Source organism: Pseudoalteromonas sp. G5_S1_14_S5 (assembly GCF_054968605.1).
Genome location: NZ_JBQKUM010000024.1, coordinates 1 through 57,671, shown reverse-complemented (window position 1 = coordinate 57,671; position 57,671 = coordinate 1). Strand labels below are relative to the sequence as shown.

General features: G+C 43.7%; 49 protein-coding genes. 24 read left to right on the top strand and 25 right to left on the bottom strand.

Features of this window, described 5'->3' with window-relative positions; genetic code table 11:
• The first annotated feature begins 67 nt into the window (after positions 1–67).
• Positions 68–517, top strand: a complete 450-nt coding sequence (locus tag ACTRWI_RS09410) for a tellurite resistance TerB family protein (RefSeq protein WP_499130788.1) — start codon at positions 68–70, stop codon at positions 515–517.
• A gap of 118 nt (positions 518–635) precedes the next feature.
• Here the strand turns inward: ACTRWI_RS09410 and ACTRWI_RS09405 are convergent, their stop codons facing one another.
• The 5 genes from ACTRWI_RS09405 to ACTRWI_RS09385 all read right to left on the bottom strand — a co-directional run bounded on the left by ACTRWI_RS09405 (position 636) and on the right by ACTRWI_RS09385 (position 5,984).
• The gene (locus ACTRWI_RS09405; RefSeq protein ID WP_499130787.1) at positions 636–1,073 is read right to left on the bottom strand and encodes a hypothetical protein; all 438 of its coding nucleotides are present in this window, start codon (positions 1,071–1,073) and stop codon (positions 636–638) included.
• Positions 1,063–1,980 carry a winged helix-turn-helix domain-containing protein gene (locus ACTRWI_RS09400; RefSeq protein ID WP_499130785.1) on the bottom strand — a complete coding sequence of 306 codons (918 nt, stop codon included), beginning with the start codon at positions 1,978–1,980 and terminating at the stop codon, positions 1,063–1,065. Before ACTRWI_RS09400 ends, ACTRWI_RS09405 begins: the two co-directional genes overlap by 11 nt.
• 65 nt (positions 1,981–2,045) lie before the next feature.
• Positions 2,046–2,726: a hypothetical protein gene (locus tag ACTRWI_RS09395; RefSeq protein WP_499130783.1), complete on the bottom strand. Its 681-nt coding sequence runs from the start codon at positions 2,724–2,726 to the stop codon at positions 2,046–2,048.
• A gap of 1,101 nt (positions 2,727–3,827) precedes the next feature.
• Complete coding sequence (locus ACTRWI_RS09390) at positions 3,828–4,358, bottom strand: 3'-5' exonuclease (RefSeq protein ID WP_499130781.1); 531 nt, start codon at positions 4,356–4,358, stop codon at positions 3,828–3,830.
• An 87-nt stretch (positions 4,359–4,445) separates the two neighbouring features.
• Positions 4,446–5,984 carry a sensor domain-containing diguanylate cyclase gene (locus tag ACTRWI_RS09385; RefSeq protein ID WP_499130778.1) on the bottom strand — a complete coding sequence of 513 codons (1,539 nt, stop codon included), beginning with the start codon at positions 5,982–5,984 and terminating at the stop codon, positions 4,446–4,448.
• A 350-nt stretch (positions 5,985–6,334) separates the two neighbouring features.
• Between ACTRWI_RS09385 and ACTRWI_RS09380 the strand changes: the two genes are divergently transcribed.
• From ACTRWI_RS09380 to ACTRWI_RS09370, 3 genes are all read left to right on the top strand, one after another.
• Positions 6,335–6,967, top strand: a complete 633-nt coding sequence (locus tag ACTRWI_RS09380; RefSeq protein ID WP_499130776.1) for a DUF2760 domain-containing protein — start codon at positions 6,335–6,337, stop codon at positions 6,965–6,967.
• A complete protein-coding gene (locus tag ACTRWI_RS09375; RefSeq protein WP_499130775.1) occupies positions 6,967–8,907 on the top strand; it encodes an Hsp70 family protein in 1,941 nt (646 codons plus the stop codon). Before ACTRWI_RS09380 ends, ACTRWI_RS09375 begins: the two co-directional genes overlap by 1 nt.
• 159 nt (positions 8,908–9,066) lie before the next feature.
• Positions 9,067–11,919, top strand: a complete 2,853-nt coding sequence (locus ACTRWI_RS09370) for an Hsp70 family protein (RefSeq protein WP_499130773.1) — start codon at positions 9,067–9,069, stop codon at positions 11,917–11,919.
• 156 nt (positions 11,920–12,075) lie between these two features.
• Here the strand turns inward: ACTRWI_RS09370 and ACTRWI_RS09365 are convergent, their stop codons facing one another.
• The gene (locus tag ACTRWI_RS09365; RefSeq protein WP_499130772.1) at positions 12,076–12,291 is read right to left on the bottom strand and encodes a hypothetical protein; all 216 of its coding nucleotides are present in this window, start codon (positions 12,289–12,291) and stop codon (positions 12,076–12,078) included.
• Between the two features lie 700 nt (positions 12,292–12,991).
• Between ACTRWI_RS09365 and ACTRWI_RS09360 the strand changes: the two genes are divergently transcribed.
• Complete coding sequence (locus tag ACTRWI_RS09360) at positions 12,992–13,129, top strand: diguanylate cyclase domain-containing protein (RefSeq protein ID WP_499130796.1); 138 nt, start codon at positions 12,992–12,994, stop codon at positions 13,127–13,129.
• A gap of 221 nt (positions 13,130–13,350) precedes the next feature.
• Here ACTRWI_RS09360 and ACTRWI_RS09355 read toward each other — a convergent pair whose 3' ends face one another.
• The 7 genes from ACTRWI_RS09355 to ACTRWI_RS09325 all read right to left on the bottom strand — a co-directional run bounded on the left by ACTRWI_RS09355 (position 13,351) and on the right by ACTRWI_RS09325 (position 20,801).
• On the bottom strand, positions 13,351–13,824 hold the full coding sequence (locus ACTRWI_RS09355) for a DUF2947 domain-containing protein (protein WP_063522480.1): 474 nt from the start codon (positions 13,822–13,824) through the stop codon (positions 13,351–13,353).
• A 142-nt stretch (positions 13,825–13,966) separates the two neighbouring features.
• On the bottom strand, positions 13,967–14,554 hold the full coding sequence (gene rimJ / locus ACTRWI_RS09350) for a ribosomal protein S5-alanine N-acetyltransferase (RefSeq protein ID WP_499130770.1): 588 nt from the start codon (positions 14,552–14,554) through the stop codon (positions 13,967–13,969).
• Between the two features lie 18 nt (positions 14,555–14,572).
• Complete coding sequence (gene tyrR, locus ACTRWI_RS09345; protein ID WP_499130768.1) at positions 14,573–16,117, bottom strand: transcriptional regulator TyrR; 1,545 nt, start codon at positions 16,115–16,117, stop codon at positions 14,573–14,575.
• A gap of 144 nt (positions 16,118–16,261) precedes the next feature.
• Positions 16,262–17,335, bottom strand: coding sequence for a YcjF family protein (locus ACTRWI_RS09340; RefSeq protein WP_499130767.1), 1,074 nt, complete (start codon positions 17,333–17,335; stop codon positions 16,262–16,264).
• Between the two features lie 15 nt (positions 17,336–17,350).
• Positions 17,351–18,724 carry a YcjX family GTP-binding protein gene (locus ACTRWI_RS09335; RefSeq protein WP_499130765.1) on the bottom strand — a complete coding sequence of 458 codons (1,374 nt, stop codon included), beginning with the start codon at positions 18,722–18,724 and terminating at the stop codon, positions 17,351–17,353.
• A gap of 209 nt (positions 18,725–18,933) precedes the next feature.
• Positions 18,934–19,119, bottom strand: coding sequence for a hypothetical protein (locus ACTRWI_RS09330; protein WP_102433922.1), 186 nt, complete (start codon positions 19,117–19,119; stop codon positions 18,934–18,936).
• 164 nt (positions 19,120–19,283) lie between these two features.
• Positions 19,284–20,801, bottom strand: coding sequence for a fumarate hydratase (locus ACTRWI_RS09325; RefSeq protein WP_499130763.1), 1,518 nt, complete (start codon positions 20,799–20,801; stop codon positions 19,284–19,286).
• Positions 20,802–21,054: 253 nt separating this feature from the next.
• Here ACTRWI_RS09325 and pabB point away from each other — a divergent pair, with 253 nt between their 5' ends.
• On the top strand, positions 21,055–22,428 hold the full coding sequence (gene pabB / locus ACTRWI_RS09320; RefSeq protein WP_499130761.1) for an aminodeoxychorismate synthase component I: 1,374 nt from the start codon (positions 21,055–21,057) through the stop codon (positions 22,426–22,428).
• 132 nt (positions 22,429–22,560) lie between these two features.
• Here the strand turns inward: pabB and ACTRWI_RS09315 are convergent, their stop codons facing one another.
• Both ACTRWI_RS09315 and ACTRWI_RS09310 read right to left on the bottom strand, forming a co-directional pair.
• Positions 22,561–24,285: an ATP-binding protein gene (locus tag ACTRWI_RS09315; RefSeq protein WP_499130760.1), complete on the bottom strand. Its 1,725-nt coding sequence runs from the start codon at positions 24,283–24,285 to the stop codon at positions 22,561–22,563.
• 97 nt (positions 24,286–24,382) lie between these two features.
• The gene (locus tag ACTRWI_RS09310) at positions 24,383–24,829 is read right to left on the bottom strand and encodes a heme NO-binding domain-containing protein (RefSeq protein ID WP_499130758.1); all 447 of its coding nucleotides are present in this window, start codon (positions 24,827–24,829) and stop codon (positions 24,383–24,385) included.
• 254 nt (positions 24,830–25,083) lie between these two features.
• Between ACTRWI_RS09310 and ACTRWI_RS09305 the strand changes: the two genes are divergently transcribed.
• From ACTRWI_RS09305 to ACTRWI_RS09295, 3 genes are all read left to right on the top strand, one after another.
• The gene (locus ACTRWI_RS09305) at positions 25,084–25,683 is read left to right on the top strand and encodes a CoA pyrophosphatase (RefSeq protein WP_499130756.1); all 600 of its coding nucleotides are present in this window, start codon (positions 25,084–25,086) and stop codon (positions 25,681–25,683) included.
• A gap of 308 nt (positions 25,684–25,991) precedes the next feature.
• Positions 25,992–27,245: an aromatic amino acid transport family protein gene (locus ACTRWI_RS09300; protein WP_499130754.1), complete on the top strand. Its 1,254-nt coding sequence runs from the start codon at positions 25,992–25,994 to the stop codon at positions 27,243–27,245.
• Between the two features lie 121 nt (positions 27,246–27,366).
• Positions 27,367–28,728: an L-serine ammonia-lyase gene (locus ACTRWI_RS09295; protein WP_499130753.1), complete on the top strand. Its 1,362-nt coding sequence runs from the start codon at positions 27,367–27,369 to the stop codon at positions 28,726–28,728.
• 104 nt (positions 28,729–28,832) lie between these two features.
• Here the strand turns inward: ACTRWI_RS09295 and ACTRWI_RS09290 are convergent, their stop codons facing one another.
• On the bottom strand, positions 28,833–29,987 hold the full coding sequence (locus ACTRWI_RS09290) for an amino acid permease (RefSeq protein WP_499130751.1): 1,155 nt from the start codon (positions 29,985–29,987) through the stop codon (positions 28,833–28,835).
• Between the two features lie 722 nt (positions 29,988–30,709).
• On the opposite strand from ACTRWI_RS09290, the gene ACTRWI_RS09285 reads away from it, so the two are divergent.
• On the top strand, positions 30,710–32,332 hold the full coding sequence (locus ACTRWI_RS09285; RefSeq protein WP_499130750.1) for a methyl-accepting chemotaxis protein: 1,623 nt from the start codon (positions 30,710–30,712) through the stop codon (positions 32,330–32,332).
• Between the two features lie 108 nt (positions 32,333–32,440).
• Here ACTRWI_RS09285 and ACTRWI_RS09280 read toward each other — a convergent pair whose 3' ends face one another.
• Positions 32,441–33,931, bottom strand: coding sequence for a SulP family inorganic anion transporter (locus ACTRWI_RS09280; protein ID WP_499130749.1), 1,491 nt, complete (start codon positions 33,929–33,931; stop codon positions 32,441–32,443).
• A 615-nt stretch (positions 33,932–34,546) separates the two neighbouring features.
• Between ACTRWI_RS09280 and asnS the strand changes: the two genes are divergently transcribed.
• Positions 34,547–35,947: an asparagine--tRNA ligase gene (asnS, locus tag ACTRWI_RS09275; RefSeq protein WP_499130747.1), complete on the top strand. Its 1,401-nt coding sequence runs from the start codon at positions 34,547–34,549 to the stop codon at positions 35,945–35,947.
• A gap of 127 nt (positions 35,948–36,074) precedes the next feature.
• Here asnS and ACTRWI_RS09270 read toward each other — a convergent pair whose 3' ends face one another.
• On the bottom strand, positions 36,075–36,281 hold the full coding sequence (locus ACTRWI_RS09270; protein ID WP_004741584.1) for a hypothetical protein: 207 nt from the start codon (positions 36,279–36,281) through the stop codon (positions 36,075–36,077).
• A 138-nt stretch (positions 36,282–36,419) separates the two neighbouring features.
• Positions 36,420–37,820, bottom strand: coding sequence for an aminotransferase-like domain-containing protein (locus ACTRWI_RS09265; protein ID WP_499130745.1), 1,401 nt, complete (start codon positions 37,818–37,820; stop codon positions 36,420–36,422).
• Positions 37,821–38,039: 219 nt separating this feature from the next.
• Here ACTRWI_RS09265 and ACTRWI_RS09260 point away from each other — a divergent pair, with 219 nt between their 5' ends.
• Positions 38,040–38,339 (top strand): hypothetical protein, encoded by a 300-nt coding sequence (locus ACTRWI_RS09260; RefSeq protein WP_004741582.1) that lies wholly within the window; start codon positions 38,040–38,042, stop codon positions 38,337–38,339.
• A 663-nt stretch (positions 38,340–39,002) separates the two neighbouring features.
• Positions 39,003–40,193 carry an amino acid aminotransferase gene (locus tag ACTRWI_RS09255; protein ID WP_499130743.1) on the top strand — a complete coding sequence of 397 codons (1,191 nt, stop codon included), beginning with the start codon at positions 39,003–39,005 and terminating at the stop codon, positions 40,191–40,193.
• Between the two features lie 93 nt (positions 40,194–40,286).
• On the opposite strand, the gene ACTRWI_RS09250 is transcribed toward ACTRWI_RS09255, so the two are convergent.
• Positions 40,287–40,931, bottom strand: coding sequence for an outer membrane beta-barrel protein (locus ACTRWI_RS09250; protein WP_499130741.1), 645 nt, complete (start codon positions 40,929–40,931; stop codon positions 40,287–40,289).
• A 150-nt stretch (positions 40,932–41,081) separates the two neighbouring features.
• Here ACTRWI_RS09250 and ACTRWI_RS09245 point away from each other — a divergent pair, with 150 nt between their 5' ends.
• Complete coding sequence (locus ACTRWI_RS09245; protein ID WP_499130739.1) at positions 41,082–42,971, top strand: DUF294 nucleotidyltransferase-like domain-containing protein; 1,890 nt, start codon at positions 41,082–41,084, stop codon at positions 42,969–42,971.
• Positions 42,972–42,976: 5 nt separating this feature from the next.
• Positions 42,977–43,693, top strand: coding sequence for a 3'-5' exonuclease (locus tag ACTRWI_RS09240; RefSeq protein WP_008222219.1), 717 nt, complete (start codon positions 42,977–42,979; stop codon positions 43,691–43,693).
• Positions 43,694–43,769: 76 nt separating this feature from the next.
• Here the strand turns inward: ACTRWI_RS09240 and ACTRWI_RS09235 are convergent, their stop codons facing one another.
• From ACTRWI_RS09235 to ACTRWI_RS09225, 3 genes are all read right to left on the bottom strand, one after another.
• Positions 43,770–44,462, bottom strand: a complete 693-nt coding sequence (locus ACTRWI_RS09235) for an MOSC domain-containing protein (RefSeq protein ID WP_499130738.1) — start codon at positions 44,460–44,462, stop codon at positions 43,770–43,772.
• Between the two features lie 280 nt (positions 44,463–44,742).
• A complete protein-coding gene (gene serC / locus ACTRWI_RS09230; protein WP_499130737.1) occupies positions 44,743–45,837 on the bottom strand; it encodes a 3-phosphoserine/phosphohydroxythreonine transaminase in 1,095 nt (364 codons plus the stop codon).
• A 162-nt stretch (positions 45,838–45,999) separates the two neighbouring features.
• Positions 46,000–47,262: a DUF945 family protein gene (locus ACTRWI_RS09225; RefSeq protein WP_499130735.1), complete on the bottom strand. Its 1,263-nt coding sequence runs from the start codon at positions 47,260–47,262 to the stop codon at positions 46,000–46,002.
• A gap of 184 nt (positions 47,263–47,446) precedes the next feature.
• On the opposite strand from ACTRWI_RS09225, the gene ACTRWI_RS09220 reads away from it, so the two are divergent.
• The 3 genes from ACTRWI_RS09220 (at position 47,447) to ACTRWI_RS09210 (ending at position 48,773) form a co-directional block, all read left to right on the top strand.
• Positions 47,447–47,638, top strand: coding sequence for a hypothetical protein (locus ACTRWI_RS09220; protein WP_499130732.1), 192 nt, complete (start codon positions 47,447–47,449; stop codon positions 47,636–47,638).
• Between the two features lie 35 nt (positions 47,639–47,673).
• The gene (locus ACTRWI_RS09215) at positions 47,674–47,829 is read left to right on the top strand and encodes a hypothetical protein (protein WP_499130731.1); all 156 of its coding nucleotides are present in this window, start codon (positions 47,674–47,676) and stop codon (positions 47,827–47,829) included.
• Between the two features lie 401 nt (positions 47,830–48,230).
• On the top strand, positions 48,231–48,773 hold the full coding sequence (locus ACTRWI_RS09210; RefSeq protein WP_499130728.1) for a hypothetical protein: 543 nt from the start codon (positions 48,231–48,233) through the stop codon (positions 48,771–48,773).
• A 140-nt stretch (positions 48,774–48,913) separates the two neighbouring features.
• Here the strand turns inward: ACTRWI_RS09210 and ACTRWI_RS09205 are convergent, their stop codons facing one another.
• Entirely contained in the window at positions 48,914–49,495 is a 582-nt protein-coding gene (locus tag ACTRWI_RS09205) for a TfoX/Sxy family DNA transformation protein (protein ID WP_499130725.1), read from the bottom strand.
• A gap of 356 nt (positions 49,496–49,851) precedes the next feature.
• On the opposite strand from ACTRWI_RS09205, the gene ACTRWI_RS09200 reads away from it, so the two are divergent.
• From ACTRWI_RS09200 to ACTRWI_RS09180, 5 genes are all read left to right on the top strand, one after another.
• Positions 49,852–50,772, top strand: a complete 921-nt coding sequence (locus ACTRWI_RS09200) for an HDOD domain-containing protein (RefSeq protein WP_499130724.1) — start codon at positions 49,852–49,854, stop codon at positions 50,770–50,772.
• A 39-nt stretch (positions 50,773–50,811) separates the two neighbouring features.
• Positions 50,812–51,717, top strand: coding sequence for a LysO family transporter (locus tag ACTRWI_RS09195; protein WP_499130723.1), 906 nt, complete (start codon positions 50,812–50,814; stop codon positions 51,715–51,717).
• 174 nt (positions 51,718–51,891) lie between these two features.
• Positions 51,892–52,419, top strand: a complete 528-nt coding sequence (locus ACTRWI_RS09190; RefSeq protein WP_499130722.1) for a hypothetical protein — start codon at positions 51,892–51,894, stop codon at positions 52,417–52,419.
• Between the two features lie 118 nt (positions 52,420–52,537).
• Positions 52,538–54,181: a pyridoxal-dependent aspartate 1-decarboxylase PanP gene (gene panP / locus ACTRWI_RS09185; RefSeq protein WP_499130720.1), complete on the top strand. Its 1,644-nt coding sequence runs from the start codon at positions 52,538–52,540 to the stop codon at positions 54,179–54,181.
• Between the two features lie 360 nt (positions 54,182–54,541).
• Entirely contained in the window at positions 54,542–55,396 is an 855-nt protein-coding gene (locus ACTRWI_RS09180; protein ID WP_004734686.1) for a MurR/RpiR family transcriptional regulator, read from the top strand.
• Positions 55,397–55,484: 88 nt separating this feature from the next.
• Here the strand turns inward: ACTRWI_RS09180 and ACTRWI_RS09175 are convergent, their stop codons facing one another.
• Positions 55,485–56,777 (bottom strand): iron-containing alcohol dehydrogenase, encoded by a 1,293-nt coding sequence (locus tag ACTRWI_RS09175; RefSeq protein WP_499130711.1) that lies wholly within the window; start codon positions 56,775–56,777, stop codon positions 55,485–55,487.
• A 524-nt stretch (positions 56,778–57,301) separates the two neighbouring features.
• Here ACTRWI_RS09175 and ACTRWI_RS09170 point away from each other — a divergent pair.
• Positions 57,302–57,565, top strand: a complete 264-nt coding sequence (locus ACTRWI_RS09170) for a GrxA family glutaredoxin (RefSeq protein WP_004741562.1) — start codon at positions 57,302–57,304, stop codon at positions 57,563–57,565.
• The last annotated feature ends 106 nt before the right edge of the window (positions 57,566–57,671 follow it).

Here is a 57,671-nt window from a genome sequence, read left to right as displayed (position 1 = left end):
AAAGGGGCTTGCGATCACACCCTATTGGCCCAATAGTTATAATATTCACCATTACTGGAACGCTCATATGTTTAATTCACTCACATCGTTATTTAAACAGTTGGTTGAAGGCTCTGATTTAGGTAAAACGCCAACCGCCTCACCAAACTTAGCTATCGCCAGTTTGTTATGCGAAGTCGCAGGCGCAGACCATGAAATCAACGAATCAGAGCAACAAGCGAAGTTGAAATTACTGCAACGTCTGTTGGGCATTACAGAAGAAGAGTCGAAAGCCTTGTTACAACAAGCTGAGCCACAAGTTGAACAATCTGTTTCTTTGTATGATTTCACTTCACAACTGCGCGAGTTATCACAGCCAGTGAGAATTGACTTGATTAAGGCGATGTGGGAAGTTGCGCATGCCGACGGAGAGATTGATCCACTTGAAGATTCAGTGATCAGAAAAACCGCTGAACTGCTCTACGTTGACCACAAAGACTTCATCAAGAGCAAACTTGAGATACTTGGAGAAGACTAAATACGAAACAATTGAGCAGCTTTTGGTGCGTAAACCTAACGCTGCTTAAGATTATTAGTAACACCTCAATCCAACAAACCAGATTTAACTAATCGCCTCAGTGTGCTGCATCCAACAATCATCGTATGGCCTTACCATAGAGAATGCCGTTGAGCTCTAGGATCGTACCGTCTTTCGTAATGTACGCGCCTCTCTGATCGGATATCAAAACACTTCGCTTGTTGTCATGGTGCTTAATAAACAGATTTTTAACGTTGAAGGTTTGGTTTCCATGCGCTTGGTCCTGTTCAAGCTGATAGAAGTAATAGTGATTCCCCCAACGTAGGAATACACCAAACAACTGCTTGGTTTGCACGACTCGTCCATTTCGGTCGTAGCCGACATAACGCATTTTTGAGCGTCCATTCTTCAGCTCAAGGGTCAAGACCTCCCAGCCATAATTCTCGAACTGACTTTCAAACTGATACGAACCTTTGGTCGCTACCCCAGAGACCAAACCAAACGCTAAGATCACAAATATGGTTACAACAATTGGCAGCCAAAAGTTACGCTTCATCTGCAGTTCCTTCTACCTTTACACCTTCTTTTTGGCCTTGTGAACAGCGCCCAGACTTGAAGTCTGCACTAATGTCGTGCCAACCACTTTCGTTTAACACCACCACCTGCATACCACCACACTCGATACCCATGCGGTGAAGATAGATCGCCTCTACGCCCGGTTTCATAATTGAAGTTAAGTCTTCCACCAGCTCTTGTTCCAACTCGACGCTGTCATGGTATACATCGACCCCCTTGATGGAAGCTCTTTCCATAAACAACCCAAGATAAGACAAGATAATACCTATAAAAAGGCTTACCGCGAGTCCACTAATAAGCGGGATAAAATTAGAAGATGCTTGCTTACCTTGTGCCTGAGTATTCTCTGATAGCCCTAGGGTGTCAGCAACTTCGTTTAACTCAGAATCTGATTTTGACTCCAGCACTGTGAATTCCAAGCGAGTAAAATCCTCTCGCTCACTCAAGCTGGCAGATTGCGGTATGCCTTTGTCTTGTGCTGCTACGTTTTCTGATGCAGCTGGTTTTTCTGATCCTGGAAGGCTTTCAGATACAAAATTTTGGTCAGGTGCAGTACCGCTGCCAGGCGTGACACTACTCTCAGGAGCAACAAAGCAGTAGCCTTCCTTTTGTACCGTAATCACCTTGCAGTCTGACCCTACCTCTTTAAGAGCACTACGAACATTTTTGATTGCGACATTAAGAGAGCTGCTAGTAACAATGCGCCCCGGCCAACAATGCGTTAAAAGGTATTCACGACCTAAAGTTTGAGAACAGTTGTCCATTAAATACTTTAAAATCAGACACTCTGATCTCGACAATGCCACAAATTTATCTAATGACGGGTTAATCAATGTACGGTCATCAAGTTCAATAACCAAATCATACTCTTGTAATTTATTATTCATAAGGTGAGTTAACACTGTTAATAATCTCACCTAAGAATAACACGAGGCTTTACATTAGTTCAAAATCACAGGGATAGTTTAAAACCCAACTCACTGATATTGACGCTAGCGAAGCCTAATTTAACGGCGCTAAGTTCACTCGCAATGTCCAGGGCATGTTGCTCATCCTTTGCCAAAATCGAGATAGAGTATATTGGTTGAATCATCGCTATCTGGTTTAGCTTCCGCTCAGCAGTAGACTGATTTTTTATATAAGCCGAAGTAATCACTCCTTGAGATCTCCAATCACCCACTTTTTGTAAATCTACGCTAATAATTTTATCTACCAGCAACTGATCTTCTGGCTCTTTCCAAGTCAATTCAATCGCATAGTTTTTAAAAGCAACTTGAGTATCTAGCCATTTACTTCCGATGTCTCTTACTTCAGTTATCTCGGCTAGATTTTTAAATTGAAAAGGTAGATTTCCAATAACGCGTCTTACTTCTTCTTCACTATTGGCTTCCATCACAAATTTAATTTTTGGAAACTGATTTTCGCCATTAAAACTATCAGAAACAAACATATCGTGAATTAAACCAGCATCAATTAAGTTAGCAAATGCTTGCTTCTGTTGAGGCAGCACATCTAATACAGCTCGAGCATCTTGTGTTTTCCAAGCAACCGATACACCATAAGCAGCTGAATAACTATTAACCGAAAACAAAAAGCTAAAAATAACTAAAAAAATTTGTGGTACATATTTCATTCAAAACACTCTCTATTATTTTCGGATGACTTAGTAAATATTAGTATCAGTAGTACCCTCTAATGATTAAGAGAGGTTGTTCCTCTCTCATTACAGAGATCGCATCTATAAAATGCTTTTGGCTTTTCCAGTTCGCGACATTTACGTAAGGTTAAGTGCGTCTGTGTTTGATGTTCAATGTAACCTAGCAGAAATAAAAGCGGTTTTTTGGGCTAACACGTCCCTCGCAATTTGCCAATAGGCTAAGGTTTGCTCATGCTTACTCGAATATACTGAAAATGTGTTGATAAACACAACAGGCTGTAAAGCGCCAATGAATTTATACATTATAAACTCAATGCGATGAAATTTTTAATAAACCACTTTATAGGGCCTGCGTTGATTAGATGTTGCACACGCTAACAGAAATAGTATAGTCATCAAGACCCAAGCTAACGATTTAATATTAATTAAATGGCTACCCTATTATTGACATCAAAAATTATATAAACAAAGCCATGATAAATATAGTCTACCCCTTAGATGTGGATAATTAAAGTCAGGATGTTAAAAATACCATCAAATAATAGAGAAAACCATACCCTCAAGAATCGAATCGATTTTCTTCACTCGAGAATGTTAAAGTTAACTCTCGATTTTATATCAATCCGACGCCTGCCTTTCTCTGACAAATATCCAGTAGTTTTAACTCATTACATACTCGGTTCAATTGTCCCTATTCTCATCAATATAGTGATTGCAAGCATGCTAGTTAAGCCAGAACCCGATAAACACAAGTTCAACTCACCTAAAATGGTTCATTTTTTCAAGCAGTTACATTGACCTTTATCGCTATATCTGGTTTAAGCATAGAGATGATTGATGCTACGATTAAAGCTTTTATGTCGCCAGTGACACTACATATATCCGGGCATTGAATCTTCATTTTGTTGATAAAGGCGATAAGCTAAAGATAATATTGGGGAGATAAATATCTTAATACACGAACGATGATGATTTATTTAGTCACTATGGTAATAACAGCCCACAGGAAGATGTAAAAAAGCCACCTTATGTGGCGGCCATTTACATTTCGGAGCAAATATTAATATTCGCCTACTACTAAAGCATCGTCAGAGCAAGCTTCGCCAGGTTGTAAGCATCAACGTAACCAGAATGCTGGCGACCTTCCCATTCGATGTTTTTTGCTTCTTGAGCCGCTCGGTGACCGATGCGTTTGTCTTTCAGGCGGTTTTGTACGCGATACAACGTCGCAATATTGATGAACTCGCTAAATGGTGGTTCGATACCTTTCTCTTGACACTCTTTGTGTAAAATCAGGTCATCACGTCCCCACGCAGCATAAATCTTGTTTGGGCCACCGAAGTTCTTAATCATCGATTTGATGACTGATTCTAGCGGACGCCCCTGCTTTTCAATCTTACGTGGAGTAATGCCGGTTAGATCGGCACAAAACTGAGAGACTTCGTCTTTTTCTGGCTTAACGTAGTATTGCGCTTGTTTCACTATGGTTCCAGATGCCAGATCAATCTCAGCAAGGCCCACTTCAATGATCTCGCCTGTTGTACCTACACCATTTTCGCTCCAACAGCACATTTCCAAATCGAAACACACCACTCGATTATGATTCATACGTCGCCTAATTCTCTCGTCAAAAGTTTTGTGAAATTGTACATGAGCCCAATACAGAACTCGACCCCAGTTGCTTCAAGTGCTCATTTAGCCTGCAATTGTGACTCGATTTCGACCATTTAACTTGCTTTGATAGAGCATGCTATCTGTTTTTTGGAGCAGTTCTTCAGTGTCTTCATTGGTATGAATAGCCGCACCAATACTCAAAGTGCAGATTAACTGTTGCCCTTTATGTTCACAATGAGAGTGGTTTACTGTATTTAGAATGCATCGTAAGTAGCGGTCTAGCGCTTCATGATTTGAGATGCTCGAAATAATACAGAATTCATCCCCCCCAAGACGGAAAAGGTTATCCCCTTCTTTCAGGTTTACTGAAATCAACTTGATGACATGAACAAGCAAAGCATCACCAGCAGGGTGACCAAACTTATCATTGATGCTTTTAAATTTATCAACATCAAACCCGACTAAGCTAAATGGCTTGCCGCTCTTAACCGCTCTATCAAACATCTTATTGAAAGCTCGTCGGTTATAGATTTCAGTTAAGCTATCGTGGTTCGCTAGGAATCGAAGTTCTTCTGTTCTTTTGTCTAACATGCGATACAAGCGCTCTTTCTCTCTGATCTGCATGTTAACGATATACGCTAGCAACAATGAGATGGTTGTCCCGACTAGCGCGATGCCAGTTAATACAAGGTAGCCATAAAATGAGATGCACGAATCTATCTTGTAATCGATCTTCCAATTGCGGTTGGTCAATTCGATAGTCTTAGTTATATGGTGCCCTGTTACTCCCTCATAGCCTTCTGTTTCAAATAGAATCGGCGAGTCTTCAGCTTCGAACCCGGTATCCGTGACACGAATGTACACATCCATATCGCCGACAGCCAATGCCAACAGGTTTTCAAAGTAATAAGTGGTACGCACTACACCAATCACCACACCAAGTAAGTTATCACTTTCCCCTTCAAACACCGGGTGATATACCAACATGCCAGTCTTAGGTGTATCTGGAGTTAAACCATCTTGAATAAGGCGTACTTTGTCCGAAATGTTCGCTTGGCGCGTCTGTTTGATATTTTCGACAATACGCTTAAATCGCTCGCGTTCAGAGTAGAAACCAATCACTCTGTCGTTCGCTTCAGTATTCGGATAAATATCGGTAGCAATAAAAGCAGGCTCGCCATCTAACTGGTAACCATAGGTTTTGGGTTCATGTTTAGGGATGGTGAACAGGCGGTAAAATGGGTACTTTCCTTCCATTTTCGCAGTGTGCTCGGCAATCTGGTCTGCCGTGACTTTCTGCATCCACTGTAAGCCAATTAAACTTTTTGAGCCGTTAATGGTTTGTTGTGCAAAACGGTCAAATTTATCCCAGTCTTCAGGATCATTAGAATAGAAAAAGTTAGCGCCCGAACCTATGTAAGCCACATCATTATCGATAAACGCTTCCAAGTTTAGTGTTTGGTGTTTAGCAAAGCTATCTAAATTCATGTTCAATGCGCGGTTTTGGTTGAGCGCGACTAAAATAAAACACAACACTGTAATCAAAAAGCTGACCGAAAATACGACCAGTGGTAGCGTTCGTCTCTTCAACCCTGTTAGTGGGTCGGTAGTATGAGGCATATAGGTTCCAAATTGGCTTTGATGAGGCCAAAGTATATAACGGAAGGGAATGATGCTCCATTTAAGTTTTCGTTCTAAAAATGACATAAAAGACGCACACTTTACTTTGCCTTCACATCACAGGTTAACAATCGACCGAATCTCGACTAAATTTCAAGCTAACACACTCAAAAACTACTGGTTTGAAAACATAAATTACCACTCTTAAGCCTTGAATATGCTAGTATCCACCCATATTTATAGCTTGAAAGTGACCATTTGGGCGTTGCGCCTATGAGTTTCTTTCTAACCTGTATATTCCCTATAACCGACGAATATACCGTTAAATCAATTTAAAGAGAAAAATCACTATGATCGTTGATTTGAACCTAATCCCACAGACGTTTGATATGCTTCACGCAGGCCTAACTGCATCAAGCGTTTTACTACTGCTAATTGCCGTTTCTCGTAAAACCAAAGTGGTTGAGAAAGTTGTAGAAAAACCAGTAGAAAAGATCGTTGAAGTTGAAAAGCCAGTTGAAAAGATTGTCGAAGTAGAAAAAGTAGTTGAAGTTGAAAAAGTCATCGAGAAAGTAGTAGAAGTTGAATCTAAGCTCGCTACAGCACCAACAGATTCTGCAATGCAATTGCTGTCTATCATGCAGCAAGAAGCGCGTCTAATCGACTTCCTAAAAGAAGACCTAACTTCGTTCTCTGACGAAGAAGTTGGCGCAGCTGCACGTGTTATTCACACTGGTGGTCAACAAGTACTAGCGGACTACGTAACGCTTGCTCACATCCGCGATGAAGATGAAGAGACTCGCATCACGGTAGCTGAAGGCTTCAATCCTCAAGAAATCCGTCTAACAGGTAACGTAACGGGTAACGCACCATTCAACGGCACACTTGTTCACAAAGGCTGGAAAGCAACGGACATGAACCTGCCTAAGCTTGCTGAAAACTACGATGCATCTGTAATTGCACCGGCAGAGGTAGAGCTATAATGGAACACCAAACTCAGGCATCATCGCAAGAGCTACCTACTCAAGATCAAGCACCTAAGTTCAGCGTTGGTATCGATTTAGGTACTACACACTGCGTTTTGTCTTACATCGACACAACGAATGAAGATGCTCGTGTTGAGGTAATGCCAATTCCTCAGCTTACGGCTCCTGGTACAGTAGAAACGCGCAGCCAACTTGGCTCGTTCCTATACCAACCGCACGAGCACGAAATGAACGAAGCGTCACGTGTTTTGCCTTGGTCTTCCGAGCCAAAAGCACTAGTTGGCGCCATCGCTCGTAATCTTGGTGCTAAAACCCCTATCCGTTTAGTAGCAAGTGCGAAATCTTGGCTATGCCACGGTGGTGTAAACCGCCGTGACGCATTCCTTCCTGCAGGTAGCCCAGAAGAAGTGGAAAAAGTATCTCCACTAAAAACAACTGAGCTGTACCTTGAGCACCTTAAAGATGCATGGAACCATGCAAACCCAGAACACAAACTGGCTGACCAAGATGTAACGATCACCGTTCCTGCTTCGTTTGACCCAGCAGCTCGTGACCTAACTGCAGAAGCCGCTCGTAACGTTGGTTTTACTCATCTAACGCTTTTAGAAGAGCCTCAAGCGGCGCTTTACAGCTGGATCGATAACAGCAACGACAAATGGCGTGACGAAGTAGACGTTGGCGACATCGTGTTAGTTGTGGATATCGGTGGTGGTACTACCGACCTTTCTTTAGTTGAAGTAACTCAAGACGACGGTAACCTAAGCCTGAACCGTATCGCTGTAGGTGAACATATCCTACTTGGCGGTGACAACATGGATTTAGCTCTGGCTTACCGCCTTAAGATGAAGCTAGCACAAGAAGGCAAAGAGCTGGCACCTTGGCAAGTTCAAGCGATGACTCACGCATGTCGTGACGCAAAAGAAGCGCTACTGAACGATGCAGAGCTTCAAGCGGTACCAATCGTGGTTCCTAGCCGAGGCTCTAAGCTACTTGGCGCGACGCTAAAAACAGAACTGACTCAGCAAGAAGTACAACAAACACTGGTTGATGGCTTCTTCCCTAAAGTTGCTGTGACTGATCAACCGATACAAAAAACGCGCGGCGCACTGACTCAAATGGGTCTGCCTTACGCACAAGATGCAGGTATCACTCGTCACATTGCCGCATTCCTTTCTAAGCAAGCGAACGCGCTTTCTGGAAATGGTGAAACGGCTCAACAAGATTTCAATCCGTTTGCAAATATGCCGGGCATGCCAGGTGCTGAAGCGCCTGCTGCTGACTTCATCAAACCAACAGCAATCCTGTTCAACGGTGGTGTTCTAAAATCTAACCTACTTGCTGATCGTCTTTCAGACACAATTAACGAGTGGTTGATCAATGCTGATGCAGAATTTGCGAAACAACTTTCAGGCCTAGACCTAGATCTAGCCGTTGCAAGTGGTGCTTCGTACTACGGCGCAGTACGTCGTGGTCAAGGCGTTCGTATCCGTGGTGGTATCGCTTCTGCTTACTACGTAGGTATTGAAAGCGCGATGCCTGCAATCCCAGGAATGGCTCCCCCAATGGAGGCACTGTGTGTTGCACCATTTGGTATGGAAGAAGGCTCAAGCGTTCAAGTTCCTAGCCAAGAATTTGGTCTAGTGATTGGTCAGCCAGTTCACTTCCAGTTCTTCGGTTCAACAACTCGCCGTGAGGATGAAGCTGGTACTCACCTTGATCACTGGGCGCCAGAAGATCTCGATGAGCTTCCTGAAATCCAAGTGACACTGCCTGTTTCTGAAGGCCGTCGAGAAGGTGAAGTGGTTCCGGTTACTTTAGCTTCTCGCGTTACTGAGCTAGGTACTTTATACCTAGAAGCGATTGCCACTGACAATGGTCAGAAATGGCATGTTGAGTTCGACGTTCGTGAAGATTCGAACAGTGACTCAAACGACTAAGCATAATGAATCAACGGCACCTAAGCGGGTGCCGTTATTTTATCGATACCATTCCCAACTCAGTCCTACCTGTTTCTCAGGAACGACGTAGACGAATAACAACAATAAGACCAAAGCTATCAACACACTGGTCATCACTCTGGAAGAATAAGGTTTTGTATGGCAACTCCTCGTTTTTTAGTCGGCATTGACTTAGGCACAACCAACACCGTGGTTGCCTACTGTGAAATTAACGACGACCTACAACACGCTCCCGTTTCCCTTTTCGAAATCGATCAGCTTATCGGCCCTAGTGAAGTGGTTCGTAAGCCTCTCCTCCCATCGTTTCGTTACCACCCAGCACAAGGTCAAATCTCCCCATCAGACCTGACTATGCCGTGGGAACCAAATCCAGTTGAAGGCGATATCAAGAATGTTATCGTCGGTGAGTGGGCGCGTGAATTAGGCGCGAAGATTGAAGGTCGCCAAGTATCGAGTGCGAAGAGTTGGTTATCGCACCAAGCGGTGGAACGTAGCTCGGACATTCTCCCTTGGGCAGGCGCAGCAGATGTCGATAAAGTATCGCCAGTAGTCGCAAGTGCTAGCTACCTAAATCACATTCGCCAAGCATGGAACTACCGTAACCCAAGCAACAAACTTGAAGATCAAGATGTCGTTGTTACGGTTCCAGCATCATTCGATGAAACAGCACGTAAGCTGACACTCGAAGCCGCAGAGCTAGCCGGTTTAGGCAAGATCCTCTTACTCGAAGAGCCACAAGCGGTTTGTTACGACTGGTATGCACGCCATCAGCAAACGGCAGCGGAAGAACTCCAACAGATCCCGTTGATCTTAGTGTGTGATGTCGGCGGTGGTACTACCGACTTAAGCTTAATTGAAGCCCAGTTCAATGCGGATAACGATGCAGACAAGCAAGGCCACAACGAGCTAGCACTCGATCGTATTGGCGTTGGCGAACACTTGATGCTAGGTGGTGATAATCTAGATTTAGCCCTCGCCCACCTTGCAGAGCAGCGTTTTAATCAAAATAAGAAGCTGAATGCCTCTAGCCTCACCAAACTGATTCAACAAACTCGTGCCGCAAAAGAGAGCCTGCTTTCAGCTGATGCGCCAGACGATGTCAAAATCACTATGCTTGGCAGCGGATCTAAGCTTTTAGGCGGCACTAAGAGTATTGGCTTAACCAAGCAAGAAGTTCATCAAATAGCTTTAGAAGGGTTCTTCCCACTTTCTGAATTTACTGAAACACCAGACAAGCGTCGCAGCGCTGTAGTCGAATTCGGCCTGCCTTACGTTGCCGATCCTGCGGTGAGCAAGCACGTTGCTGAATTCCTGACAACGCATCAGCAAGTGTCTAAAGCGGCGCTACAAAATTCAGATGCTGTGCAATTCGATGACACCAAACCAGCTATTCCTGTGGGTGTGCTACTTAACGGTGGTGTGTTCAACAGTGAACTTGTCACAGAGCGTATAACTCAGCTTCTAGGCAACTGGAACGGCGCTCCAATCACAGTACTAGATAACCCTCATCCAGATTGGTCTGTGGCATTAGGCGCGGTTGCATTTGGTAAGGCACGCCGTGGTGCCCAACTGAAAATCGGTGGCGGTGCTGCTCGTTCTTACTTCTTACATCTACAAGAGAAGAACAAAATGGGTAAAGCGCTGTGTCTGCTTGCTAAAGGTACCGAAGAAGGCCAAGAAATTCGTTTGAACAGCCGTCGTTTCTCACTGACGTTAGGCGAGCCAGTTCGTTTTAACCTGCTGACTTCAACTCACGATCAAATTGCTCACGATACAGCCATTCAAAATGGTGTGATGGTCGATGTGGATGCCGACCTGTTCTCCCCTCTTCCACCTTATATCTCTACGCTGGAAGGCTCAGGCACAGCCGAGCTTCAAGCTAACCAAAAAGAGCGCGTTGAAGTGCTGCTCGCTTGTCAGTTAACCGAAGTCGGCACACTGAAAATGGAGTGCGTGAGTACTGAAGATGACTCGAAACGTTGGTTACTTGAATTTGAAGTCAGAAACAAACAAGGCGATGAGTCTGATAATTCTAGAATTCACCCACGCTTAGATGAGTGTAAAGAGCTCATTTCTCGCCTGTACAGTGGCAACAAGAAGAGTGCGGAATCGAAAGAGATCAAGACACTATCGAAAGGTCTTGAAAAACGACTCGGTAAACGCGATGAGTGGGATTTCACCACACTCCGCCATATATTTGATACTTTATCATTAGGTCGTAAACGTCGTCGCCGCTCAGAAGCACATGAGAAAAACTGGTTACGCTTAGCGGGTTACTCACTGCGTCCTGGCTTTGGTGACCCTACTGATTCATGGCGCATCGAACAGATTTGGGGTCTCTACCAACAGAACATTCAGTTTAAGAACCACCAAGGTTGGACAGACTGGTGGGTATTCTGGCGCCGTGTTGCCGGTGGTTTAAACCAAGAGCAGCAAGAGACAATCTTGGCTGACATTGCGAAGTACCTTCACCCGGGTGCTATGAAGAACCCTAAAAGTGCTAAAGATGCCCAAGACAATGGTTATGAAGCCATGGTGAGATTAGCGGCATCCCTCGAGCAACTCGAAGTTGAAGACAAAGTGCTTCTTGCGTCTTGGTTCCTAATCAAAGCGATCAATCACAACCAGTTTGAACAAGCACACTGGTGGGCGCTAGGTCGACTGGCTTCTAGAACCCCGTTATATGGCAGCCAGCACAGTGTGATTCCTAGAGAGCAAGCAGAGCAGTGGTTACCGAAATTACTTGAGCAGAACTGGCAGAAAGAACAGATGATTGCCTTTGCTGCTGTGATGATTTGTCGTAAGACTGGCGACCGTCAGTTTGATATCTCTGACGATTACCGTAATCAAGTGATTGAGAAGCTTATGCAGAGCAAGGTTCCAGATTCTTGGTTAACGCTGGTTAGCGAAGTAACCAAGCTGTCCGAGAGCGAATCTAAGCGAGTGTTTGGTGATGCTTTGCCAAGTGGCTTAAGCCTAATCAATAGCTAGGGCTGAATGCAGATATCACTTCTAATCAGCTAGAAAAGAAAAAGCCACTTTCGATGCGTTGAAAGTGGCTTTTTTGTTGGTGGCTAAAGGCTGGTGTGTGTTGTTGATACTTAGCTTTTGGGTTAAGAGCCTCAGCCGTGTTGCGGTTAATCATTGTTAATGTTTCGTTCCGTTTGGGTTAATAGTGAAGTCTGTATTCTCATAGATATCAGACAGTTTTTTGGGTTTCTTTTCTTTGGTTCCTTTATTGTATTGATTATGAGTTTCGCTCAAAAGCCATTCCTCATGCATTTTTGCTGAATCCAAGAATTCTGGATCCTCCATTGCTTCCTTGCGAAGTTTATTTACACGTTCGAGAATATCCCAAATCATAATACTTCACCTCCACTAAGGCTACACCTTCCAATATAGGACTCCCCCGTATTGATTCAATACTTTCCGGTTAAACCATAGTGAATTTGTGATTTAGATATCAAAAACCGCCTTATAAGCGCACCACCTAAGGACTATGCCTCTGTCTTATTAAAATACAAACGGAAGGAAATACATTATTTCAGATTGCAAGGGCATAAATTTGACATAACAGCCAACAGTATGACACTCCAAAAAGGTGATCATTAATGCCATTTACCAATATCTATCAATCTCGCTCTAAATATGCCATCAATGATCTAGTGAAAGGAATGGAGCGACAATCCCAAACTCAAGCAGATGGGCTATGTTTCTTATCTAGGCTTGCCGATCTTCCAATTGGACGGCAGCATGTTTGCAACACTTTGCGCTAAATACTAAAAAGACCTCTTATAAACCGATAGAGATAAATTTAATGGAGAGTATTCGTGCGCTATTGGAAAGCGAAGTACATACTCCAGAACGAGTACGCAAATTAAAATATACGTCTAATCACAACGAATTGACTAAAGTATTTAATCATAGAGTAATATTAATCGAGTCACCCAAATTTATCGATAGCACTATAGCAAATGGCGTTAGTATTGGACCTGTTTATTTTGATATCGACGAGCTTAAGTATGTTAATGATAACTTCGGATATAATATTGGCGACCAGTAAATAAAGTGCTGCTCTCATTCACTTCAACGTAACACTCGTAAGGATGAGATTTGTGGAAGACTTGGAGGAGATGAGTTTCTCTTATTGTGTAGAGACATCACCGAAGATTCCCTAAACAAGATAATAAGCAGAGTGTAATCTGACTTTAATAAACACTCCCAAAAACTGGGGATAGATTGCCACGCCACTTTTAGCCATGGTTCACTTACTTACTCGTCAAATATTCCACCTATCGATGAGTTAATTCGACTGACGGATGAGCAAATGTACGAAAACAAAATGAGTAAACGTAACGCCCCACTAAAATAAAAAAAGCGAGTACTCTGCTCGCTTTTCTACCGCTTAAAATTCGTTTCAGCTTACGCACGATTACCAATTTTCACCGTACCATTAGTCGCAAACCAAAGCGCTTCAGAGCGACGACGACCTAATAGAATTGGACCATCATCGTAGAACAAAAAGTTCTTCCAATGCTTCTTAAAAACGGCCCATTTGGTTTCAAGAACATTATATTTTTCATAACAAAAATAGATGGTTACGTCATCTTGCCAATCAATAAAGTTAAGGATCTCTTCTGGCATTTCCGGTTCATCGGCTTCCCAATGTGCCATCCAGCTGATCTCTTCTTTCCAGTTCGATGCTTTGCTAGGCCAGTCTTGCGGACTTAGTCGCTCAGCGTCTGGGCTTTGAGGACTCACGTTCTCTTTCCAAAACTGAGACGCTCTTGCCTGTGTCATTGGCTTAATCTTTTCCAAATCCTCAGCCGGAAGTGGCATAGATTGGTGAGTAAAAATCCATTTTCTTTGGTATTCGTCCAAAGTTGTGTATGACATCAAAATTCCTCAAATATCTTCTCAGGCCGATGGTTCAAACCATGGCTCAATGTTCTTTTAGTAAAGGCAGCAACGCTACATCGCTTAATATTCGCTACCTTTTTTAATCGCTGCTCGTTTGTGAGCTTATAGACTGCGTTGTCTAAATGTTACGTCTATCTTCCCAGTTAGGATTGACGAGCGCTGTCAGTATGTGGTCTTCCCATTTACCGTTAATTTGTAGGTAATCTTTGGCAAAACCTTCACGTACAAAACCGAGATGCTCAAGAACACCCGCACTTCGTTCATTGTGAGGCATATAACCCGCCATTAGGCGATGCATGTTCTGCACATCAAACATATAGTCTTTCGCCATGCGGAGGCCTCTGCGCATGTAGCCATGCCCCTGAGCTTGCTCTGCGAGTGAATACCCCACGTTACACGCATAGAACGGGAAGCGAGACAAATTACTGAACGAGATAGTCCCTAACATTTCGTTAGTATCGGCATTGATCAATAAACAGTAATAGCCGAGCCCCATTTTATGAAGCTCGTTTAGCTTAATTAGGCGCTGTGCCCAGCTCGTTCTATCAAAAAATGCATCTTCACGCATCGGTTCCCAAGGTTTGAGATACTCTCGATTCACCTGAAAGTACTCACTGATCATAGTCGCATCGTCTATCTCAGCGGTACGTAGGAGCAGATTTCCATCTCGCTTGTAAATACGTTCTGGTGTGCTTAAGTCTTCCATAATTTAGGTCTTATTCGATCAGTTCTTTCTAATACCGTAATCACGAAGTTTATTCGCAATAGAGGTATGAGACACGTTCAAACGCTTGGCTAACTTACGACTTGATGGAAATGACTGATAAAGCTTCTCCAAAATCTGAGACTCATAGTCTTTCATGATCTCATCCAGAGAGCCATCTAAACTCAAGTTCGCCATGCCTGTTGTCATGGTTTCTAACTGAGGCAAGTGGAACTGCTCAACCGTTAGCGTATCTGAGTCCAGTTCAGTAAGCGCGCGTAATACCATGTTGTCTAGTTGACGAATGTTACCCGGCCATTGGTAATTACCAAGTTGGTCGATTAACTCTTGAGTAAGCTTAGGCTTAAGCATACCAAGCTGTTGTGCATATTTAGCTACGAACAGTTCCAGTAATGGCGCAACGTCGTTAGAACGTTCACGCAATGCAGGAATAGAGAGCGTCAGTACATTCAAGCGGTAGAATAAGTCTTCGCGGAACGAGCCTGAATCAGCAAGTTCAGAAAGACGGTGGCGCGTTGACGCAATAATACGAACATCAGCGTGCATCTCTTCTTCTTCACCCACACGACGGAATGAACCATCTTGTAGGAAGCGAAGCAGTTTGATTTGTAGATGTGGGCTCATTTCGCCAATCTCATCTAAAAATACGGTACCACCATTGGCTTGTTCGAAAATGCCTTTATGGCCTTGTTCATGGTTGAATGAACCCGGCGCGTGACCAAAAAGCTCGGTTTCTGCTACGTCATCAGGCATGGATGCACAGCTCAGAATCAGGAATGGGAAAGACGAGCGGTTTGAGCGGTTATGACACGCTTTCGCCAACATCTCTTTACCCGTACCTGTATCACCTTCAATCAGCAGAGGCTGATCCAGCATCGCCAGCTTTTTTGCTTGGCTGATTAACGCTTTATGGCGATTAGAAACACCAACAAAATGCTCAAAGCCTAAGTTGTTCTGTTCAGGAATTGGATCAGGCGTATTCATCTCTTGGTTGCAAGAACGAATCGTCATAACCGCGCTTGCAAGCACAGGTTCGTTGACGTCACCACCCAGATAGATAGGTAGGATTTCAATAGAGAAGTCTAAACCATCCAACACCACAACTTCACGGTGGCGTGTTACTTCATCTTCGATCCAACGACTAAAGTTAAAGCTAGGTACGAAGGAGGCGAGTGGTTCACCAATCACTTCGTCTTCTTGCTTGCCAAACAGGTTGAGCGCAGCGTGGTTTGCCATATCGACTGACCCTTTAAGGTCAATCGCAATTACAGGATCAGGCAGGTTAGCCAACAAAGCGATCAGCTCAGTGTTGTGCCTTTCGCTTGGCATGAATTGTATTTTTCGTACATCCTTTACACCTGAAATTCGACGAATTTCAGCCATAAGTTCACTAAAAGCATCAAAATCAATATCAGGGCAGTTCAGGTAAATAATGCCTTTAACATCGATTTCGATTCCTCGTAAATCAATGCTTTTTGAGGCCAAGATATCGAGCAACTCACGCGTTAAGCCGAGTCGGTCTTCACACAATACTTCAAGACGCACAAATAGTCCTATTATAGGTGTCAGGATAAGTTGACAGTAGTGTGAATTAAGCTCTGAGTTCAGTCAAGAAGAAGAGTAAACATATGTTTACTCTTCGCTCGCAAACCACTCTATGTCATACATTTTATTTCAAAGACGTACGTTTTATTTGAGGGTGATACGCTTTATTTCAGAAAGGACGGCTTTACGCATGTCGGCCAGTTTTATTTTGCGTTCATTATGCCAAGGCATAGGGCGAAGTAGTGTCATGGCTTTTAGGCCCAATCGAGCAGTCAGGATACCAACACCCAAGCCCTGCCCCGCTCTCGCTGAGACTTTACCAGCCAGATCCATGGAAACTAAGTCCATACTTGCATCTATCGCCAGTTCACTTGCCCCTGCTGCTGCCATGTTGATTAATACCAACTTGAACAGTTTTATGCGAGACCAGTATCCAAGTTCAATGCCGTACACATCAGCTAGCTTATCTATCATGGTGAAGTTACGCCACGCCACCAACAACATGTCTGCCGCTGCTAATGGACTCACCGCAACCAAGGCTGCTGATTCAGTCGAGAACTTAGTGACAATTTGAGTAGCCACTTTGTCTTGCTGAGCAACAACTAAAGCATCGTACATATCCAATACTTCGGCGTCACTATGTGCCGGGTTAATGCTGTTTCTCCACTTATCGAACACCGGAGACTCCGCAATAATGCCGCCCTGCTTAGCGATGTTTTCACAGAACGCTTTGCCTCTGCCGACACTTTGGCTTTGTAGTAGCTCTCCACTCTGCTCTTGTACACTAAAGTGATCTTTTAATGAGCGTAGCTTCCATAGCTCTTTTCCGATTGCACCCAAGCCCAGTGACGCGATTGCCGCGATAAAACCGGCCCAACCGAGTGCGAGCCAATCTGCTGATTGAGCCGCCGTGATGACAGAATCAATCGCTTGCCAGCCCACCAAGCCTGCGAAAGCAACCATTAAGCCAGAACCCAGCCACTTTCTCTTTTTACTTGGACGAATAATCTGTTCCAGTTGTTGCTCGGCTCCACCATCTAGCTCGCTTTCAACCTGTGGTGCAACGGGTACAAATTTCTCTTGTTCGGTAAACAGCTGCTGAGCGCCTAATTCTGGGGTCGCTTCTCTCATGCCTTGTTTTCCAAAAGCATGATCATTGTCATCAAACGAGGTCTTCAGCGGCTCATCAAAGACCTGCTTTGTTTTTAATTCACTCATCTTTTATTGCCTCATTTATTTCAACTTATCGCCAATGAGATACTCTAAAACCTTATCAATTCTTAGGTGCTGGCAAGGTTCATCAGAATGTTGCTCCATTGGCCTAAAGCTCGTGAAATCAAACTGGTTAGTTTCCCAGTACTGCTTGTTCGGCAGCTTGCGTGGCACCTCACCCGGATACATAGTCTGGGGAACGTTATCCAAAGTAACACCTTGAAGCGCTGGCACATTGTCCGAGCCCGATGAGATATAACCTGCGCTGGTCGCTTGAATAGAAGCGATGCTCATGCAACTCATATCGATATGCTCAAACGCCGCCTGTTGCCACGCTGGGTGTACCATCTGTTGCAGTAGTGACACCAAGTTTGGATGCTGATCTGGTGTTACATGGTCTGCCTTAGTCGCTGCAAACAGGATCTTGTCGATCTTCGGAGCAAACAAACGTCTCAGGATATTGCTTCGACCATATTTAAAGCTCTTCAATAACTGTTCAAGTGCACCACGCATATCCATGAAAGAGTCGTAACCTGCATTGAGTGGCTGTAAACAATCCACCAGCACAATTTGTCTGTCGAAGGTTGAGAAATGATTCTTGTAGAACGCTTTAACAACCTTCTGTTGGTACTCTTCATAACGCGCTTTCAGCACCGCATAGTTACTTGTTTTCGAGAATTTCCCTTCTGGTGCTGCGCATGGGAAAAACTGCAACACAGGCGCGCCTTCAAGCTCACCAGGTAATACAAATCGCCCCGGTTGCACCCAATGTAGTCCATTGCTCTTACAAGCATGGAGATACTGAGTGTAGCTATCCGCAATGTTAACCAGTTTCTTCTCATCAGCTTCAGCCAACAGGTCAACGTTGCCAAGCATTGCGCTCCACTCTTGCGAGTAAGTTTCTCGGTCACCTTTTAATGCGGCAAACTGAGATTGGCTCCACGTTTCAAAATCCATATCCAATAATGGCAAATCAAGTAACCATTCACCCGGATAGTCAACAATGTCGAGATAAAGCGTACTGTTTTTACTCAGCAACTTCTTCGCGCCTTTTGCCGGCTTGTATTTGATGGCCAAGCGAATTTCACTGACATCGCGTGTCGGTGATGGCCATTCTGGTGGCTGACCATTTAATGATTCCATCGCTTCGTCATAAGAGAAACGAGGAATCATCATGTTATGTTGTGGGATGCGCTTTGCACCAATAATTCTTCCGTCTCGCGCTGATGCAAGAAGCGGTAAATTCTTATGAGTAGAGGTATGAAGAAATTGGTTAACCAACGAGGTAATGAATGCTGTTTTACCTGCACGAGACAGACCCGTGACCGCTACTCTAATGTGAGAATCCGTTCCTCTGCTTATAAAGTCACTCATTTCTTGAGTTAGGTGTTTCATTTGAACGACTCCGTGATAATTAGGCAAGCTGGTTATGATGATAGAGAGACAAGCCTATGTCCTTTCCTTATTGGGATAGTTTGTATGCTGTTGCTTGTTCCTTTACTAATAGTAGTGAGTATGCAATATCCATTCTTAATGCTAGATGAATAAAAGCCCCTGACTACATTTATAATCAGGGGCTTTAAAATTTTTTAATGAGTAGCAAACTAATCGTCTTCTATGAGTTTGTAGATAACAAACAGTGTTATCTCAGCAATCAACCACAATACACATGTAATGGTTACGTATTTTTCGTTAAAGATGCTGATTCCGTGCAAGATCAAATCGTAACCAATGAAACTACCAATCACCACGGCCAAGATAATTTGTAGGATCTGAATAAAACGAGGCATTCCTCTCTCCTATGTTCTTATATCAAACGGTGTGTTTATCACTATATCATTGAAAATAAGAAAAAAGTGCAGATAATGCTGCACTTTTGTCTTTAACTTTCTGTCAAAACTTGCAATTCAAACGCTGGGGTCAGCATCAATTGCGACTTTTTGACTTCGGTTGATTAAGCTTTTTCAGCTTCGGCGATTTTCACTTTCCATGTGTCAGGGCCGATCTTGTGTGCGTTTGCGCCCGATGAGTCAACCGCTACCGTTACTGGCATGTCTTCAACTTCAAACTCGTAAATCGCTTCCATACCAAGATCTTCAAACGCAACAACACGTGCTTTCTTGATTGCTTTTGCTACTAGGTAAGCAGCGCCACCAACAGCCATCAAGTAAACCGCCTTATGCTCTTTGATTGATTCAACCGTAGCAGGACCACGTTCCGCTTTACCGATCATCCCCATGATGCCCGTTTCGTTTAGCATCATGTCAGTGAACTTATCCATACGTGTTGAAGTTGTCGGGCCCGCAGGACCTACAGCTTCGTCGCCTACTGCATCCACAGGACCTACGTAGTAGATAAACTTACCTTTGAAGTCGACGCCTTCAGGTAAACCTTCACCGCTTTCAAGCATGCCTTGAATACGCTTATGCGCAGCATCACGGCCCGTTAGGATTTTTCCTGATAGAAGAACCGTTTCACCGGTCTTCCACTCTTGAACGTCTTCTTTAGTTACTTCATCAAGGTTAACGCGAAGTGTATTCGCGCCCGCTTCCCAAGTGATGTCTGGCCACTCTTCTAGCTTAGGTGGCGTTAGCTCTGCTGGGCCGCTGCCGTCTAGCGTGAAGTGAACGTGACGCGTCGCTGCACAGTTAGGGATTAAACATACAGGCTTAGACGCTGCGTGTGTTGGCGCAGTTTTGATCTTTACGTCAACAACGGTAGTTAGGCCACCAAGTCCTTGTGCACCAATACCTAGCTTGTTTACGCGGTTGAAGATGTCTAGACGAAGCTCTTCTTCTGCGTTCTCAGGACCTTTCTCGATAAGCTCTTGGATATCGATGTGTTCCATCAAAGACTCTTTCGCCAGTACCGCCGCTTTCTCAGCAGTACCGCCGATGCCTATACCTAGCATACCCGGTGGACACCAACCTGCACCCATCGTTGGTAGCGTCTTCTCTACCCATTCTGCGATGTCATCAGAGGGGTTTAGCATAACCATCTTAGTTTTGTTCTCAGAACCGCCACCTTTTGCCGCGATTTGAATTTCAACTTTGTTGCCCGGAACCATATTAATGTGAACAACCGCAGGTGTGTTGTCTTTAGTATTAATACGCTTACCAGCAGGGTCCATTAGTACAGAGGCACGTAGTGGGTTATCTGGGTTGTTGTAAGCTTGACGAACGCCTTCATCAACCATTTGTTGTACTGTTAGATCCGTTTCCCACTTCACATCCATACCGATGTTCACGAAACAAGTAACGATGCCTGTATCCTGACAGATAGGACGGTGACCTTCCGCAGACATACGTGAGTTAATAAGAATCTGAGCGATCGCATCTTTAGCTGCTTGGCTCTCTTCTTTCTCGTACGCTTTTTCTAGTGCTTGGACAAAGTCTAAAGGGTGATAATAAGAAATATACTGAAGTGCGTCAGCGACACTGCTGATCACATCTTGCTTACGAATAACCGTCATTGCATGCCTCTTTATTGTTCTAGTTCCATGTGGGTTCACTATTTAACGAATAACGCTAAATGAGATCTGTAGGTTTAGCTTTTATAATGTTGGGCTGTATTTAGCTGCTTTAGCAATCGCTTGCATAGCTTTAAACTAAACCACTTGGATTACACCGTTCAAATCAAGAACCCATTTTATTTTCAATTTATGATACTCTTGCTTCCTCTCACAAGCCATGCAGTGATCGAACTCTTTGTCACAAATTAAACAAATGAATAACAACGAATTTCGCGCTATCCAAATCAAGCCGCTTGAATATCAATCAACTTTAGCTAAACAGCTGTTTTCTCATATCGAAAACCTGCCGTGGGCAATGCTATTACGCTCTGCTTCAGAAAGCCACGTTGATAGTCGATACGACATTTTAGTTGCTCAACCCATCGCCACCTTCGAAACAATCGGTGCAAAAACCACCATTAATGTTAAAGAGACGTGTGAGGTTTCAGATTCCGATCCTTTCGAACTTCTGAATCACTATCAACAGCAATTATTACCTGCCACAAATGAACACTCTGATTTACCGTTCATCGGTGGTGTATTAGGCTATTTTAGCTACGATTTGGGCCGAAGAGTGGAAACACTTCCGGCTACTTCAACACGTGATATTGATGCACCCGATATGGCGGTGGGTCTGTATGAATGGGCGATTGTAGTTGACCACAAGTTGAAGACAGCTTGTGTGGTTGGGCAAAACATCGAAGCTCACTGGGATTGGTTATCTCAACAACAGGTTCAACCTCAAGCAGAGCAATTTAGCCTGACAACACCGTGGCAGTCGAACATGAGCGAGCAGAGCTACGCAGAGAAGTTCGATAGCGTTCAAGAATATCTACTGTCCGGTGACTGTTATCAAATTAACCTGGCTCAGCGCTTCAATGCAAAATACCAGGGCAGCGAATGGTTGGCCTACGAAAAGCTTGAGCAATATAACTCCGCTCCGTTTTCTGGTTTCATCCGTCTAGCCAACAGTGCCATTATCAGTGTCTCACCTGAGCGCTTCTTAGAACTTAAAGACAATGTGATTGAGACTAAGCCGATCAAAGGCACTCGCCCTCGTTCTGATGACCAAATGATTGATGATACTAATGCACAAGACTTAGCGAGCGCAGATAAAGATCAGGCTGAAAACCTGATGATTGTAGATTTACTTCGTAACGATATCGGTCGAGTGGCAAAGCCAGGAACGGTTCATGTCCCTAAATTGTTCGATATTGAAAGCTTCCCTGCTGTGCACCACTTGGTAAGCACCATCAGAGCTGACCTTGATTACCAATATTCTGCAACAGACTTATTAAGAGCTTGTTTCCCAGGTGGCTCTATTACCGGCGCCCCTAAAGTTCGTGCGATGCAGATCATCGAGGAGCTAGAGCCACATCGACGTTCAGCATATTGTGGCAGTATCGGTTACATCAGCCGAAATGGCAGAATGGACACCAGTATTACCATCCGAACCTTAGTGGCAGAACACAACACGCTTTATGCTTGGGCAGGCGGTGGTGTGGTATTCGATAGTGATTGTGCGTCTGAATACCAAGAAACGCTGGATAAACTAAGTCGAATCCTTCCTGTACTGGAAGAGTGCTAAGCGACGCCAGCTTACTGACCGCTTAGTACCAGTTCTAAGCCCAAACTAAAAGTATAAAAAAGCCGAAGTCATCGCGATGATCACTTCGGCTTTGTCTTTCCAAACGTTTTTGCTAAAGCTGTTATGCAGTCATCAACTATGACGTCGTGATTGGTCCCCCCCTCCCCACTTCTTAAGCATTTCTTTTAAGTCATAAGCCGTATATGGCTTACTAAGGATGTCGTTCATCCCACATTGAATACAACGCTCACGTTCTTCCAACGTAGTCCCTGCCGTCAGCGCGACAATAGACTTAGAATAACCTTTCTCTCTGAGGGTCTCCGTTGCTTCAAAGCCATCCATAAGTGGCATCCGGCAATCCATAAACACAATGTCATATTCTGTGTCTGACGCAAGCTCTACCCCTTCAACGCCATTGCTGGCTATATCAGGCTCTATCTCATGTTTACGTAGCATCTGCTGAATGATGATCTGGTTCAACTTAATATCATCAACCACCAGTACTTTCAGTAATGAAAGCTCAGCTTCAGATTCAAATCCTTTAGAGACCGTATCACTACCATCAGGAACATCGACAACTTGGAGGGGCACTGAAATGGTAAATGTCGTCCCTGAACCAACAATGCTGGTTACACCTATATCGCCATCCATCAGGTCGACGAGCTTACGGCAAATCGCTAAACCTAGCCCGGTACCTTCATAATTACGGCTACTTGAGTTATCCGCTTGGGTAAAGGGGTCAAACAGCGTTTTATAAGCAGACTCAGCAATACCGACTCCTGTATCTTCTACAGAGAAAATGAAGTGCTGGTCACGCCATTCGATATCAACGTTTACATGCCCTTCCTCGGTAAACTTAATCGCATTACCGATAAGATTTACAAATAACTGAGTGATACGCTCTAAATCGCCTTTGAAGTGTGACGGGACGTCTGAAGCCACGCTAATATTGAAGTCGAGTTGTTTCTCAATCGCTCGATTGGTAAAGATACTCTCAATCGTATTTCTTAAGTCATACAAAGAGAACTTTTTCGGGATCAACTCCAGCATACCTGCATTGATTTTACTGTAGTCCAATAAGTCATTAATAATGGTTCTTAAAAACTCACCTGATTGACTTAGATTATTCACGATTTCTCGTTGGGAACTATTGAGTTTGGTATTACTGATTAATTCGGCACTTCCCAATAAACCATTGAGCGGGGTTCTTAGCTCATGGTTAATCATCGCAACAAAATCGCGTGTAGCTCTTTCAGATTCCTCTGCTCGCTTACGGGACTCAATATTTCGATTGATGGCTAATTGGTGAGTAATGGCACTGCAGATAAGATCTGTGACCAATAAGAGTTGGCTCTCTATAAAGTCGACATCTTGTTCAGATAGGTTGACCTTGACGATCAATGATCCAACGATAACCTTCTCAACTTCAAGTGGTACTGTGAGTAAATCACCTTCCCATTGGGTTTCTACGATTTCTTGGTCAAAATCGCCAACCGATGCATCACCATAATCGTAGGTTTGAAGCTGTGGGAGTAGCTTTAATGGCAATATTAAGCGGCTAGCTTCAATCAGGTAACTGTTGGTCAAGTTTGTGGTCAGTTGAGACAACATCACATCATCTAAGTCGGTTCGAAGAAACGCGCGACCAAAATCTATCAATAGATTATTGATTTGCTCTTGAAACTCAATACGACGAATATTCGCGTTGGAACGTTTTTCCAATTGGCGCAGAGCAAGCTCCAACTGTTGGTTGGCTTCAAACAGCTCAAGGCTTTTTTGCTCCAACAGAGCTTCAGCCGCTTTGCGGGCGGCTATTTGGCGCTTTAGTTTCTTCTCTAAGGCAGAGGCCGGATCCATATTACTTTTCTACTTTGAGATTAAACCTAACCACACATTGGTCATCATTCTGAGGCATCATTTCCACCGTAATCGATTCTCCATGGTGTTCTGCACATCATTCAATTAGCCCTAAACAGACATGCGACATGCATCGTGCGCTTTTATAATCGAAAACTAGTTCAGCTTCCGTCGTAGTGATAAAACTAAACTTAGGTGGCTCAGCATCTGGGTAAAGCTTTTTCACTTCAACGTGAATGTATCGCTCAACGTGCTGGATAAATTGAAAGGTAGTGTTGCTGTTTGTGAGACTGGCTTTGTCAGGTAGCGAAGCTAGTAAGTTCTTAAACACAGATTGCCCGAACAGGCGCTGTAAAGTAGCGGCATCGATGTCCGTTTTTTTGCTCAAGTTAATAATAAGCTTAACCAAGGCCTTGTGATCATAACTGCCAACAGAGGTGTAAATACCCTTGTCTTCAGACATCTCTAGCACTTCTTCCAATAGCCCTAGTCCAAATTTATCTTCAACAATCTCCAAAAATTCGGTGAATATGATTCCTTTCATCTCAAACCTTATCTTTAGTTTATCTTTAGAGTGGTCTACTAAGTCTTTGCTATCAAATTCTTAATCAAAAAGTAGGGATTCTTAGCTTATTTTACGACATTGATAACGGATGCTCACTTCAAATATAGCAAAAACCAACAATATTGAGTGCTCTAGCTCACCGATAACCTATATCGTACTTACCTCTTAGATTGGCATTACACGAAAGGTTGAGTCTATACTTAAAACAATATTAATCAATATATTGGCAATCTATGAACCGAGATAACTTCCTACAACAGTTTCAACTAAACCCACCTGTTGGCTATCACCCGGAGTCCTTTGATCGCGTTTCACATATTAGTGGTGAGGAATTGCGAAAAGCGGCAGTGGTAGTTGGTTTAGTAGAAAGGGAAGGTGGTTTACACGTCATTTTTACTAAAAGAGCAGCCCATTTAAAACATCACCCAGGACAAGTGAGCTTTCCCGGAGGCAAACATGAGCTCTCCGACCCATCTATGCAATTCACTGCACTTAGAGAGCTGCATGAAGAGGTGGGAATTCGATCGGATCAGGTTAAAATTGTTGGGCAATTACCTTCCTTGAGTACTATTAGTAAATTTTCTGTTACGCCGATTGTCGCATTAGTCGATCCCGACTATAAACCTATCATTGATCAGAACGAAGTCGCTTCCATCTTTGAGGTTCCGGCCACCTATGTCTTAGACCAAGCAAAATTGCACAGCCACACTGTCAACTTCAAGAAAATCAAACATCGTGTTTTCGCGATGCCCTTCGAAGAGCACCTTATATGGGGCCTCACAGCACAAATCATCCAATCCCTGCAGCAGCATGTACTGCAACAAACTACATAGCAACTACGTTTTGTTTAACCTTTATTAACAAACAACACGCTTCGTATGGAACAGTTTTATTAATGCAATTTTACGCAATCGTTTACTTGATATAATTCTGTACAAGCGCCCCTTTCGGATAAGAAAAACTAATACCAGACATGAGCATAAATCACATGTAGCACGCCATTTTCGTGATCAAAAATCCGTTTTTCGCATATCATGTAACACGCCGTTTCATTACATGATTTAGATCTATTTTTTGCCGACGAAAATTCTGCAAAATTAGCCTCACTTATTTCCTGTTCCCAAAAAATGAGTAATTTAACATGAACACAACAACTTCTTCGGCAAATGCCATAAAAGACTCGAGCAAGTTTAACTATAAAGATTTTACCTGGTGTTTATCACTATTCGGTACAGCAGTTGGTGCTGGTGTACTATTCCTTCCAATTAAAGCTGGTGCGGGTGGTTTTTGGCCATTAGTTATCCTAGCTCTTATTGCTGCACCAATGACTTGGTTCGCACACAAATCTCTAGCACGTTTCGTACTGTCTGCAAAAAGCCCTGAAGCTGACATTACAGATACAGTAGAAGAACACTTCGGTAAGACTGGCGCAAACCTTATTACTTTCGCTTACTTTTTCGCTATCTACCCAATCGTTCTAATTTACGGTGTTGGTATCACGAACACTGTTGATTCTTTCCTAGTAAACCAAATGGGTATGGAATCTATTCCTCGTCCTCTTCTTTCTGGTGCTCTTATCCTTGCAATGACAGCGGGTGTTGTATTCGGCAAAGATCTAATGTTGAAAGCAACTTCAGCAATGGTTTACCCACTAGTATTCATCCTACTAGCACTGTCTTTCTACCTAGTTCCTGATTGGAACACTTCAATGATGGAAGTAACACCTGAATGGTCAACAATGCCTTCTGTTATCTGGCTTGCAATTCCAATCATCGTGTTCTCTTTCAACCACAGCCCAATCATCTCTCAGTTCTCTAAAGAGCAACGTCGTGTATACGGTGAAAACGCAGTTAAGAAAACTGACGCTATCACTGGCGGCGCAGCAATGATGCTAATGGGTTTTGTAATGTTTTTCGTATTCTCTGTTGTACTTTCTCTATCTCCAGAGCAACTAGCGAATGCACAAGCACAGAACATCTCTGTACTTTCTTACCTAGCTAACGTTCACGAGTCTCCGCTTATCTCTTACATGGGTCCTCTAGTAGCGTTCGCAGCAATCACTTCTAGCTACTTCGGTCACTTCCTAGGTGCTCACGAAGGTCTTGTTGGTCTAATCAAGTCTCGCTCTGGTTCTTCAGTAAGCACTATCGAAAAAGTATCTCTAGCGTTCATCGTTGTGACTACTTGGGTTGTTGCGGTAGTTAACCCAAGCATCCTAGGCATGATTGAAACAATGGGTGCTCCAATGATTGCAGCTATCCTGTTCCTAATGCCTGTTTTCGCGATGAACAAAGTACCAGCAATGGCTAAGTACAAAACTTCAGCACCTGTTCAAATCTTTACAGCTTTATGTGGTCTAGCGGCTATTAGTTCTGTAATCTACGGCGCTCTTTAATCTATAAGCAGTTTTTATAAGATGCCTTTCATCTTATATCGCGAGATTAGACACAAAATATAATGATAATAAATGAGCCTCCCTACTCCCCTTGGGAGGCTCTCTTTTTGAGGTAATCGCTATGATTAGTGTATTTGATATCTATAAAATCGGTGTTGGTCCATCGAGCTCGCACACAGTTGGACCAATGAAAGCGGGTAAAGAATTTATTGATGACCTACGTTCAATGGGAAAATTGCGCGACATCACTAAAATCACCGTGGACGTATATGGATCACTATCACTGACAGGGAAAGGTCACCACACAGATATCGCAATCATCATGGGTCTTGCTGGCAATACTCCTGAGCGTGTTGATATCGATTCTATCCCGGGCTTTATTGCTCGCGTAGAAGAAACTGAACGCCTTCCTGTTGGCATGCACTGTCACACAGTTTCGTTCCCTCGCGATGGTGGTATGAACTTCCATACTAGCAACCTTTCTCTACACGAGAACGGTATGAGCATCCACGCGTGGATTGACGACGAAGTTGCATACTCAAAAACTTACTACTCAATTGGTGGTGGTTTCATCGTTGACGAAGAGAACTTCGGCAAAGAAGAAGAGAACCCAATTAAAGCACCTTACGAATTCACAACAGCTGAAGAGCTAGTTAATCAGTGTAAAGAAAGCGGCCTTTCTATCAGCACACTGGTTATGAAAAACCAAGCAGCTTTCCACTCTGACGAAGAGTCTCGTACTTACTTCGCAAACATTTGGAAAACAATGCGTGAGTGTATGGATCGAGGTATGAATACTGAAGGTATCCTGCCTGGTCCACTACGTGTACCTCGCCGTGCTGCTGCACTTCGCCAACAGCTAATGACTTCAGAAAAAACAACAAACGATCCAATGTCTGTTGTTGACTGGGTAAACATGTTTGCTTTCGCAGTAAACGAAGAGAACGCAGCGGGCGGTCGTGTAGTAACGGCTCCAACAAACGGCGCATGTGGCATCATCCCTGCTGTTTTAGCATATTACGACAAGTTCATCCAAACAGTGACAGAGAAAGACTACACTCGTTACTTCGCAGCTTCAGGTGCAATCGGTGGTCTTTACAAGCGAAACGCTTCTATCTCTGGTGCTGAAGTTGGCTGTCAGGGTGAAGTTGGCGTGGCATGTTCTATGGCTGCTGCTGGTCTTGCTGAGCTTATGGGTGGTAGCCCAGAGCAAGTCTGTATGGCTGCGGAAATTGGCATGGAACACAATTTAGGTCTTACATGTGACCCAGTTGCAGGCCAAGTACAAGTACCATGTATCGAACGTAACGGTATTGCTGCAGTGAAATCAATAAACTCTGCTCGTATGGCACTTCGTCGTTCTTCTGCTCCTACTGTTTCTCTAGATAAAGTTATCGAAACAATGCTAGAAACCGGTAAAGACATGAACGCTAAATACCGTGAGACATCTCAAGGTGGTTTGGCTGTTAAGGTTGTTTGTTAATCGATTCTCGCTAACAAACAAGCAATAAAAAAGGAACGCATATGCGTTCCTTTTTTTATGTCTCAATATCATTTACTTCCTGGCACAGCAACTGAAGCGATTGGTTAAATCACTTGCGAGATAAGTAAGAAGCAACCAAACAGTAATGAGAAAAGTAACATTGGCTTGCCACCTTCCGCACTGTATCTATCTTCAGCTACTTTCATAAAGCGTTGCTTGTGAACCATTACCAGAGGAACGAATACCGCCAAGAACACAAGGATGATGCCAGCGTAGTTCAGCACTTGTAAAAACTTATCCGCAGCTAGTAGTGAACCGGCTAGCGGCAGGATAAAACTAATGCAGTAAGTCACCGTCGTATTTTGGTTGAACATGTCTCGGTTTTGGTTGAATAGCGACATGGCCACACCAAAGAACGAAGTCAGTAGAGCCAATCCAGTGAAGATAGATAGCACGGTACCCACCCATGGTGACTGAGCTTCAAATGCAGCCATCAAATCAGATACATTGTGGAAGCTTCTAAACTGCTCTTCACTCAAATTACCTACCACAGCAAACAACCAACATAGGTAGCACACAAGAGGAATAAGAGAACCTACAATTACCATATTGCGAAGCTGCTTATCGGTCGCTTCATGGTTGTAAGAAACCAAAGTTGGAATCACGACCATAAAGCCAAAACTGGTGAACAAGATTGCACTCGTTTTGATTAGGTCAACATGATTGTGACTCGTTACCTGCATTAAGTTATCTTGCATCATGCTTGGTGCTAAAAATGCCATCGTTGCAAACAAGCTTGCCAGCATCACGAAGAACAGTGCACGGTTGAGCTTATCAATTACGCCTGTGCCACTTGCCACAACAGCGCCTGCAATCAAGGTAAAAGTGATTTGGCTCGTTGTTGCAGTAATCTCGACACCGAAGTTATACAGCAACTTACTCAGCAAATCACCCGCGCCTAGGATGTAAGCCATTAACAAGCAAATCAGCAACGCGTAAAGCAGACCATTGGTGATCAGTTGCCCTTTTTTGCCTAGTGTCTTTCTAGCGATAGAGTTTAATCCTAAGCCACCACCCGCTTTGATGGTTGCTTCTAGAAGTAGTAATGCCGCGTAAGTGGTACCGAAACAGATCAGAACCATTAGCATTGTGCCGTAAAGCAATCCGAATTGAGCTAATACCATTGGGATTGCAAGCATACCAGCACCGAGAGCGGTACCAGCGATAATTAGGGAGCTACCCATCATTTTAATATTCATTGTCTTTAACTTATTTAGTTTTTAATAGGTGTAGTTCTCTGTCATCAACCAAGATGCAAAGAAAATTCGAAAGAAGTTAAGCTTTAAAACGAATATCGATAGGAGCGATAAGCGGAGTTAAATCGCGAAAAGGCAGTAGAAAACGAGTAGTACAAGCGAGAGTATAGAGAGGTGTGATCAGATGAAGCAGCTATGTTCTGATGTGGTGACCCTTCTGTGGGTTCGATGATCGGTGATGTAATCTTGAATTTCATGTATGTGTCCAATATCAATAAGTCACATTCCATATTATTTAAAGCAGCGTATCCGTTGCCGCCCTTCCTCTATCATTAGAGGTCACTTCATATTATCGAATGAACTCTGAAACACAACGCTATAACCACATTTTTTGTTATTAAATTGAACAAAACAAGCATTTGGACATTAATTAACCATCAATACACAATAATCATTATAAACATAAGACCTGTTAACTAGTATAACTTGAGCATCCAAAATAGTACTTTTAGGTGCTATAGCTGCACGTACTTACTATGCGAACTATCAAAACTGGCTCCTCGCTCTTTAGGTTGTCCAATTGGGCGCCCATTAGCATACAAACTCGCTACATCACAGAAACAAAACCACAACCGGAGTGTGGTCACACTATTCGATATACCCCATAGGTGGTAAAGACTCTTGCCAGTACAGTAGTCTCGTCATCAAAATTAATAAAAACACCTATGCGCTCAACAATAACCTTCAAGATCCTGGTTGCTCTTGCCATTGTATTTACTTTTTTACTGGCAATATCCACCTACTTTCAATACACCCAACAAAAACAACTGGTTAATTCCGTCCTAAGTGAACAGCTTCACGATAAAGCGAGCAACTATTTCGATAGCCTGAATATGATGATGCTGACAGGCACCATGGCACAGAAAGAAACGCTTCGTCAGAAAGCATTAGCGCAAGAAGGCATTGAAGACGTTAGAGTATTACGTGCCGAAGCAGTAAGTAAGTTGTATGGTCCAGGAAATGACAATCAAACGCCTGTTGATGAGATTGATAAAAGAGCCTTGTCAGGCGAAACGGTCATCGAGCCATTTTCTGCTGACTGGGGTAAAGGCTTAGTGATAGCTCTACCAATGAAGTCGAGTGAGAATTATCGTGGTACCAATTGTGTCGCGTGTCATATGGCGCCAGAGGGCGAAGTATTGGGCGCAATACGACTGGATTACAATCTGAGTCATGTTAATTCGCTGATTAACACTCAAACTATGGCTGCGATCGGTATCATGGCAGTGATCTCCTTTGCTGGCTTTGTGCTGACGATGGGGCTGATTCGTAATATCATTGTACGCCCACTTCAGCAAACCTCGCGCTTTATGACTCAAGTCAGCAGCGATAAAAACCTTTCGAACCGCTTGCCAGAACAGAGCCAAGATGAAATTGGCACTTTAGCCAAATCAATCAACTCATTCATGGGAACCGTCTCAAACAGCTTGGAACAAGTACAAGATACTTCTCATAAGCTGAACGCGTCCGCCAATCAACTGACAAGCGTCGCACAAATTACTGAACAAGCCGCTAGCGACCAACAAAATGAAACGGCGGAAGTTCAAAGGAACATTGAAGGAATACAAGCTCAGCAGGTCAATGTAGAACAAGCGACATTAACCGCATCTGACCTCATCAATCACACTTCGGATGTGGCATGTAAAAGTGCGGACCAAGCCCATGATGCAAGTAGCGAGATAAAGAACCTTGTTAGTAGTATCGAAGAGGTGAAACACAAGATCACCACACTCAATGAGCAGACTGGCGAAGTGTCTTCGATATTGAGTGTGATTCGAGGCATTGCCGATCAAACCAACCTTTTGGCACTCAATGCGGCGATAGAAGCAGCAAGAGCGGGTGAACAAGGCCGAGGGTTTGCTGTCGTTGCTGACGAGGTCCGCCATCTCGCCTCTCGAACCGCAGAAGCGACGCGAAATATCGAATCGATCATCAACCAATTCCAACAAGGCAGCGAAGAATCTTTAACCTCAGCTGACCGTGTATGTGAACAAGCGCACCGAAGCTCAAGTGACATCGACGCACTCGCTGCTGAGATGAATGGTGTTGTCGAAGAGATGAAACAGGTGCTTTCCCATGCGCAGAATATTCAGCAACAGACACAATCCACCACCCATGCAACCAAAGATGTTCAGCAGAAAGTCGAAGCCATCACTTCACATGCTAATGACACATCATTATCGGCAGGTGAGACGCGTAATATCAGTAATGACTTAGAAGAGCTGTCTGATCACCTAGAATCCCTGATTAATCAGTTCACCTTGTCTTGTACAAAAGAAAAATCCTAAACCAATTACAACACCTAACAGCGACACAACAAAAAAGCGCTCAATCATGAGCGCTTCACTTTCTACTTTGCCACTATTAAGGCTTTGAACTCTGAGTTCAAACAGCCGCTAGTGCGTAATCGACACGGCTGATAAGTCTTTATGCTTATGGTACATCGCATGTTTGTAAATGAGCTTTGCGCTGACCTCATCCATACCAAAGACCTCAACATAAGCGCCTTTCTTACGAAACTTAAACACCACCTTATCGAGCGCTTCGACTGAGGTGTTATCCAAGAAGGAAGCTTCAGAAACATCGATTGTGACCAACGACGTCGCCTTGTCGTAATCGAACAAATCAACAAAGGCATCGGAAGAAGCAAAGAACACATGCCCCTTAACTCTATGCATTGTATGCAGTTGATTGGTCACGACCTCATCAGAGATAAAGACCATAGCCTTACTCGCGTGTGTATAAAATAGGGCCGAAAGTACTACGCCAACCGCAACACCAATCGCAAGGTTATGAGTAAAGACAACCACAACAACCGTCGCTAGCATCGTGACATTTGTCGGTAAAGTATGGTCTTTAAGTTCGACGATAGAACGCCAAGAGAAAGTACCGATTGATACCATAATCATCACAGAAACTAACGCCGCCATTGGAATCAACTTTAACCAATCAGAAGCGAACACCACCATCAGTAAAAGAAGTACGCCTGCGATCATGCTGGATAGCCTAGTTAAACCACCCGATTTAATATTGATGATTGACTGACCTATCATGGCGCAACCTGCCATACCACCAAACAGTGACGCAACAATGTTCGCAACACCCTGTCCTTTGCACTCATTATTCTTATTGCTTTCTGTATCCGTCAGATCATCAACAATGGTCGCGGTCATCAAGGACTCCAAGATGCCAACAACAGACAAAGCGATGGAATATGGAAGTATGATTTCGAAGGTTTCTAATGAGAATGGAATATTAGGAATTAAGAAAGTTGGGAGTGAGTCAGGAAGTTTTCCCATGTCACCAATGGTTCTCACTTCTAAGCCAAACATCAAACTGACAATTGTGAGCACGATAATAGCCACCAAAGGTGACGGTATCGCGGTGCCCAATTTTCGTAAGTAAGGCAACAAATAGATAATCGCTAGCCCCAAAACAACCAACAGATAAACGCTTGTAGGTACGTTAATCAGTTCAGGTAATTGAGCCATAAAGATCAAAATAGCAAGCGCGTTTACAAATCCGGTAATCACGGATTTCGACACGAAGTTCATCAAATTACCTAGCTTCAAATAACCTGCAATAATCTGAATCACACCAGCTAAAAAGGATGCTGCTAGTAGATAATCAAGCCCGTGCTCTTTAACTAATGTGACCATCAACAGCGCCATTGCACCTGTCGCACCAGATATCATCCCCGGTCGGCTGCCCACTAAGGCGGTGACAACACAGATACAAAATGAAGCGTACAAACCAACCTTAGGGTCGACGCCTGCAATAATGGAAAATGCGATAGCTTCAGGGATCAATGCAAGTGCAACCACAATCCCAGATAATGAATCTCCTTTGATATTTGATAACCAGTGTGTTTTTAAATAATTAAGCATGTAATTCTCTTTTACTTATACAGCCAGTCCTGCCTTGTTCAGACATCATGTGATCGGCTGTTTTTCATGAATGAGCGAGCGCTCGAAAAGTGCGGGTGTAGAGAGAATGCAGTGGCTAAGGCGGCGTAATTAACACGTGAATATTAAACTCCTCTGGTAACTCTTTAGATTGCAGCGACATGAGTTCGTGCTAAACAAAGAAGGTGAATGGTCTCCTGATAAGAGAAGCTGCGACAATATAGTGTGAGGTTCGATGCAATCACACAATCATTATTGGAAACAAAGATTGCGACGGTTCAGTCAATATAGGCCACGCGCAAGGTGAGTCGAGCTAAAGAAAAGTTAACAAATAACAACAGCCAAAGTTAAACCCACGGCCAGATCGAACAAAAAACCAACCCTTTGTGAGTTTTATAGCGGACATACAAAATATTTCTTTCGACAAGCAAGAATAAAGGTTGAAGCTCTCTGTATGACAGGTAATATGTTCCATTGATTTAAAAAGTTTATACAACTCAATGTTTCGATTGTTTTTTGTTCAAAACTTAGCGAGCTATAGACAATCACTTGCAAACATTGCGTTGAATTTGTCCCTCAATGGAGAATTAAACCAACATGACTTACGCGCCTGTAAAAGACGTACTTGGCGGCAAGCTAGCGGTAGACAGTGAAGTAACTGTTCGCGGCTGGATCCGTTCACGTCGTGATTCCAAAGCTGGAATCTCTTTCCTTGCCATTTATGACGGCTCTTGTTTCGACCCGATTCAGGCCGTGGTCCCTAATAATCTTAATAATTACGAAAACGAAGTACTAAAGTTAACTACTGGCTGCTCTGTTGAAGTAACAGGTAAGATTGTTGAATCTCCAGCGAAAGGTCAAGATTTTGAGCTTGCTGCAACTGACGTTAAAGTTGTTGGTTGGGTTGAAGACGCAGAAACATACCCAATGGCGAAAACTCGTCACTCTATCGAATACCTTCGTGAAGTAGCTCACCTACGTCCACGTACAAACGTAATCGGTGCAGTAGCGCGTGTTCGTAACTGTCTATCTCAAGCGATTCACCGCTTCTACCATGAGCAAGGTTTCTTCTGGGTATCTGCTCCGCTAATCACGGCTTCTGATGCTGAAGGTGCTGGTGAAATGTTCCGCGTTTCTACGCTAGACATGGAAAACCTACCTCGTACAGACAAAGGCGCTGTTGATTACAACGAAGATTTCTTCGGTAAAGAAACATTCCTAACAGTATCTGGCCAACTAAACGGTGAAGCTTACGCTTGTGCACTAAGCAAAGTTTACACGTTTGGTCCTACTTTCCGTGCTGAAAACTCAAACACAAGCCGCCACCTGGCTGAATTCTGGATGGTTGAACCTGAAGTAGCTTTCGCGGATCTAGAAGATATCGCTAAACTATCTGAAGACATGCTTAAGTTTGTATTCAAAGCCGTACTAGAAGAGTGTCGTGACGACCTTGAGTTCTTCGCTCAACGTATCGACAAAGAAGCAATTACTCGTCTAGAGCAGTTCGTAACTTCTGACTTCGCACAAGTAGACTACACTGACGCAATCCAGATCCTTCTAGATTCAGGTCGTGAGTTCGAATTCCCAGTTGAATGGGGTATCGATATGTCTTCTGAACACGAGCGTTACCTAGCTGAAGAACACTTCAAAGCGCCTGTAATTGTTAAGAACTACCCGAAAGACATCAAAGCATTCTACATGCGTGCTAACGATGACGGTAAGACTGTAGCGGCGATGGACGTACTAGCTCCTGGTATCGGCGAAATCATCGGTGGTTCTCAGCGTGAAGAGCGTCTAGACATTCTAGATGAGCGCATGCGTGAAGTAGGTATCGACCCAGAGCACATGAACTGGTACCGCGACCTACGTAAATACGGCACAGTGCCTCACTCTGGCTTCGGTCTAGGTTTCGAGCGTCTTGTATCTTACGTAACTGGCATGGGCAACGTACGTGACGTTATCCCATTCCCACGTACTCCTCGCTCTGCGAACTTCTAATTCCGCGTTAAACTCGAATTAAAAGAAAGAAAACAAAAACCTCCGCAATTGCGGAGGTTCTTTTATGTTCAAAACAGAACGAGAACGTTATTAGGAGTCATGCCAAACTAGCTCCTTGATAGGTGCGCTAATCAACGTCCTGATTACTTGCATACTTTATCGCGAGACCACAAATCGCCATCATTACAAATGGAATCGCAGCGGTGGTGTATTCCGCCCAAGCCATATCAGCGAATGCTTTTGCCAATAATACATGGCCAAGAATAAGTAGAAGGGCACACACAATCGCGACGACAATCAGCTTCACTTCATTTCCCATAGTCATTTTCAACATAACGGTATCTTCAATATTTGGTCTAACGTTATTGAATCACAACTAATCAGCAAATTAGGCGTACAGTTTCCCCATAATAAAACCGTACAGTTAGCATAATGTTATTTTTTATGAGTCAGTTAGCGTTTATATCCGCGCTTAATGCACCAACTGATGGGCGAGTTTGCCGAGCAATACGAGGGCATGCTCTCTCTCTTGAGTGAGTTCGTAGGAGAAGTTCAGACGAATTGCATTGTCAGCCCTCCCCTGCTCGCTAAACAAATCACCCGATGCGACACTAATCCCCTGTGCAATCGCAAGTTGATGAAGTTGCTGGCTGTCGAAGCCAGAATTGAAACGGATCCAGATAAAGTAACCACCTGCAGGCTCTTCAATTTTGATAGAGTGTGGAAAGTACTGCTTAATAATTTCTATAAAACGCACTTTTCGCTCCAAAAGGCTCTTACGCAACTTACGTAGATGATTATCATAGCTTTCATGAGTTAAGAAGTGTGCGACACCAAGCTGTACTGGCGCGCTACTAGAGAGCGTGGAAAGCAATTGCAGCTTCTGAATCGCATCATTGAAGCAAGCATTCACCACCCATCCTACTCGATAGCCTGGGCAGAGGCTTTTTGAATAGGAACCACACAGTAAAACCGAATCCGTTTTATCAAACGCCTTCAAAGGCTTAGGTTTATTTCCTTCATGGTAAAGGTCACCGTACACGTCATCTTCAATAGTATAGGTATTGTGTTGCTCTGCTATCTCGACTACTCGGCGTTTAGCTTCATCCGTTAAACTTGTGCCTGTCGGATTTTGAAAAGTCGCCATCAGCCAACATGCTTTCACATTATTGTTCTTCAGTACGCTTTCAAACTGTTTAATATCCAATCCCTTGACTGGGCAAACATCCACTTCGATAGGCTTGAGCCCCAGCCTCTCTACGGCTTGCAAAGCGCCATAAAATGCCGGCGATTCAATCACAACATAATCGCCAGATTGAGTTACGGTTTGTAGGCTCAAGTTCAATGCCTCCATCGCACCTGAAGTAATCACAATATCTTGATGGTTAACGCTGATACCTTGTTGTAAGTAGCGCTGTGCGATCTGCCTTCTTAATGACTCACTGCCTGGCGGCAAATTATTAATCACGCTTGCACCCGTCATTTTTCTTCCGGCGCTGGCTAGGTTTCGAGTTAAGCTGGGTAAAGGGAAAAGATCTGGGTCAGGAAAAGCGGAGCCAAAAGGAACTATACCCTCAGCAGAACTGGATTTTAGAAAGTCGAATAGGCGATCGTTAATTGCCTTCTTCTCTCGTGCTACTGGCGACTGATAATCTACACCGTCGACTTTAGGAGCAACAAAGAAGCCTGACTGAGGCTTAGCAATGATCCAACCTTCGCTTTCTAACAACTGATAAGCTTGTAGCACAGTACTATTACTGACGTTGTAATTACGACAGCTCATTCGCACAGAGGGGATCTTCTCTCCTGAACGCCATGTGTTATTAGCGATCTGAGTTCGAATATCCTTTGCAAGCTCTTCATAACGCGCCATCTAATTGTACTACCTAGATAAATTCCTGTGGACGGGTGATCTTATCATTAACGTGATCAACTATTGCTTCTATCCATACGATTGCACCTAATTTCTATAATTGTGTGAATTGCTTCACAGATAACTTTGTAAGCTTTGCTAAGTTTGTATCCAAGGTAAGAGCTAAAGTCGCTTTACGCCTCAATAATTTGATGTAACCCAAAAACATGCGAGATAACAATGAAAAAAATAGAAGCAGATCAGTTAAGTTATAAAGGCGAGTCAAACGGTGTTCATAGTTGGACAACACCGAGTGGCCAGCCATACTACTGGCATCCAGATTGGCTCCATATTGCTGAAGATGCGACAGGCTCACATCCAAAGCAGAAGCTAGATGTAGACCAAGATCAAGCACCTACTGAAAAGCACGCGGTATCTGCAATTCTTAAGCACATCAACCAATGGGCAGCAGACAAACTGGCGTCACACCCAGAAATTGAAACAGGCTCAATTGAAGCTGAAATCAATCTTAAAAAGTAGTCAGCTTTTTATAATCGTTGGGTCGCGTTGCAGCTAGTCTTTTCAATCCTCATCGCAACCTCATCGACTTAATAGCCTCGTGACTCAACCGAGGCTATTCAAACCTCTTCACAATAATGCTGTAATATTCCCCACCTAGCTAACAAAAATTCAACACCAACCACTTTCTTGTATCAATCCGCAAAAGCTATCGATAGAATTTCCTTTGTCGGGTCGCTTAATGGCCTTAGCCGCTGTTTATGACGCATTAATATCTAAACGCGTTTATAAACCGGCATTTACACATTAACAAGCCAAAGCGATCATTTTAGAAGGTGAAGGTTCTCATTTCGATCCGCAAGTTGTTCAAGCCTTTTTAGCCGTAGAAGACCTTTTTGCTAAAATCGCAGCCACTTACAAAGATGGGAAAAACGCAGAAAACGAACTCGAGAGAGAAAGCCTTATTGCTTCCACTGCATAATCTTTTCAAAAACCACTAACTTCTTGCACCCTGTAGGTTAATCCGTAGGGTGTTTTGTTATCAAATACCCTCTTTAGTCAATAAATCTGATTGAAATGGATTTTTTTTTGTCTTTCTATTCACTTCGTATTGTCTTAAAAATTCCATACAGGTATAACTAACCTTAGATACTATTCCCACTCAATTGACATGGATGAAGATTAATGTTCGAAAAAGTGTTAGCTGCGCCCGCCGACCCTATCCTCGGCCTTACTGAAGAGTTTAAAAACGACTCTCGTGCAGAGAAAATCAACCTTGGTGTTGGCATCTACAAAAATGAAGATGGTCAAACGCCAGTACTTAAAACAGTAAAGAAAGCAGAAGCTGCACTTCTTGAAAACGAAAAAACCAAATCTTACCTAACGATAGAAGGTACCGCTGAATACGGTCTTGCCGTTCAGAAACTACTTTTCGGTTCAGACGCTGAAATCGTAACTTCTCAACGCGCTAAAACAGCACAAGCTCCGGGTGGTACTGGTGCTCTGCGTGTTGCAGGTGAATTCATTAAGCGTCAACTTGGCGATGTGAAGATTTGGATCAGCAATCCGACTTGGGCTAACCATAACGGTGTTTTCGCTGCTGCGGGTATCGAAACTGCTCAGTACAGCTACTACAACGCTGAAACAAAAGATAAAGACTTCGCTGGCATGGTTGCTGACCTAGAGAAAGCATCTGAAGGTGATATCGTTCTTCTTCACGGCTGCTGTCACAACCCAACAGGTATCGACCCAACAGCTGAAGAGTGGGACGTACTGGCTAAACTCGTTGCTGAGAAGAAACTTCTTCCACTATTCGACTTTGCTTACCAAGGTTTTGCAAAAGGCGTTGAAGAAGATGCTGCTGGCCTTCGTACTTTCGCTAAGTACAACAAAGAGATTCTAGTTGCGAGCTCCTTCTCTAAGAACTTCGGTCTGTACAACGAGCGTGTTGGTGCATTCACTTTAGTTGCTGAATCTGCAGACGTAGCAACAACAGCATTCTCTCAAGTTAAGAGCATCATCCGCTCTATCTACTCTAACCCACCAGCGCACGGTAGTGCTGTCGTAACTCACATCCTTGGTGATGCTGGTCTACGTGATGAATGGGAAGCGGAAGTCGCTGAGATGCGTGACCGTATTCAAGAGATGCGTGAGCTATTCGTTGCAACACTGAAATCGGAAGGTGTTGATGCAGACTTCACGTTCATCGAGCGCCAAAACGGCATGTTCTCTTTCTCTGGTTTGAGCAAAGAGCAAGTAAACCGCCTAAAAGAAGAATTCGCAATCTACATTGTTGGCTCTGGCCGTATCAGCGTAGCGGGCATGACTAAGTCAAACATGGGCCCTCTATGTAAAGGTATCGCTGCGGTTCTTTAATCGTCACAATACCAAGCAGGCACTTAGATATGCAAAAGCCAGCGATTAAGCTGGCTTTTTTGTAGCTGTTATAGTGTATTAGGTTTAATTCAATTAGTATTCGAGGAAAAACTCGACACCTAACTCATTAGTCCTCTCACTTACGCCTGTGCTCCCTTCACCATCTCTATGCTGGTATGACCCACCAATCGCAAATTTGTTGGTCACTAGATAACGTAAACCTAGGTGGTAAATCTCTTCATCGAACAAATCGCTTCGGTTAAGCTGCACGCTACCATTCGCAATCCAACGTTTAGCAAAACCATAGTTCAGTTCGGCTTTGACACCTTGGACAAATTCCGTGTCTGACTCTAAGGTCTCATTGGTGCCATTCAGCTCAACTTCCCCTTTAGTCACACCAAATAAATAAGAAGCGACAATATCCAAGTCTCTCTTGATGCTATAACGATAACCTGCACCAGCCATAAGTGTATCAATACGAGTCGTACTCTCGTCTGGGTGGATGAAACGCGCGGTATAATCACCAAGCAGTAACCAGTTGTCGGTAATGGTGTAGCTCACACTCAATCCAAACGCCGATGCATTATTATTTCCCCCAGCATCTTCGTTCAAACTGCCTGAATGCGCCGTTGCATAAACGTGGTCGTAATCAAGAATATCCACACTGGGAGTGTCTGCCCACAAACTTGGAGAAAACAGAAAAACTGCAGATACAAAACTAAGCTTCCACTTCGACATCCCCATCATCCTTAAACTGTCACTCCATTATTTGAAAGGTTAGTCTATCCCTAAGACTTTAAAAAGGTTTTACGTCACAAATTGATTTGTGACGGCAAATAAGTATCAAATGTTGTACCATGAAATCATACAAACCAATGGATGATTACTATGGATGCTGAGTTATTAGAGATTCAAAACTTTCTGGCACAATACCCCCCTTTCAATGAGCTCCCTGAGGAGATGTTGACGAAAGTGACCAGTAGCGTGGAAATTTCTTATTACCGCCAAGACACACCTATCATTCACTTTGGTGATCAAATTCATGACCTGTATATGGTTCGAAGCGGCGAAGTCGAAGTCTATCGCCGTAAAGGCGAGCTCTACAACCGCCTTGATGAAGGCCATCTGTTTGGTCAAATGGGCCTGCTTACCAACAACAAGGTGCGCTTCCCAGTAAAAGCGACCGAAGATACCCTGCTCTACTGTATTCCTGAGCCTATTTTCCAAGAACTCTACGATAACTACGACTCTTTTGCTGATTTCGTAGAGGTTGAAGATAACGCGCGCCTTCGTCAGGCTAACTCTAGTAATAACGATGCCAACGACCTCACGACATCTAAAGTAAAAACGCTGCTGACCAGTGAAGCGCCGATGATCGAGAAAACGCGCACCATTCAACAAGCCGCCACCATGATGGCGGAAGAGAATGTCTCTTCTTTGCTTATCATCGACCCTGACATCGTTGAAGATGATGAAGACGATTCGACGCCCGTTATCGGCATCATCACCGACCGAGACTTATGTACTCGCGTACTGGCAGAAGGTCTTGACCCATCCGATGAAGTCTCTAGCGTGATGACACCTGAGGTTATCTCTCTTGACCACAATGCCTACGTATACGAAGCCATGATGACCATGCTTCGATATAACGTGCACCACTTACCTGTCCTCAAAGATAAGAAGCCAATCGGTATTATCGAAGCGACCGACATCGTCCGTTACGAATCTCAAAACTCGTTGCTCTTAGTAAGTAGTATCTTCCAGCAACAAAGTATCGACGATCTCAAAGTGCTCTCTGAGCAAGTGAAAGACAGCTTTGTCCGTCTCGTTAACGAAGATGCCAATGCTCACATGGTCGGCACCGCTATGTCGGTAATTGGCCGTAGCTTTAAGCAGCGTATTATCGAACTCGCGGAAGAACAGTTAGGTAAATCGCCAATTCCATATTGTTTCTTAGCATTAGGCTCTATGGGGCGTGATGAACAACTGCTGGTAACAGACCAAGATAACGCCATCATTCTTGACGACACCTACGACGAAGTAAAACACGGCAAGTACTTTGAAGCGCTCTCAAAGTTCATTTGTGACGGCTTAGACCAATGTGGTTATGTGTATTGCACGGGGGACATCATGGCGACCAACCCAACGTGGCGAATGACCCGCAGAGAATGGGAGGAGTGCTTCGCTGACTGGATTGACGACCCAAACCCGAAAGCACTGTTGAACGCGTCGATCTTTTTCGACCTAGACGGTGTTTATGGTCGTCTGAAATGGGCTGAACAGTTAAACAGCTTTATTGTAAGACGTGCACGTAAGAACAACCGCTTCCTGGCGTGTCTGGCACGTAATGCGCTCAACCGAACTCCGCCACTCGGTTTCTTTAAAGACTTCGTTATGGAGAAAGATGGACGTCATAACAACTCCATCAATCTCAAACGACGTGGTACGGCTCCTCTCGCAGACTTGATTCGTGTCCATGCGCTAGCGGTAGGCTCTCGCTCTAAGAACTCATTTGAACGCTTAGATGACATTATCGACGCGGGTATTCTGCCAAAAGGTAGAGCACAAGATCTTAAAGATGCGATGGAATTTATCTCTCTGGTGCGTATCCGCCACCAAGCGCACGATGTTGATAATAATGTCGAGCCGGATAACAACATTGAGCCAGAGAATCTGTCTGATTTCGAACGCCGTAACCTGAAGGATGCATTCCAAATCTTAAGTAATGCGCAGAACTTCCTTAAGTTCCGTTACCAAGCCAGTAACAAGTTTAAGTAGGGCCTATGAACAAGCTATTCAGATCACCAGCGGTCGATTGGCCATTTAAGTTTGCTCAAAAGCTTGAACGTGCCCAGGATGAACGCTTAAAACAGTTCTACAGCCAACCTCTTCCTGCGCCTGACACACCGCTTTCAGAGGTAATGTTCTTAGCTTTAGATTTCGAAACAACCGGTTTGAATCCTTCCAAAGACGGGATCATCACCATAGGTTTGGTGCCATTTACTCTTAACCGAATCTACCTTCGACAAGCAAGGCACTGGACACTGCGTCCGAGGCAGAAACTAGAGGAAGAGTCAGTGGTAATCCATGGCATTACCCACAATGACATCATCGATGCGCCAGATCTTGATGAAGTGTTGGATGAAGTATTGCAAGCGATGGCTGGCCATATTCCCGTTGTTCACTACCGCCGTATTGAGCGAGATTTCTTAAACAACGCATTGAAAGTGCGATTGAATGAAGGCATCGAGTTTCCGGTATTGGATACGCTGGAGATTGAGTCTCAGATCCAGAACAAACTGGCTGGCGGCTTATGGAATAAATTAAAAGGTAAGAAGCCAGGTTCAGTTCGACTCGGGCAAAGCCGTCGTCGATACCACCTACCCGACTACACGCCACATCATGCACTTACTGATGCAATTGCAACCGCAGAGTTGCTTCAAGCACAGGTTGCTCATCACTTTGCGCCTGATATGCCGCTGAAGAGTTTCTGGTTGTAACTTCACTTACAACGCTCATCACCAGCAAAAAGCCCGCGATATCTAATTAGCGGGCTTTCTCTATCTAACTACTGGTTTATACCGCTGTCGGTCCAACCAAGCGCATTTCCCAATCTTCAACTTTGCCCGTTTCTAGGCGACGCGCAACAAGCGCTCCCCAAGACTCAACCAATGGCAATTCCGTCATTTGGTTTAATAAGTCTTTATCTAAGCTACCGGTAAAAACGGCACCCATGATACGATCAAGCGGCCAGTCAGGATAAGGACGCTCGCACAGTATAATCTCATCACCAGCACCTATCTCGCCCTCTTCTAACACTCGGAAGTACCAACCGGTTCTTAGTGTGTATTGCAGTCTTTGCGCCATATCGTGTTGGTCAAAACGCACATTGAGCTTCCAACAAGGCATGCGCCCTTGCGAGACCTCCAGCAAAGTAGAGCCAATACGGATTTTATCTTTTAAGAAATTCGATTGTTCGGTTACGCCACTTGAGCTGATGTTCTCTCCAAAAGCGCCAGCTGATTGAAAAACACCTCTGTCGCCCAGCTCCTGCTGCCAAACTTGATAGTGTTCACTTGGGTAGATATGAAGGGCTTTCTGAATGCCGCCATGGAAACGCGGATCACCTTGCTCATCATTGGTAAAACCCAGTTCCGTTGCGTGTTGACGCTGCAACAAAACTTGTTTGTTGATGGCACTTTTTGCACCATGTGCGAAAGCGACCGTTTTGCCTGCCAATACATTGTTAACCACGCCTAACTTCTTCATATCTCTCCCTTCTTGTCTAAATCTTATGATTGTTTCTTGCGAGAATATTGCCTTTGAAAAGCAGCATTAACGCTCGCCTAATGATCTAAATATCGGAATCGCCGCCAACACTTAAATTTTTTTGGTCGATGCTTTTGAGGTAGCGAGTTTCACTATCAAGCAGTTTCGTTTGAACAGTAAAAGAAGATAGCCAGTGTTACATAAGAGTGTTTAAAGAACTAAAAAAGAAAAAGAGGAGCCGTTAGCGCCTCTTTTAAATGTTTAATCTCAAGTAGGCAGATTAAGCGTACTTCTCTTCGAAATCTTTCATGAAGTTTACAAGCGCTTGCACACCTTCTAAAGACATCGCATTGTAAAGCGATGCCCTCATTCCACCTACAGCTCGGTGACCTTTCAGCGACTTAAGACCAGCAGCATCTGCCAATTCTAAGAACTTCACATCTAACTCAGGTTTGGCAAGTTGGAAAGGTACGTTCATTCTTGAACGGTTTGCTGCGTGCACTTCGTTCTTATAGAAATCAGAATCGTCAATCGCGTTATATAGTAGTACTGCTTTTTCTTGGTTCACACGCTCCATCGCTTCCACACCGCCTTGAGCCTTCAACCATTTGAAAACAAGACCAGACAAATACCAAGCGTAAGTTGGTGGCGTGTTGAACATAGAGTCTTTTTCAGCGAGTACTTTATAGTTAAAAATGCTTGGCAATACGTCATTTGCAAGATCCAGCAGATCATCACGCACGATAGCGATACAGATACCCGCAGGGCCAATGTTCTTCTGTGCACCCGCGTAGATAACACCATATTGAGAGACATCAATCTTACGAGACAAGATGTTAGATGACATATCCGCAACAATAGGCTTATTGGTTTGTGGAAGTTCACTGATCTCTATGCCATCGATGGTTTCATTCGGGCAGAAGTGAACATACGCCGCTTCAGGATCGATTTTCCAGTCTTTTGCTGGAACCACTGCAGCTTTACCATCAACTGTTGCTTTTGCATTGAATACGTCGATTTCACAGTACTTACTTGCTTCCGTAACTGCGCTTTCAGCCCAGTAGCCCGCATCAATGTAAGTCGCTTTTGTTGCATCGCCAAGAAGGTTTAAAGGCACAGCAGCGAATTGAGCACGAGCGCCCCCCTGACAGAACAGAACTTTGTAGTTGTCTGGGATGTTCAGAAGATCACGTAGGTCTTGCTCAGACTCATCAGCAACTTTAATAAATTCTTTGCTGCGATGGCTGATTTCCATAACGGAAGTGCCTAAACCGTTCCAATCAATGAAATCAGCTTGTGCTTGTTTCATTACTGGCTTAGGCAGAGCCGCTGGACCAGCACTAAAATTGAATACGTTATCTAATGTATGTTCCATGGGGATGATTGCTCCTGCTAAATAATAACTATGCAAGTAATACCATGTTTTACTCAACATAAAAACAACAAAAGAGGTCTTATGACCTCTTTTGTTTCGTACAGTACAAAATCTTTAACTTAATGCGCTAAATTGCTCTATGAGTGTTCTTGCCTACTCAGTTTATTGGACAAAAGCCGGCATAAGTAGTGCAATTAGTGGAATTTCTTGTCCATTTTCAAACACTAGGTTTCCATTTTTTAGGTCAGCACTGATTTCGTAACCCTTGTCTGTTTCTTTGATCATTTCCATCACGATCAACTCATCGATACCTTCGCGAATGAATGGGTACTCTTCTACCAATCCGTTTGAGAAGCTCGAGTGAAGATTCCCCGTTAGTGCAGGCATAATCATTGAAGGGTTATTGCTGATGTTTTCTGTACCTTCAGGAACACTCACCAACCACTTCGATTCAAACTGGCCTTTGCCTAATTCTAGTGACAAGTTGTTCATTGAAAGGTCGAAGCCCTTAGCAAACAGAATGTCGATGAATGGGATCATCTCAGCAACGTCTTCTTGTGTAAGAACAGGGTTAAACTGGTAAATCTCAAAGATTTTTTCAAACGACTCACTGTCAAGTTTCGACATTTCGAAATCAACGTTTAAGTTGCTCACTTGCCCTTCGCTCGTCTCGATATTAGCGATATCCAGTTTAAGGTTGCTACGTAGACGCTTAGTTGCTTCATCTAGGTGAGATTCAAAGACATAGGTTGAGTTCTCGATAGTCATGAATGGCTGCATTACCGAATCTGAAATCAAGAAGCTATCAATCGTGAAGTTCTGCGTGCCTAGCCAGTAACCTTTGGCTTGTTGGCCGGAACCCGTGCCTTTCAGGTTTGACAGTGTCATCTCTTCACCCGTTTGAAAATCGATTTGAACAGAAGGGATAGAAAGCTGGTAATCCACTTGCCCCAACACAGTCGCATGACCTGTCAGGTTCGATTTAGTGATAGATACCGAGGTGCCATTCTCATCAGTACCTTGATGATTGAATTGGCTTAGCTCGAAATCGAAATCCGTATTGCCGTTAATCTCTGTGCTCGTCGTTAAAGTCAGTGGCAGGATGTCTGCATTGTTTAACGTCGAAACAGCGTTAAGGCTAACCAAACCATGGCTAACCGCACTATCAATGACAAACTCACTTGGTAAGCCATCAATCGCAAGTTGTTCTTTTAGATTTTCATCCGTCACAGTGATGCGAGTGGTTACATTAGAAGAAAGGTAACCCCTATCGTACTCAACGATCTCAGCTTGAATGCTCGAATTGTTAAGTTTTGCAACGCCATCAGTAATCGCATTTTGTCCAATTTGCCCGACCGCTAGAGGCCAGCAAAGAGCCAATGAGATTGCGCCGCCAATTGCGCCAATTTTTCTTAACTGTTCCATGAGTTCTCTTTCTACATGTGTTTATTTTTTTTCAGTCTAACCCATCAGTCGCAAACAAGAAACATTGAGTTAAATCAGTCTATTGCTCGATACTTCAAATCACTCAGCAAATTAACGACTAGCTCTCATCCTTAATCTGCAGTTCTTGCTAGGCTAGAAGCATTGCGACAACTATGGGAAAGCTGTGAATCAATACGCTGTTATCTGTTTGGGCAATAATCCAGTTAGCATTGAGCGAATACGTACGGAATTAGCTCCGTTGTCTTGTGTGTCCGATATCGACACTGCCGAGAACATTGAAGATGCGCACCATACATTGGAAGACATCCACGGCAATCATCAAAACGTGGCTTTGGTGATCTTTGAAACCGCTTAAAACACAATCAACTTGAAAAGCACTACGGCACTAACTTGCCACCTTTACCCTACCAATCATTGGCGCTGCAACAAGTCTGGACCAACCTTCTTTCTAACGTACTCGATGCAATTCCAGAGCGAGGCAAGGTTTCTATATATCCAAACCTTGACAAGGCGACCAACTCAGAGACACCATCACTCAGCAGCTGACCGACTATATGATTGCCAATGAAAACAACTACTGAATTAGACTTCGATTTTAGATACAAAGCGTATTCTTACCTCAATGGCAGATAAGCGCACAAGCTTTGGCGAGTAACGCTCACGATTAACGTTTGAAGGGTAATGACATAAACAGCAGCCAATATAAGACAGGGCGGATTCATATAAAATCTGGATAATTCACTTATCCAACTTTCTCATTTGTCCCAAAACATGAGATCTCCGTTGCAGACTGGCCCTTAATTTGTTTATTTTTTAACTAAATGATTAAGGATTTACATTTTAATGGATTACTTTTCCGTGAGTTAGATTAAACTGTCTCGAAGTTTATGGTTTGCCGATTTCTCTCAAACCAAAGGAATTAACACTAATAAAGGTTTACGGTCGTTATGCGCAAAATACTACTTACTACCGCTATGCTGTTGGCTTCGAGCCAAGCGCTAGCTGTCGAAGAACAACCACAAATAATGAGCAACTTCAGCTACGATTACTTCGAAGCACGTATCGGTGCTAGCCCTGTGACATTTGGTGGCGCGTTCAGTAAGTCAATCCACCCGAATGCTCACGCAATTGCGCGCATTGATTCAGAATTTGAAAGTGATTTCGATTCTGCTGTTGGTCTTGGTTTCCACGCTCCAATTAACAACTGGGCAGACCTAACAGGTGAAATGCTAGCGCGCATCGTTCAGCCTGAACACAAAAGCTCTACTGACATCGGTATGGAAGTTAACATTGGTGTTCGCCAATGGCTTGGTCCACAACTAGAAGTTGGTGGTAAAGGTGGTTACGTTTCTATCGATGACAACGATGATTGGATCGGTTCTGTTTACGCACGTTTCCACTCTACAGAGCTATTCTCTATCGGCGCTGAAGCTCGTATCAACGACTTCTACGGTGATCAGTTAATGTTCACAACTCGCTTCAAGTACTAATACTTAGCTGACGAGTTCGAACCTTTGGGTTCCATGAGAATACTCAATATCTTTCGTTGAGACAGAAACAAAAAAACCGAGGATTTATTCCTCGGTTTTTATTTATAAACTGTAACTTCAAGCATATAAGGACGACTTCTTTAGTGGCAGCTCTTTAGTAATTGCTGCTTGCGTGGTTCTTGTAATAGTTTCCAGTGGATACCATCAATCGCACCCGCAAATTTCCAAAGTAGTTTTAGGTCGACATCGTTTCCGTACGCTTTGCGAACCTTATTAAACACTTCTGGTGCGCCTAACTGCATAAACATAGAAACATCATCGACACCCGCCTTTTTTACCATGCGCTCTAACGTAAGCTGCATGTTAGGAAGATCTCTTAATCTACGGCTAGCAGGTGACTTCTTGAAGCTGCGCTGCTGAATTGAATTATCTATAGAAGTACGAATAATGCTATCCAATTCAGGATGTTCGCATGTGAACAGTTTAGTAATGTCGTAGTAGTTTACGGTTGCTGTTGTCTGTTTTTTCACATGGCGATACTTTTCACAATCAAGATCTACCAGTTTTTTATCTAATGACTTGCCACCTCTAATGAATAAATAACCTTCACTCAATAAGGCAAACATCGCGTCACTTTGAAAGAGGCCAATACCTCCGAACATAGAACGTTTTTGATGCTGACCAAATTGATTCACGTAATTAATAAATGCTGTCTCGATCATATCCGTTGATCCTTAATCAAATTACCCCGATTAGGTTGATCACCAGACAAGCAGCTTTTTATGCGAAAAATTTTGAATATAATTTTGTTGTTTAGGTGAATATTATCGTTGCTTTTTTCACCTTTAAATAAATGATACTTCGAAAAGAAAAATAAGTCTGGACTTAGTTCACATCAATCAATTGTGTATTCCGCTTTTTCATGATTAACATCACATAAAGCTATCATCCCGTGATTGAATTTTGACGTTTGATGATACACCGGTTCAATATTTAAAAGCTTGTGGGAACCGTTCAGTATTGCCTCGCAGCATTGTGGCTTGTAAAATGGTAGGACATACATGTTTTTACACTTTTTATGAATCATTTATCGTTTTTCTGGCTACCACAAAACAAGGCACTTCTTCTTAAGGGCCTAGAATCAGAATTTGCCCAACTTGTTGGACATTCCATCTCAGCGGGAAAAATAACCCTTCCTCCTATCCCTAATGTTGTACTTAAAATCCAAAAACTTTGTACCCTTGAATCGACCGGAGTAGCCGAGGTTGCCGAGTGCTTGCTTGAAGATCCAGGCCTTACAGCCATCGTCATTCGAGTTGCAAACTCAGTCGTCTTCAACAGACGCAACATTACCTGTGTCGACATTATGACGGCCGTTTCACGCCTAGGTATATTGCGTGTTCGTGACATCGTGACTGCACAAGCGATCGAGCAACTCAAGCACTCAGTTGATTTAAGTAAAGAGTGTAACCAGCTATTGATTCAAAGCGCTTCTGTATCAAAAGAATTAGGAGCAACCATGGTACTTGTGACCAATGGCTTTAAAGAGATCGCTCCTACTGAATACCGCTACCTTGAACATGAAAAGGCTTTGCTAGTTGGTTTGTTAGCCGATATTGGGCTTTTCTGCCTAGTAAGCGAGTACCACCTATACCTTGAGAACGGTAACTACCTCGACCACGATATCGCGCTGCAGATTTTCCAAGGCCAATGTTCAGCCACTAGCAAGCTAGTACTCAAGCGTTGGGGCTTCGACAGCGACTTCATTGACGTGTGCAGCAACACCATCAACAAACAAGAAGAACGTGAAGTTTCTTACTTAGATATCGCTCGCATTGCTAACCACCTACTGATGTTCAGAAACAAGGATGAGAACATCGATGATCATGAAGTGGAGCTCAATGTGACAGGCGCAGAGGTGCTTTATAATCTAAGCAACTTGAGTAAACATGATTTTAATGCAAAGCTAGACGATGTGATCAACGCCAGTGGCTTCTAAGCCACAGAAAAAGTTGCAGTAATTGCAATAGAGGAAAGCATGTTTACAGGGATGATCTTCATATTTGCTCCACTTGTTGTGGGGTATCTATTTTCAATTTCAAACACCCAAACGCTAGAATTCATCAACCGCTCTACATCGCGTTTGATCTATGTAATTCTTGCGCTGATGGGATTAAGCCTTGCCGCGCTTGATAATCTTGGTAGCAACCTACAGACAATCCTTCTTTACACAGTCACTTTCTTCGTCTGCTTGAGCGTTTGTAACCTGATGGCACTGCCCGCGATAGACAAAGTGTTACCACTCAAAACAGACACTAGTCAAAAGAAGCTGCTGCTTTCTTCGATGGCAATGGAGTCTGCCAAACTCATTTTGGTTGTCGGCTCAGGCCTTATTGCGGGACTCGTTCTACCTATCGGCCTTCATTGGGTCGATACAGCGAGCGAATGGATTCTATTCGTTCTTTTATTCTTCATTGGCATCCAGCTGCGAAATAGCGGACTAACTCTGAGACAAATCTTGCTCAACAAGCATGGCATGGTCATCGCTGTCATGATAATTATCACCTCTATGTTAGGTGGTGTTATCGCTGCTTACTTGCTGGATATTCCCCTGTTTAAAGCGCTAGCCATGTCTTCTGGTTTTGGCTGGTACTCTTTGGCTGGAATCCTAATGGGTGATGCGTTTGGTCCGGTCTACGGCGGCGCATCATTCATGCTTGAGCTACTGAGAGAGCTCGTCGCGTTAGTTCTGATTCCAGTGCTCATTCGGAGCTATCCTTGCACATCGATTGGGTATGCTGGAGCTACTGCCATGGACTTCACTTTGCCTGTCATTCAAACAACAGGCGGCGTTCGCTGTGTGCCTATCGCGATTGTTAGTGGATTTATATTGAGTCTACTCGTGCCCATTTTGATGTTGTTCTTTGTATCTCTTGCTAACTAGATCGCAGGAATAGCGATCGATTTAGATTAGAATGTATCTCGAATACCATTGCCCAAGACACCGATACAGTTACCCAAATAAAAAGACACTAAGTGTCATTGCTCAACAAAGAATGATCGCGGTAACCTGTAACGACAAAGTAATAAAAAGAATAAACTTACAAAAGGACCCGCTATGAAACGCCTTTGCGTCGCATTACTGCTAGCTTCAACTTCTACTTTCTCTTTTGCAGCAGATTCAATGTCTGAAACAAACCAGTGCCAAGCGAAAAAATACGATGCTTACATCGACGCCTCTCTAAATTGGTACGCCGATCTTGCTGAGCTCACCTCAGAGCAATATCCAGAGCTAACAGAAGTAAGTGAATGGTTCCTTGAAGGTCGTCAGCACCACTTCGAGCTAAATCGTGCTGCGGTACACTACTACCTAGTGAATGACTCAAGCAAAGTAGCAACAGAACAACCAGTTGAAGGCTGGCTACAACTTGAGCAACATGACATCAAGGCTCTATCAAAACGTGATGACGAGCTAGGCAAAGTCGCTAAAACGACGTTCGACGACCGTCAATCAAAGCCTCATGAGCAAAATTACGAGCTACGTTCGGCATTCGCAGAACTGCTTAGCCACCCTAAACAAATCGACACTGCACTTCAGCGCTACAACAGTTCGATCGCTGAACTTGAAGCGATTAAATGTAAGTAACCCCTCATTTAATAAGCTTTTGTGAGAAGTTGGATTTCATAATTAAGACGGGACATTGTTCCCGTTTTCGTTTAGATTGTCCCGCTCGCGTCAATATTAAAAAAATAACTCGCTTGCTATGGTTACGGAACAAAAAACAGCAGATGTTAGCTTCGACAGTCTTCTACGTATCTTCACGGTACCTGAAGGCCCAGATTCAACACTCACTCAAATTGAAGACAAACTTTCACGAAACCTGAATCAATTCTTACGTGAACATATCGTGGCTGAAGAAAAGCCGCTGCGTGAAATTGAGAAAGATTTTTCAAATGCTCAGATCCCAGAGCAACCTGAGTTTGTTTCTGAACATACTGAGCATCTCCTCGATTCTCTTGTATCTCACTCGGTTCATACTTCATCGCCAAGCTTCATTGGTCACATGACGTCTGCCCTGCCTTACTTTTTGATGCCGCTTTCAAAAATCATGATCGCGCTCAATCAGAACCTAGTAAAGATCGAGACTTCCAAAGCTTTCACCCCCCTAGAGCGTCAAGTTCTAGGTATGCTACATCGCTTGATCTATCAAGATGATGACGCGTTCTATTCTCGTTGGATGCACAGTGCCAATCACTCATTAGGGGCGTTTTGTTCTGGTGGTACTATCGCGAACATTACTGCGCTTTGGGTCGCACGTAACAATGCATTAAAAGCACAGGGCCCGTTCAAAGGTGTCGAGAAAGAAGGTTTATTCAAAGCCATGAAACACTACGACTACGAAGGCCTAGCCATCTTAGTGTCTGAACGTGGTCACTACTCCCTGAAAAAAGCGGCTGACGTGCTGGGTATTGGTCAGGAAGGTCTTGTATCAGTTAAAACGGATAACGATAACCGCATTTGTACTGATGACCTACGACTGAAGATCGAGCAGCTCAAGCAGAACAAGATTAAGCCTTTCGCCGTTATCGGTGTCGCGGGTACAACTGAAACCGGTAATATCGACCCACTAAGAGATATTGCAGAGGTATGTGCCGAGTCTGACTGCCACTTCCACGTGGATGCAGCTTGGGGCGGCGCGACTTTGATGTCTAACAATTATCGCCACCTACTTGATGGTATTGAACTAGCTGACTCTGTCACTATCGATGCTCACAAGCAGCTTTACATACCAATGGGTGCAGGCATGGTTCTGTTTAAGAAACCAGACGCGATGACTGCGATTGAGCACCACGCTCAATATATCCTACGTAAGGGCTCTAAAGACTTAGGTAGCCATACGTTGGAAGGCTCTCGCTCAGGTATGGCGATGCTGGTTTATGCTGCAATGCACATCATCAGTCGTCCAGGCTATGAACTGCTGATCGATCAAAGCATCAACAAAGCGCGTTACTTTGCTGACCTGATTAAAGAACAAGATGATTTCGAGTTAGTCTCTGAACCAGAACTTTGTCTACTAACATACCGCTACGTTCCTGAGAAGGTAAAAGCAGCCCTACTTAAAGCCGCTCCTGAGCAGCGTGTAGAGTTGAACGAACTTCTGAACGAACTTACCAAGTTTATCCAGAAGAAACAGCGCGAAACCGGAAAGTCATTTGTCTCTCGTACTCGACTAAACCCAGAAGCGTGGACTCACCAACCCATCATCGTTTTCCGCGTAGTATTGGCTAACCCGCTAACGGGCAAAGAAATTCTTTCTTCGGTACTTGAAGAGCAGCGTGAGATTTCAAAACTAGCGCCGAACTTAATGGGTAAAATCACTCAGTTAGTTACGCAAATCAACGCATAGCCATTCAATTTTAGTTGCATCAAATTGAAAATTTCTTTCTTTTTGATGTAACTTAGCTGTCAGTTCGTACTGAATTCGCATTCTTTTTGCTCAAAGCCTCTTCCAATACTGTAGTTTTCTCAAATTTTGTTGAGGCTTGTCATATTCTTAAGCATTCATCCCGTGTTTTTGTATTAGTGAATAGTATGTTAGGTTTATACTGACTCTATGGTGCTAGTTAGCTTGATATCTATTTGATACAGCAGTAATTACAACATCCAATAAAACGTTGGTATTGTGCTTACTGATATTTGTTTCAGCCACACCCCTTGGTAATAAGATATTAACTGGCAAGTTGTTCTCTATACCCTTGTGAACACTATGAATACATTAGAAAAAATACAAAAAAACCTGGAAAATTTCAGCAAGTCTGAGCGTAAGGTAGCCGAAGTAATTATGGCTTCCCCTCAAACTGCAATCCATTCTAGCATTGCTACCTTAGCTAAAATGGCTGACGTAAGTGAGCCTACAGTTAACCGCTTCTGTCGTCGTTTAGACACAAAGGGCTTCCCTGACTTTAAACTTCACCTTGCTCAAAGCTTGGCGAATGGTACACCTTATGTGAACCGCAATGTCGAAGAAGATGATGGCCCTGATGCTTACACGCACAAAATCTTCGAATCAACAATGGCATGCTTAGACGTTGCAAAAAACAGTCTAGATGCGATGCAAGTAAACCGTGCGGTTGACTTGCTCACTCAGGCAAAACGCATTTCATTCTTCGGACTAGGTGCTTCTTCTGCCGTAGCAAAAGACGCTCAAAACAAGTTTATCCGTTTTAATATTCCAATCACGTGTTTTGAAGACATCGTGATGCAACGAATGAGCTGTATTAACTGCAGTGACAACGACGTTATCGTACTGATCTCTCACACAGGTCGTACAAAGAGCCAAGTTGAAATTGCCAACCTAGCTCGTGAAAACGGTGCAACGGTTATCGCTATCACAGCGAAAGACTCTCCACTTGATAAGGCAAGCTCGCTGTCTATCTCGTTGGATGTGCCAGAAGACACTGACGTTTACATGCCAATGGCAAGCCGTGTCGTTCAGATGACGGTTATCGATGTATTAGCAACTGGCTTTACACTGCGTCGTGGCTCAGGTTTCAGAGAGAATCTTAAGCGTGTCAAAGAGTCACTTCGTGATTCACGCTACGAGAAATACTCTCAGTTCTGACCCCAAAGAATTGAATAAAAAACGGAGCCAAGTGCTCCGTTTTTATTTATCTGCGTATTCAATAGTGTATGCCCATTAACCAATACTATTAAATGGTCCAGCTGTTCCCCTTCTCCACCACACTATTCTCTGAAGCATAAGAGTTGATGATCGTGAAACTCGACTCCGCTATTTGAAACTCGTCATCGTTATGACTAAACGTAACTTCACCCTGGGATTCACCACAATGACACTTCTCACAAACCTGCTGCAGGATATGTATCAAACGCTCTTGATTCAATGGCAATGGATTACCTTTAATAGCAACTGACTTAAGTGCATCAGCCGATACCTCTTCGAATTGCACTTCACAAACACCAAACTCTAGTAGGCTTGGTAGCTTAAGCGTATCGAGCACTTCTGATAACCAAGAAATTGCATCTTCTGCGGATGCTTGCGCTTTACCCGTCACAATTTGAGCAATACTTTGGTAGCGCTCTAAAATGTCGCTTCGCTGCTGCTCTCTTGCAACCTCAATATTCTCTAGCATCACAAATGGCGCTAATCGAGCAGTTATCACACTGTGTGGAGCTGAAATCTTACCACCCAATGCAGAAGCCAATCCGTGTGCAGCACCCAACTTGGCATTGGTAATAGCCATACCACCAAGCATGGAAGCAAACGCCAGATCTGACCGTGCTTGAGGCTCATCATAAACGCATGCTTGTACTACTGAGCCACTCAGCTTACGTAACCCTTCTTCGCAGATCATATCCGTCAATGGGTTTGGGTTACCGCACACATAAGCCTCCATCAGGTGAGTGAAAGTGTCCATCGCGCCCCTGCCCGACAAATACAGATTGGTACCATGAGTCAAAGTCGGATCGACAATCGCCACATCAGCAAGCATGTCAGGGCTTCTTAAGCTGATCTTCACTTGGTCTTGCCCTGATTTGAGTACCGCATTCTTAGTTACCTCTGCGCCGGTACTCGCGGTTGTGGGAATAGCAATAAATGGCAATGGTTTAGCTTTTAAAGGGACATTGCGCCCAACCACTTCAACGTAGTCATAGAGGTTGCCTTGGTTAGGTAACACGGCTGCTAACGCTTTGCCCATGTCTATCGCACTGCCACCGCCCATCGCGACGACCATATCAGGCTTGAATCGTCGAGCGGATATCGCCGCTTCTTCGACCATTTTGATGTTAGGCTCACCAGAAACCGCAATGTGTTGGTAACGCATGCTTTGAGCATCTAAGTAATCAGTGACAATTGAAGTGCGCTGGAGTGTATTCCCCGTGACTAATAGCACGCTATAACCATATTGGTTGAAGAGAGACAATGAAGCGGAAAGTGCTCCATCACCAAAGATGATCTTTGTAGATGTCATAAATTGAAACATGGTGCCTCCTGTGCCTATGACCAAACAAAACTGCGAACTCTTGGTTGTTGGAATATTGCCTTTGTATCTGGTGCCTGTTTAAAAAAGGCTCATAAAGAAAACGACTCTTGTTGCCAGCCCACACGCCTAAAGGCAATGCTTCGTGGGTTATGTATTAACGTGCTAACTTTTATCGTTTAATTTTCGTCAATCAATCATAAGATGCCTCGTTCTGAAAACAATTTTTTTGACGAAGTGCAATTTGTCACACTAAAGGTGCACTAAAGTCGCTTTCTTAGGAGTAATTCACATTCTAATAATATGGGTACTCGACCTTGATACTCATCAAAAATTCGAGCGGATCGCTTTTGTGAACAATATTTGCTCTGATAGGCAAAACCTATTGTATTAAGAGGTAATTCCATCTTTATTTCCCTAAGGCATTAGGGCATAGTTGGATCCAAGAATTTTTGAGTCTTGTTCAATTAAGAATAGTTGACGTATTTTAGGTTAACGAGTCTCATCCCGTATTTAGGAGAATTGAAATGTTTGTAGTTATTTTTGGTCGCCCTGCTTGCCCATTCTGTGTTCGTGCAAAAGAGCATGCTGAAACTCTTAAAGCAAAACGCGATGACTTCAACTACCGCTATGTTGACATCCACGCTGAAGGCATCAGCAAAGCAGACCTAGAGAAGACAGTTGGTAAGCCAGTTGAAACGGTACCACAAATCTTCATCGACCAAGACCACATCGGCGGCTGCACAGAATTTGAAGCATACGCAAAAGAAAACCTAGGTCTTTTCGACTAATCTAGTACTTGAATCTGGGGCTAAGCCCCTAATCAGCTGAGCATTTTTAGTGTCAGACTGTAAGATTTCTATTAAGCCCGCTTATTAAAGCGGGCTTTTTTTTGGT

Excerpts from the sequence above, each read along its gene's own strand:
- ACTRWI_RS09410 (WP_499130788.1), top strand. The coding sequence starts at position 68 with ATGTTTAATTCACTCACATCGTTATTTAAACAGTTGGTTGAAGGCTCT.
- ACTRWI_RS09405 (WP_499130787.1), bottom strand. The coding sequence starts at position 1,073 with ATGAAGCGTAACTTTTGGCTGCCAATTGTTGTAACCATATTTGTGATC.
- ACTRWI_RS09400 (WP_499130785.1), bottom strand. The coding sequence starts at position 1,980 with ATGAATAATAAATTACAAGAGTATGATTTGGTTATTGAACTTGATGAC.
- ACTRWI_RS09395 (WP_499130783.1), bottom strand. The coding sequence starts at position 2,726 with ATGAAATATGTACCACAAATTTTTTTAGTTATTTTTAGCTTTTTGTTT.
- ACTRWI_RS09390 (WP_499130781.1), bottom strand. The coding sequence starts at position 4,358 with ATGAATCATAATCGAGTGGTGTGTTTCGATTTGGAAATGTGCTGTTGG.
- ACTRWI_RS09385 (WP_499130778.1), bottom strand. The coding sequence starts at position 5,984 with ATGCCTCATACTACCGACCCACTAACAGGGTTGAAGAGACGAACGCTA.
- ACTRWI_RS09380 (WP_499130776.1), top strand. The coding sequence starts at position 6,335 with ATGATCGTTGATTTGAACCTAATCCCACAGACGTTTGATATGCTTCAC.
- ACTRWI_RS09375 (WP_499130775.1), top strand. The coding sequence starts at position 6,967 with ATGGAACACCAAACTCAGGCATCATCGCAAGAGCTACCTACTCAAGAT.
- ACTRWI_RS09370 (WP_499130773.1), top strand. The coding sequence starts at position 9,067 with ATGGCAACTCCTCGTTTTTTAGTCGGCATTGACTTAGGCACAACCAAC.
- ACTRWI_RS09365 (WP_499130772.1), bottom strand. The coding sequence starts at position 12,291 with ATGATTTGGGATATTCTCGAACGTGTAAATAAACTTCGCAAGGAAGCA.
- ACTRWI_RS09355 (WP_063522480.1), bottom strand. The coding sequence starts at position 13,824 with ATGTCATACACAACTTTGGACGAATACCAAAGAAAATGGATTTTTACT.
- rimJ (WP_499130770.1), bottom strand. The coding sequence starts at position 14,554 with ATGGAAGACTTAAGCACACCAGAACGTATTTACAAGCGAGATGGAAAT.
- ACTRWI_RS09340 (WP_499130767.1), bottom strand. The coding sequence starts at position 17,335 with ATGAGTGAATTAAAAACAAAGCAGGTCTTTGATGAGCCGCTGAAGACC.
- ACTRWI_RS09335 (WP_499130765.1), bottom strand. The coding sequence starts at position 18,724 with ATGAAACACCTAACTCAAGAAATGAGTGACTTTATAAGCAGAGGAACG.
- ACTRWI_RS09330 (WP_102433922.1), bottom strand. The coding sequence starts at position 19,119 with ATGCCTCGTTTTATTCAGATCCTACAAATTATCTTGGCCGTGGTGATT.
- ACTRWI_RS09325 (WP_499130763.1), bottom strand. The coding sequence starts at position 20,801 with ATGACGGTTATTCGTAAGCAAGATGTGATCAGCAGTGTCGCTGACGCA.
- pabB (WP_499130761.1), top strand. The coding sequence starts at position 21,055 with ATGAATAACAACGAATTTCGCGCTATCCAAATCAAGCCGCTTGAATAT.
- ACTRWI_RS09315 (WP_499130760.1), bottom strand. The coding sequence starts at position 24,285 with ATGGATCCGGCCTCTGCCTTAGAGAAGAAACTAAAGCGCCAAATAGCC.
- ACTRWI_RS09310 (WP_499130758.1), bottom strand. The coding sequence starts at position 24,829 with ATGAAAGGAATCATATTCACCGAATTTTTGGAGATTGTTGAAGATAAA.
- ACTRWI_RS09305 (WP_499130756.1), top strand. The coding sequence starts at position 25,084 with ATGAACCGAGATAACTTCCTACAACAGTTTCAACTAAACCCACCTGTT.
- ACTRWI_RS09300 (WP_499130754.1), top strand. The coding sequence starts at position 25,992 with ATGAACACAACAACTTCTTCGGCAAATGCCATAAAAGACTCGAGCAAG.
- ACTRWI_RS09295 (WP_499130753.1), top strand. The coding sequence starts at position 27,367 with ATGATTAGTGTATTTGATATCTATAAAATCGGTGTTGGTCCATCGAGC.
- ACTRWI_RS09290 (WP_499130751.1), bottom strand. The coding sequence starts at position 29,987 with ATGAATATTAAAATGATGGGTAGCTCCCTAATTATCGCTGGTACCGCT.
- ACTRWI_RS09285 (WP_499130750.1), top strand. The coding sequence starts at position 30,710 with ATGCGCTCAACAATAACCTTCAAGATCCTGGTTGCTCTTGCCATTGTA.
- ACTRWI_RS09280 (WP_499130749.1), bottom strand. The coding sequence starts at position 33,931 with ATGCTTAATTATTTAAAAACACACTGGTTATCAAATATCAAAGGAGAT.
- asnS (WP_499130747.1), top strand. The coding sequence starts at position 34,547 with ATGACTTACGCGCCTGTAAAAGACGTACTTGGCGGCAAGCTAGCGGTA.
- ACTRWI_RS09270 (WP_004741584.1), bottom strand. The coding sequence starts at position 36,281 with ATGTTGAAAATGACTATGGGAAATGAAGTGAAGCTGATTGTCGTCGCG.
- ACTRWI_RS09265 (WP_499130745.1), bottom strand. The coding sequence starts at position 37,820 with ATGGCGCGTTATGAAGAGCTTGCAAAGGATATTCGAACTCAGATCGCT.
- ACTRWI_RS09260 (WP_004741582.1), top strand. The coding sequence starts at position 38,040 with ATGAAAAAAATAGAAGCAGATCAGTTAAGTTATAAAGGCGAGTCAAAC.
- ACTRWI_RS09255 (WP_499130743.1), top strand. The coding sequence starts at position 39,003 with ATGTTCGAAAAAGTGTTAGCTGCGCCCGCCGACCCTATCCTCGGCCTT.
- ACTRWI_RS09250 (WP_499130741.1), bottom strand. The coding sequence starts at position 40,931 with ATGTCGAAGTGGAAGCTTAGTTTTGTATCTGCAGTTTTTCTGTTTTCT.
- ACTRWI_RS09245 (WP_499130739.1), top strand. The coding sequence starts at position 41,082 with ATGGATGCTGAGTTATTAGAGATTCAAAACTTTCTGGCACAATACCCC.
- ACTRWI_RS09240 (WP_008222219.1), top strand. The coding sequence starts at position 42,977 with ATGAACAAGCTATTCAGATCACCAGCGGTCGATTGGCCATTTAAGTTT.
- ACTRWI_RS09235 (WP_499130738.1), bottom strand. The coding sequence starts at position 44,462 with ATGAAGAAGTTAGGCGTGGTTAACAATGTATTGGCAGGCAAAACGGTC.
- serC (WP_499130737.1), bottom strand. The coding sequence starts at position 45,837 with ATGGAACATACATTAGATAACGTATTCAATTTTAGTGCTGGTCCAGCG.
- ACTRWI_RS09225 (WP_499130735.1), bottom strand. The coding sequence starts at position 47,262 with ATGGAACAGTTAAGAAAAATTGGCGCAATTGGCGGCGCAATCTCATTG.
- ACTRWI_RS09210 (WP_499130728.1), top strand. The coding sequence starts at position 48,231 with ATGCGCAAAATACTACTTACTACCGCTATGCTGTTGGCTTCGAGCCAA.
- ACTRWI_RS09205 (WP_499130725.1), bottom strand. The coding sequence starts at position 49,495 with ATGATCGAGACAGCATTTATTAATTACGTGAATCAATTTGGTCAGCAT.
- ACTRWI_RS09200 (WP_499130724.1), top strand. The coding sequence starts at position 49,852 with ATGAATCATTTATCGTTTTTCTGGCTACCACAAAACAAGGCACTTCTT.
- ACTRWI_RS09195 (WP_499130723.1), top strand. The coding sequence starts at position 50,812 with ATGTTTACAGGGATGATCTTCATATTTGCTCCACTTGTTGTGGGGTAT.
- ACTRWI_RS09190 (WP_499130722.1), top strand. The coding sequence starts at position 51,892 with ATGAAACGCCTTTGCGTCGCATTACTGCTAGCTTCAACTTCTACTTTC.
- panP (WP_499130720.1), top strand. The coding sequence starts at position 52,538 with ATGGTTACGGAACAAAAAACAGCAGATGTTAGCTTCGACAGTCTTCTA.
- ACTRWI_RS09180 (WP_004734686.1), top strand. The coding sequence starts at position 54,542 with ATGAATACATTAGAAAAAATACAAAAAAACCTGGAAAATTTCAGCAAG.
- ACTRWI_RS09175 (WP_499130711.1), bottom strand. The coding sequence starts at position 56,777 with ATGTTTCAATTTATGACATCTACAAAGATCATCTTTGGTGATGGAGCA.
- ACTRWI_RS09170 (WP_004741562.1), top strand. The coding sequence starts at position 57,302 with ATGTTTGTAGTTATTTTTGGTCGCCCTGCTTGCCCATTCTGTGTTCGT.